The sequence below is a fragment of the Pseudomonas sp. MD330_10 genome (assembly GCF_042610415.1).
Classification (GTDB): domain Bacteria; phylum Pseudomonadota; class Gammaproteobacteria; order Pseudomonadales; family Pseudomonadaceae; genus Aquipseudomonas; species Aquipseudomonas rhodesiae.
Map to the genome: position 1 here is coordinate 1 of NZ_JBHGZU010000016.1, position 57,671 is coordinate 57,671.

Here is a 57,671-nt window from a genome sequence, read left to right on the forward strand (position 1 = left end):
TTTGTTTACCAAGGAGTTTTCCGTTTCGACTGCGCCGGAAGTGGGGCGAATTATAGACTTCTGGAATCTGCCGTCAAGCGTTAATTACACCTTTTCCGCAGAAGATGGTTTTTTCGCCATAAGTCGGGGGATACGGCGCATTAATGGGGGTACCCGCAACGCCAAAAGCAGCGCCCCTATAAAGGCGTAGACTGCCCACTCCTTCAGATCTGCCCTCACGATCCACAACATATGCAATAAACCAAGACCAAGAATCACATACACAAAGCGATGCAGCTTCTTCCAACGAGTACCCAGCCGACGCTGGCTATAGCGATTCGAAGTCACGGCCAAGGCTAACAAGCCCAGGAACCCCAATGCTCCGACGATAATGTAAGGTCGCTTGCGCAACTCCACTCCCAGTTGTGACCAGTCCAATCCTAAGACAAAGACACAATAAGCAGCCAAATGCAGCACCACATAAGCAAAGCACCACAACCCCAACTGCCGACGCACCGCTATCCACCCCGACCACCCAGTGAGCTTCTGCATCGGCGTCATTGCCAGAGTGATCAGCAACAGGACCAACGTGCCCAACCCCAAGCGATCAACCAACACCTTGCCCGGATCAGGCCCCAGCGCAAAACTCCATGCTTGATACAACCACCACAACGGCCATATCGCTACGGCGATAAAAACGCCGACACGCCAGATAGGATGACGCATCAATAGTTCTTCCGCAGGTCAAGGCCCGTATAAAGAGAAGCCACCTCTTCCGAGTATCCATTGAACATCTGCGTTTCACGCACGTTAGGACTGAAAAGGCCACTTGGCAGCCGACGCTCCCGCGCCTGAGTCCAACGAGGGTGATCGACAGTGGGGTTCACATTTGCATAAAACCCATACTCATCCGCAGCGATGCTTTGCCATGTGGTTTTCGGTTGCTCACTGACCAGGCTGATACGCACAATCGACTTCACACTCTTAAAGCCATACTTCCACGGCACAACCAAACGTAACGGCGCGCCATTCTGGTTAGGCAGCTCCCGCCCATACATGCCCACGGCAAGAATCGCCAAAGGGTTCATCGCCTCATCCAAACGCAAGCCTTCCACATAAGGCCAATCGATCAGAGCGAAGCTAGAACGCTGACCCGGCATGCTTTTTGGGTCCTGCAAAGTCTCGAAACGGATGTACTTGGCCTTGGACGTCGGTTCGACCTGCTTAAGCAAAGCGGCAATCGGAAACCCTATCCATGGAATAACCATCGACCACGCCTCGACGCAGCGTAAACGGTAGATTCGTTCTTCCAATTGATAAGGTTTCATGAAGTCTTCAAGGGCATAACGCCCAGGTTTCGCCACCTCACCATCGATCACAACACTCCAGGGCTCAGTCTTGAGCGAACCGGCATTTTTTGCCGGATCGCCCTTGTCGGTACCGAACTCATAGAAGTTGTTGTAGTGGGTTGCGTCCTTGAATGGAGTAACTGCCTCATCTTTGACCGTTACCGCTTGCCACTTTGTAGCAGGCAGCTTTTCGGTAAACCACCCAGGCGCCCTACCCGGTTCGACGTCGGCATAACGCGCAGCATCCTCCGCACTCGCCCAACGTGGAAGACTGGTGGCGGCAATGCCGGCAAGTGCACCACCGAGCAGGCTGCGACGAGAGAGGTAAAAAGATTCAGGCGTGACGTCCGACTCATGGGAATCGGACGCTTTAGGCAATTTGATTAACATGGCAACTCCGCAGCATTGGAGGACTGATGCACCAATAGACTGTGGAGTATGGGGGAAATTACATTAAGGCAACGTTTTGTCCCGACGCAGACGCAGCAAATACTGAATCGGGCCCGACGCGGCATAAACCAGGAATGCCAGCAGCAGAATCCGCGGCGGATCGCTGAACACCACGGCGAACACCAGCACCACGACAAGGATCGCCACGAAAGGCACACGCCCCTTGAGGTCCAGCTCCTTGAAGCTGTTGTATTTGATGTTGCTGACCATCAACATCCCGGCAGCTGCCACCATCAAGGCCACCAGGAACGACATTTTCGACCCCTGGATACCGTAATCACTGAACGCCCAGACAATACCCGCCACCACTCCCGCAGCAGCCGGACTGGCCAAGCCGATAAAGTAACGCTTGTCCGCGGTACCCACTTGGGTATTAAAGCGCGCCAGACGCAACGCGGCACCCGCGACATAGATAAAGGCAACCATCCAGCCAACCTTGCCCATATCACCCAGCGCCCAAGCAAACGCCAGTAATGCAGGGGCGACCCCGAATGCCACCATGTCCGACAGCGAGTCGTATTCGGCACCAAATGCACTTTGCGTATTGGTCATCCGCGCTACACGACCATCCAGACCATCAAGCACCATGGCCACAAAAATCGCGATAGCAGCAAAACCGAAATATTTGCTGGCACTCGCCGCGTCGCCCGCCGCCAGTGCACTTTGGGCGCTCATGGAGTTGATGATCGAGTAGAAGCCGGCGAACAGGTTCGCGGTGGTAAACAAGTTAGGCAGAAGATAGATGCCACGATGCCGGACCTTGCGGCCTTCCGCGTCATGCCCTTCTTCGACATGCTCATCAATCGGCAGCATGCTTTCGGCGTCGGAAGCCTGGTTTGGCTCTTCGGGACGTTCGCTCATGGACTTTACCTTGCAACAGTTTGAAAAATTCGACAAAGACTTGCGGCGAGTGTTCGCCAGCAAACGATGCAGCTTTATACCAGAACCGGCCAGCCAAACGAAAAAACGCGGCCTAGGCCGCGTTTTTCTTTGATGCGTACGACTTAGTTTTTGGCTTTGTCGACGATCTTGTTGGCACCGATCCACGGCATCATGGAGCGCAGTTGCTCGCCGATGACTTCGATACCGTGAGCAGCGTTGTTGCGACGCTTAGCGGTCATCGAAGGGTAGCCGGTAGCGCCTTCGCTGATGAACATTTTGGCGTACTCGCCGTCCTGAATGCGTTTCAGGGCGTTGCGCATGGCCTGACGGGACTCGGCGTTGATTACTTCCGGACCAGTCACATACTCGCCGTACTCGGCGTTGTTGGAGATCGAGTAGTTCATGTTGGCGATCCCGCCCTCGTACATGAGGTCAACGATCAGCTTCAGTTCGTGCAGGCATTCGAAGTAGGCCATTTCCGGCGCATAGCCAGCTTCAACCAGGGTTTCGAAACCAGCTTTTACCAGTTCAACGGTACCGCCGCACAGAACGGCTTGTTCGCCGAACAGGTCGGTTTCAGTTTCGTCTTTAAAGGTGGTTTCGATGATGCCGGTACGACCGCCACCCACGCCAGCAGCGTAGGACAGCGCAACGTTCTTGGCGTTGCCCGATGCGTCTTGGTAGATCGCGATCAGGTCAGGAATACCGCCGCCTTTGACGAACTCGGAGCGTACGGTGTGGCCCGGCGCTTTCGGCGCGATCATGATCACGTCCAGGTCGGCGCGTGGCACAACCTGGTTGTAGTGAATTGCGAAGCCGTGGGAGAAGGCCAGGGTGGCGCCTTTTTTGATGTTCGGCTCGATTTCGTTCTTGTACAGCGAGGACTGGAACTCGTCCGGGGTCAGGATCATGACCAGGTCGGCAGCAGCAACCGCGGAAGCAACGTCAGTCACTTTCAGGCCATGAGCTTCAGCCTTGGCTACGGTGGCCGAGCCTTTGCGCAGACCAACAGTCACGTCAACGCCGGAGTCTTTCAGGTTGCAGGCTTGCGCGTGACCTTGGGAGCCGTAGCCGATGATGGCGACTTTCTTGCCCTGGATGATCGACAGGTCACAATCTTTATCGTAATAAACTTTCATGAGGTTCCTCTATATATCCAGGCCTTAAGGCCATTCGCTAATTTGGGTTAGATGCTGAGTACTTTGTCGCCACGGGCAATCCCGGTGACACCACTGCGTACGGTTTCCAGAATCGAGGCTGTCCCGATCGACTGGATGAAGCTGTCCAGTTTGTCGCTGGTACCGGTCAGTTGAACGGTATAAACGCTGGCGCTCACATCGACGATCTGCCCGCGATAGATGTCGGTAGTCCGCTTGATCTCGGCACGTTGGGCGCCCGTGGCCTTGACTTTAACCAGCATCAGCTCGCGCTCGATGTGAGCGCTTTCCGACAGGTCGACCAGCTTGACCACTTCGATCAGCTTGTTGAGGTTCTTGGTGATCTGCTCGATCACCTCATCGTGGCCTACGGTTGTCAATGTCAGACGCGACAGAGTCGGGTCTTCGGTCGGCGCCACTGTCAGGCTTTCGATGTTGTAGTTGCGTTGCGAAAACAGGCCGACAACACGAGACAGAGCGCCGGGTTCGTTCTCAAGAAGCAGGGAGATGATATGCCGCATGATTACGTACGCTCCGTCTTGTTCAGCCACATGTCGCGCATAGAGCCGTCTTTGATCTGCATCGGGTAGACGTGCTCGCTGGTATCCACCTGAATATCGATGAACACCAGACGATCCTTCATGGCGAACGCCTCTTCCATCTTCGGCTTCAGATCTTTCGGATCAGTGATGCGAATGCCAACGTGGCCATACGCTTCTACCAACTTGATGAAATCTGGCAGCGACTCCATGTAGGAATGGGAGTGACGGCTGTTGTAGCTCATGTCCTGCCATTGACGCACCATGCCCAGCACGCCGTTGTTCAAGCAGACGATCTTGACCGGCAGACCGTACTGCAGGCACGTCGACAGTTCCTGGATGTTCATCTGGATGCTGCCTTCACCGGTGACGCACGCAACATCGGCGTCCGGGAAGCTCAGCTTCACCCCCATGGCCGCGGGAAAACCAAAGCCCATGGTGCCCAGGCCGCCGGAGTTGATCCAGCGGTTCGGCTTGTCGAACTTGTAGTACTGCGCGGCGAACATCTGGTGCTGGCCCACATCGGAGGTCACAAAGGCGTCGCCCTTGGTCACTTCGCACAGGGTTTCGATCACGGTTTGTGGCTTGATGATGCTGCCGTCACCCTTGTCGTAAGGGAACAGGCCGCGATCACCGCGCCACTCGTCGATCTGCTTCCACCAACTGGCCACCGACTCCTTGTTAGGCGTCTCGCCGATATCCTTAAGCGCGGCGACCATTTCGGTCAGCACGCTCTCTACAGGACCCACGATCGGCACGTCGGCCTTGATGGTCTTGGAGATGGACGCCGGATCGATGTCGATATGGATGATCTTGGCATTTGGGCAAAACTTGCTCGCGCCGTTGATAACCCGATCATCGAAACGTGCGCCAACCGCCAGAATGACATCCGCGTGGTGCATGGTGAGGTTAGCGGTGTAGCTGCCGTGCATACCGAGCATGCCGACGAACTGACGGTCCGTACCCGGAAACGCACCGAGCCCCATCAGTGTGTTGGTCACCGGCAAGTTGAGCAGCTTGGCCAGTTCGGTCAGCGGTGCGGAACCGCCGCCCAGGATCACACCACCGCCCGAGTACAGCACTGGGCGCTTGGCCGCCAGCAACATCTCTGCGGCCTTGCGGATTTGCCCTGAGTGCCCACGGACCGCCGGGCTGTAGGAACGCAGCTTGGCTTTTTTGGGGAAGACGTATTCGAATTTTTCCGCCGGGTTGGTCATGTCTTTCGGAACATCGACAACGACAGGGCCCGGACGACCGGACTGTGCGAGGTAGAAGGCCTTTTTCATGACTTCCGGGATTTCCGACGGATGCTTGATCATGAAGCTGTGTTTCACGATCGGCCGGGAAATACCAATCATGTCGGTTTCCTGGAACGCATCGGTTCCCACCATGGTGCTGGGCACCTGGCCGGAAATGATCACCATCGGGATGGAGTCCATATAGGCCGTCGCAATGCCGGTAATAGCATTGGTTGCGCCTGGGCCGGAAGTTACCAGCACTACACCGGCTTTACCGGTGGCGCGGGCATAACCGTCAGCCATATGGGTCGCGGCTTGTTCGTGGCGAACCAGGATGTGGGTAACAGCCGGTTCCTTGAACAGCGCGTCGTAAACATGCAGAAGAGCACCACCTGGGTACCCGTAGATATAGTCGACGCCTTCGTCACGCAAAAAGCGGACGAGCATCTCACCACCAGATAAAAGCTCCACGTTGTTCACCTCTAAAACGCCAGAATACCGTCCGTTAAAAACCGACGGGTCTTAATAGGTTTACTTCTCAACAGAGCATGAGCGACGGTGGTCGCCGACTACGTCAGCACTGACTGAGCAAGTATTGGGATCGTCCCAAGTGTTGCGGGCTTTTCCCACCCAGCGCGAGGTAACGCGTTGCGGGTGTAACAGGTCGGCGCGGATGTGCGCCTCATGATCTGCTGAGCGGGCCTGCTTCTGGCAGTCCCGATACAGCGGACTTTGGATTCTTCTGTTTCAGGCCCTTCAAGTCAAGCAATAATTGCGCTTTTTTCCAACTAAGCGCATGAGAACGTAGAAGAAAGGGCCGTGAGGAGGGATAAAACTCGCCTGAATGTCGTCAAGCGGTAGAAATATGCGCAAGACTGCCGAAAAAGCCGGCAGTCAGGCAATTAACGAGCGTCGACGATCAATTGATCGAACTTTTTCAGCGCGTTGCGCAATCCGAGGCTTTCCTGAGGCCGGTCTACATAGACCATCTCGGCCATTTCTAGAATCCCCGACGCGCGTGGCAAAGGCAGATCTTGCTCAAGGATGTGCTTCATGCGCGCCAGGAAGATCCATTGCAGCCACTGGTGGAAATCCAGCGTATCCACCGAAAACGGCTCAACACTGCTGAGTGCTTCAGAGCTGGGGGGAACCTCTTCCCACCAGCCTTGCACGCGCAGCTCACGCTCGATCAGCAATAGCTGTTCGGCAATCGCAGGAAAACGCCCATCCATCAGAGGTTGACCTTGGCTTTCTGGCGGGCCTGGGCGGCGCCGGCGGCATCGCCCTGCGCGGCGCGCGCGTCGCCGATCAATGCCCAAAGGCTGGCTTGCAGGTCTGGGCGACCATTGGCCAGGCTCAAACCCCGACGCGCGAATTGTTCGGCCTGCGGCGCGTCGCCCTGAGCCATGCGCACCTGCGCCAGGCGATACAGAACCTGAGGTTCTCGGGGTGCGACACGTTGCGCGCGTTCAAGGCTTGAGGAAGCGCCGTTCAAGTCGCCACCCGCCTGTTGCTGCTGAGCAGTGGTCAACAAAGCCAGCACCGGCCCGTCCAGTTGCTCGTCAGCCGACAAGCCGCCTGCATTGGAAGACGACGGAATGCCGCTCGGCGAGGACGGCATGTTATAGGTGCCTTGATTGACCGGCGCCGTCTGAATCGGCGTGGCGTCGATCGGGCCGGAAGTGCTTGGCCCTGGTGTCCACGGCTCGGCACTGATCGGCGCCGAAGTCGCGGCACCGCCGCCGGGCACCATCACCACCACGCCCGAGTCCTGCGGCACCGCTTGAGCTGCGGCCTGGACGGGACGCTTGGTCACGGTTTGGCGGAAGCCGCCATTGGCCGAGATCCGGTCGCTATTGGAAACGGCCGTGCTCGAGTCCACCACTGGAATGGAACCGCGTTGCACGCTGGAGCAACCGCCGAGCAAAGCCAGCGCTGTAATAGCTGGAAACCACCACTTGTTCACTTGAAACCCTCTTTGCTTAGTTCATCCAGCCCTTGACCCAGTCCATCACCGATTCTGCGTCAGCAGGGGCACCGCCACCGCACGCAGCACCGGGTGGTGGTTCGCTGCCGCGAATATACGGCATCTGCACCGCGCCCGGGCAGTTGGCATCAGAGCCCTGACCGGTGTGCGGATCGATCCAGGCCTGCACGATGTTATCCGGCTGCGGCATGTTCAACGGGAGCGGGTCAGCCTTGCGCATAAAACTGGTCCAGACCTGCAACGCGCCTGTCGCACCGGTGAAAGGTGTCTTGCCATTATCGTCGCGCCCCAGCCATACAACGGCCAATACATCCTGACCAAAACCGGCGAACCAACTGTCCCGCGAATCGTTACTGGTGCCGGTCTTGCCCGCCAGCGTCAGATTGGACGGCAGCACCTTATAGACCGAACTGCCAGTACCTTCGCGCATTACGCGCTGCATGGCGTTCTGGATCAGGTAGATGGAACCCGCGTCGAAACGCTGCTGAATCTGGAAAGGATAGCGCTTGAGCGGCTCCCCTTCGGCGGTCAATACACTGCGGATGCCCCGCATCGGCGTATTGAAGCCACCGTTGGCCAGGGTCTGATACATCGTTGCCACTTCCATCGGCGTCATCGCGCCAGCGCCCAGCAGAATGGATGGAAACGCTGGGAATTCACGAGTAATGCCCAGTCGCGCCAATGTCTTGAGCACATTCGGCACCCCCACTTCCAGACCGAGGCGAGAGGTGGAAATGTTGTAGGAATGCGCCAAGCCCTGGTACAGGAATACCGTGCCATGGGAGCGGCGATCAAAGTTCTGCGGGGTCCACACCTGACCATCCCCGCCCTTGACCGACAGCGGATCGTCCGAGAGCCAACTGGTGAGCGTGTATTTGCTCGGCTTTTCCAGTGCGGTCAGGTACACCGCCGGTTTAACCAGCGAGCCGATCGGGCGCACAGCATCCAAGGCGCGGTTGAACCCGGCAAAGCTGGCCTGACGACTGCCGATCATGGCCTGCACTTCACCCGTTTCAGGGTTAGTCACCACCATTGCTGCTTCCACTTCGTCGGAACCTTTGCGCCCGGTCAGACGCTTGAAGGTGTCGTTGACCGACGCTTCAGCCTTCATCTGCAGGATCGGGTCAAAACTGGTGAAGATTCGCAGCCCCTCCTCGGTCAAGTCTTCGTCGCGATAGTCTTCACGCAACTGGCGTTTGACCAGATCGATAAAGCCTGGGAATGAGCTGTCCGCCAACTTGCCGCGGGAGGTCACGCCCAATGGCATTTTCTTGGCCGCGGCAACCTGCTCGGCGGTAGCAACGCCCTGCTGCTCCAGCACGTCCAGCACCAGGTTGCGGCGCTCCAGCGCACGCTCCGGATTACGACGCGGATTGTAATAGGAAGGTCCTTTGACCATGCCGACGAGCAGCGCTACCTGGTGCAGCTTCAATTCGGACAGCGGCTGGCCGAAGAAGAACTGACTGGCCAAGCCGAAACCGTGCACTGCGCGCTGACCATCCTGGCCGACGAACACCTCATTAAGGTATGCCTCAAGGATTTCCTGCTTGCTGTAGTGCAGCTCAAGCAGCATAGCCATCATGGCTTCGGTGAGCTTACGGGTCAGGCTGCGCTCGTTGGTCAGGTAGAAGTTCTTAACCAATTGTTGCGTCAGCGTACTGCCGCCCTGGGTCATTTTGCCGCCGGAGGTGTTCACCCAGATCGCGCGGGCAATCGACTTGGGCGAGACGCCCCAGTGGCTGTAGAAATCGCGATCCTCTACTGCAACCAAGGTTTCCAGCAGGTAAGGCGGCACCTGATCCAGCTTGATCAGGATGCGATCTTCAAGGTTTTTAGGGTAAATACCGCCGATCATCAGCGGTTCCAAACGAACCACAGGCAGTTTGGAACCATTGAGCGACGACAGTTCGGCCACATAATCGCCGGAGAAGCGCACGCGTACCGGCTGAGGCTTTTCCAGGCCTTCATAGAATTGGAAGCCACGAGTGTTCAAGTCAACCGTATTACCGCTGACGGCGGCGGCACCCGGGCCATTGCTGACCGGCTCACGGCGATAACCGAGCGCGTCGAGCTCGGTGAGGAAGTCATCCTTGCTCAGCTTCTGGCCAGTGAACAGCTCCAGCGGGCGGGCGTAGACCTTGGCCGGGATAGTCCAACGTTTACCAGAGAACTTCTCTTGGACCACAGCGTCGAGGTACACCGCAAAGCCGGCGAGCACTACAAGACCGACAAGGCCGAGCTTGAGCGCCCAGCCCAACCAGGGGCGCAGGCTGCGGGAAGGTGTTTTTTTACGGGAGCGGGGAGATCGGGTTCGAGTCATGGCGGCGGATTATACGCATTTTATCGATGATCAACATGAGCCGGACAGCGGTTTGCACGACCGCCTACAGCGGCCATAATGCCCGACATGATTTCCCCAAGACTCTGAAGGATCGCCCGTGAGCCAGTCCCTGATCGCAGCCCTGCAAGACCCGGCGTTGTACCCCCATCCGGTAGAAGCGTTCCAAGTCATCGAAACCCATATCTCCTGGGTCATTTTGACCGGCCCCTTTGCTTATAAATTGAAGAAACCGATGAACTTCGGCTTTCTGGACTTCACCGCCCTGGAAGATCGCGGGCATTTCTGCAATGAGGAACTGCGCCTCAACCAACGCCTGACCCAGGATTTGTACCTGGAAGTACTGCCGATCACCGGCACCGCCGAATCGCCACAACTGGGCGGTGACGGCCCTGTGATCGAATACGCGCTGAAGATGCGTCAGTTTCCCCAAAGCCAACTGCTCAGCACCTTGCAGGCCAATGGCGAACTGACCGCTGCGCACATCGATGAAATGGCCCGGCAGATCGCGCACTTTCACCTCAGCGCCCCTCATGTACCGCAAGCTCACCCCGCCGGGACCCCGGACGAGGTGATGGCGCCGGTGCGACAGAACTTCGAGCAGATCCGCCCGTTCCTCAGCGACAAGGCCGACCTGGCTCAACTCGACGCCTTGCAAGCCTGGGCCGAAAGCAGCTTCGAACGCCTCAAGCCGCTAATCGCGCAGCGCAAGCTCGATGGGTTCACCCGCGAGTGCCACGGTGACATCCACCTGGGCAACGCAACCCTGATCGATGGGCAAGTGGTGATCTTCGACTGCATTGAGTTCAACGAACCGTTTCGCTTCACCGACGTTTACGCCGACACCGGTTTCCTGGCCATGGACCTGGAAGACCGCGGCCTCAAGTCCCTGGCTCGCCGCTTCATCAGTCAGTATCTGGAACTGACCGGCGACTACCAGGGCCTTGAGTTGCTGAATTTCTACAAAGCCTACCGTGCCCTGGTCCGCGCCAAAGTCGCGCTGTTCAGCATGCCGAGCGAAGCCAGCCCGGTGCAACGGGCCACCACCCTGCGCCAATATCGCAACTACGCCAATCTGGCGGAAAGCTACAGCACCATTCCATCGCGCTTTCTGGCGATCACCCACGGCGTCTCGGCCGTCGGCAAAAGCCACGTCGCCATGCGCCTGGTGGAAGCCTTGGGTGCTGTGCGCCTGCGGTCGGATGTAGAACGCAAACGCCTGTTCGGTGAACAGCAGGTAGAAAACACACCTCAGGCGGGCATCTATGCCGCCGACGCCAGCACCAAGACCTACGCACGCCTGAATGAAATCGCCAACATCGTGCTGCGCGCCGGTTTCCCGGTGGTGCTGGACGCGACGTTCCTCAAACGTGAACAACGCGATGCTGCCGCCAAGGTCGCCGAAGCCACTGGTGCGCCGTTTCTGATTCTGGATTGCAATGCGCCACAAGCGGTCATCGCCAGTTGGTTGGCGCAACGCCAGGCGGAACAAAACGACCCGTCCGACGCGACCCTGGCAGTTATCGAGGAACAGCAGGCCCATCGCGATCCCCTCACGCCGGAAGAGTTATTGCAGAGCAAGCGGGTGGAAACCAATCAAAGCGGAACCCTGGATGCACTGGTCGCGCAAATTCGTCAGCGTCTGCCAGGCTTGTAAGAAAAATTTATTGGTCGCGTCGTCTACTTAAACGCGCGACCGCACAATAGTGGCACTATAATGGCGTCATAAGTCCAACAGGAGTCGTTTTCATGAGTAAGCCTAAGCTTCTTGATACACCGCTCTACGCGCTCCTGCACAAAGACGATATTCGCGGCTTCAACCAAGAGCGCCCTACCGAAGGTGTCATCGATATGCGCGGAGGCGATTTCCGCGGATTGGACCTGCGCGACCTGAACGCCACCGGCGTGGACTTCACCGACGGGTATTTCCGCTCTGCCGACCTGCGCGGTCTGGATTTGCGCGGCTGTTCGCTGGAAGGCGCCAGCCTTGCCCATGCGCAGATTTCCGGCACGTACTTCCCGCCTGAACTGACCGCCGATGAGATCCTGATGTCGGTCAACTTCGGCACTCGCCTGCGTTACCGCACCAAGTGAACCTCAAGGTCCAGGCCCCGGTTATGCGCCAGCGTAACCTGGGCCTTGGGACTGCGCGCGTCAAAGTTACAGCGTCAGGCTTATAAGCTTTTGAGCCGTATCAGAGCAAAGAACTGCACTTTTCCTACTGAACGCTACACTCCTTTTCAGGCCTGTCTGGTCACGATACCCACCGCACCGTTCGGCCGTCGCAAGGAGGCTTGATGAACGATGAGCTGCAACACCTGAAAAACCTCGGCAAGACCTCAGCGCAGTGGCTGCATGCAGTGGGCATCCACAGTGCATCCGACCTGCGCCGCCTGGGGGCGGTCGATGCCTATCGAGCAGTAAGGACTCGCGGATTTCGGGCATCGAAAGTGTTGCTGTATGCGATCGAAGGGGCTTTGCTGGATGTGCACTGGAACGATATTCCTGCCGAACGCAAGGAAGCCTTGAATCGCCAGCTGGAGGCCGTGTCGTCTCGCCCTAAGAGTTGAGCCTGGCTAGATCTCGCCACTCGGCGTTTCGAACGAGCGTTTGAGAAAACTTCAGGAAGCCGCACAAACTACGGTTGACTCTCAAATGAGAATCGTTATGATTATCACAGCTGGTCGCGAGATCAGCCGATAACTGAAAGGCCCTTGGTTCGGACTCTCAGATTATCTCCTCATCAGGCTAATCACGGTTATTTGACCCGGCTTTTGCCGGGTCTTTTTTTGCCTGATAGAAATCCTATTCAGCGCGCGATGACCAATGGATGCCCACGCTCCGGATGCGGCTGCACCAACACTTCAAGGCCGAATACTGCCTTGACGATCTCAGGCTGCAGCACCTGGGTCGGCGTGCCCAAGGCGTAGGGACGTCCCTGCTCCAGGAGCAGCATCCTGTCGCAGTAACGCGCCGCCAGGTTCAGGTCATGCAGGATCACCAGCACCGCCGCTCCGCGGTCAGCAAAGGCACGTATTGCCTGCAGGATGGTGTGTTGGTGCAAGGGGTCGAGCATCGATGTGGGCTCATCCAGCAGCAATGTCTGCCCCGCTTCACCCGGCCACAATTGCGCCAATACCCGTGCCAGGTGCACGCGCTGGCGCTCACCGCCCGATAAGGCCAGATAGTTGCGACCGCTCAGGTGCCCGACATCCGCCGCCTGCAACGCCGCAGTGATGATCTGCTCGTCACGGGTTTTGCCGGTCTGATGGGGCAGGCGCCCCATACCCACCACCTCTTCGACACGGAAAGCAAAATCCAGGGTGGAGGTTTGCGGCAACACTGCCAGGCGCTGAGCACGCTGTGCCCCGCTCCATGCGCTCAAAGCCTGCTGATCCAGCCAGACATTGCCCTGATCTTCTTGCAACTCACCGCTCAAGGTACTCAACAGTGTGCTTTTGCCGGCGCCATTGGGCCCCAGCACGCCGAGCACCTCACCTGGCAGCAGATCGAGGGTTATGTCCGCCAATACGATTTTGCTATCACGCCGGACCTGCACCCCTTCCACCCGCAACATCAGGCGCGTCCTCGTAATAACAAGTACAGAAAAAACGGCGCGCCGATAAATGCAGTCACAATGCCGATCGGTAATTCGGCAGGCGCCAGGGCAAGCCGTGCGATCAGGTCGGCGCACAGCAACAAACTCGCGCCCGCCAACACCGACGCAGGCAATAGCACGCGATGATCAGGCCCAGCGAGCAATCGCACCAAGTGCGGCACCACCAAGCCGACAAATCCGATCATCCCCGCCGCAGCCACCGCCGCCCCTACACCCAGGGCGGTGCAAAACACCAGTTCACGTTTAAGCCCTTCGACATCAACGCCCAGGTGGCTCGCTTCAGACTCGCCAAGCAGCAACGCATTCAACGCCTTCGCCCGCCGCGGCAACCACAGCGCCACCCCCGCAGTTACCAGCAACAACGGCCATAGCCTTGAATAGCTGGCACCGTTGAGGCTACCCAGGTTCCAGAACGTGAGTGTGCGCAACGTGGCGTCATCTGCCAGATAGGTAAACAAACCGACTGCCGAACCGGAGAGAGCCGTTAGCGCAATGCCCGCGAGCAGCATCGTGGCCACATGGGTCTGACCATCACGCCTCCCCAGGCGATAAACCAACGCAGTCACCCCCAGCCCACCGGCAAACGCGCACAACGACAGCACATAGGGCCCGAACACATCCGGTAAACCGCCCAGGAACGCAGAGCCGACAATCGCCACCGCCGCCCCCAAGGCCGCACCGCTGGACACCCCAACCAATCCCGGGTCCGCCAACGGGTTACGAAACAGCCCCTGCATCGCCACCCCCGACAACGCCAACACGCCGCCGACCGCCAGGCCCAGCAAGGTGCGCGGCAGCCGGATCTGCCCCAGGATCAGCTCAGCCTGCTCCAGGCCGTGGGCATCGATGGGTAGGCCCATCAAGCGCAAAGCTGCACGAAGCGTATCCCCCAGCGGCAGGCTGACGGGCCCTAAAGCCAATGACAGCCAGGTGGCCAACCCGCATAAGAGCGTCAAGCCGATAAACAACGTTCGTGGTTTTACCAGTGTGGTCATGGTGTAGCTTCAGACGAAGTCGGATAGAACCCGGCCGATAATACTTCCAGACTTTGCGGCAGACGCGGCCCCAATCCGCCAACCAGCAGAGTGGGGTCCACTTCAAGCACCCGGCCCTGTTTGGCCGCTGGCGTCGACGCCAAAATCGGGTTTTCCTTGAACAGCGCCGCACGCGCCGCCGCCCCTGTCAATGCGCGATCCGCAAACACCAGCACCTGCGGACTCAGCCCCGCCAGCGACTCTGCCGAAAAGGGTTTATACCCCGTGTGCGTAGCTACGTTGTGGCCACCCGCCTGGCGCAGCATCCAGTCCGCTGCCGTGTCCTGGCCAGCAACGAGCGGCTTGCCACCGGCATTGCCAACAAGCAGCAACACACCCGGCGCCTGCCGAGTCGCCTGGATCTTCACGAGGCGGTTTTTCTGCCGTTGCAGCGCCTGCTCATAATCGCCGAACAGTGCGCGCGCCTCAGCCGCCTTACCGAGTAATGTCCCCAGGTGCTCAAGGTTGCTTTTCAGCGCCTGTAAATCTGGCTGTGCGGAAAACATCTCCACTTGCACACCCGCGCTGCGGATCTGCGCCAGCACTGGCGGCGGCCCCATTTCTTCGGTGCCCGCCAGTACCTGCGGACGCAAGCTGAGAATGCCCTCGGCCGACAATTGACGCTGATAGCCAATACTCGGCAACGTTTTAAGTGTCGCAGGATGCTGGCTGGTGGTGTCCACACCCACCAGTTTTGGCTCGCCCCCCAAGGCCACGACCCACTCCGACAGCGCGCCACCGGCACTCACCCAGCGTTGTGGTAGTTCAGAGGCCATTGCCCCGTGATTGATGAGCAAACCAACAACAAGCGCAATAGCGCTGGTACTCAGGCGCATAACAGGGTTTCCTTCCAGGGGCTGGGTCTCAGAACGCTTTTCGAGGAGACAGATTGGCCCTGCCAGGCATCGAACGTAGCGCCCCGCCAGCCGACGAGCGAAGCCCGCATTTGATAATTGTTTGCATTTGAACGTCAAGGTACTTAAGGATTGAAATGAAGTTTCTCTGCTCCTCCGTCGCACTGGCACCCAATACCAGCCTCGGCTTTGATATCGACGGGTGCAAATTATTGGCTGTGCGCCGCGATGGCATTGCGTACTTCTATATCAATCGCTGCCCCCATCGCGGTGTTGCACTGGAGTGGCAACCCGGCCAATTCCTCGACGACAGCGCCAGCCTGATCCGGTGCGCGACCCACGGTGCCTTGTTCCTGATTGAAACCGGCGAGTGCATCGCCGGACCCTGTGCCGGTAAAAGTCTGGTCGCCCTGCCCGGCCGCGAAGACGCACAGGGCCTGTGGGTGGACCTCTAGTCGAGCAGCACGTCCAGGCGGCGATCCACGCAAATCTCTTCGGCCGTGACACGCACTCCATAGGCCAGCACCTCCACCCCCGCCGCCTTGGCCTCGCGCAGCGCCGCGCCATAGGCCGCATCGATTTCCACGGCCGGGCGCACCGCATCGATCCCCGAAAGATTGACGCAATACAACTGCACCGCCCGCACGCCATCCCGCGCCAGGTAAGCCAACTCCCGCAGATGCTTGGCTCCGCGCTGGGTTACCGCATCGGGAAAGGCCGCCACTCTGGAATCATCGAAACCTAAGGTGACACTTTTAACTTCAACGTAGGCCGCGCCATGGGGATAGTCCAAACGGAAGTCGATACGGCTTTTCTCCTGGCCATAGGGGACTTCGCGCTTCAACGCGGTAAAGCCATCCAACTCGGCGATCACCCCAGCGCGTAGCGCCTCCTCAACCAATTGATTGGCGCGCGCCGTATTCACGCAGGCCAGCCGGCCCTGGGGCGTTTCGGCGATTTCCCAGGTGCCGGGCAACTTGCGCTTGGGGTCATCGGAGCGGCTGAACCAGACCTGCCCGCCTTCGACCATGCAATTGAGCATGGAACCGGTGTTCGGGCAGTGAATCGTGAGTAACTCGCCGGTAACGGTTTCGATATCGGTGAGAAAACGCTTGTAACGGCGAATCAAGCGGCCTTCTTCAAGGGGAGGATAAAAACGCATCAGCCTTGCCAACTCCGTAGACCACGGGCGATGCGCTCCACCGCCTCCTGCAGGCGCTCGATGTTCTGCGTATAGGCAAAGCGCACATGATGGCCGGCCTGATAGCGGCCAAAATCCAGACCGGGCGTGAATGCAACGTGCTCGGTTTCCAGGAAATGACGACAAAATGCGAACGCATCGCCGCCAAACGCGCGAATATCGGCGTATAGATAGAAGGCCCCTTCCGGCTCGACCTCAATGCCAAAGCCCAGCTCCCGTAGCGCCGGCAGCAGGAAGTCGCGACGGCGACCGAACTCGGCGCGGCGCTCCTCCAGAATGCTCAATGTTTGCGGAGTGAAACACGCCAGCGCCGCATGCTGAGCCATGCTCGGCGCGCTGATATAGAGGTTTTGTGCCAGCTTCTCCAGCTCTCCCACCGCTGCGGGCGGCGCCACCAGCCAGCCCAGGCGCCAGCCGGTCATTCCGAAATACTTCGAAAAACTATTCAAGACGAAGGCGTCATCATCGACTTCCAGCACACTGGCGGCGTCGGTGCCGTAGGTGAGGCCGTGATAAATCTCATCCACCACCAGATGGCCATCGCGCGCCTTGATTGCACTCGACAGCCCGGCCAGTTCGTCACGGGTGAGAATCGTGCCGGTCGGGTTCGCTGGCGATGCCACCAGGGCGCCCACACTGTCCTGGTTCCAATGCTTGTCCACCAAGTCGGCCGTCAGTTGATAGCGCACGTCCGGGCCTACCGGTACCAGTTGCGCGGCGCCCTCGACCAAGCGCAGAAAATGCCGGTTACATGGGTAACCTGGGTCTGCCAGCAGCCAGTGCTTGCCCGGGTCAACCAGCAAACTGCTGGCCAGCAGCAACGCACCGGAACCGCCGGGCGTGATCAGGATGCGTTCCGGATCGACATTCAAGCCGTAGCGTTGCTGATAAAACCCACTGATGGCTTCGCGCAGCTCCGGCAGGCCACGGGCGGCGGTGTAGCGGGTTTTGCCATTGGCCAGCGCGGCCTGGCCGGCCTGGATGATCGGCTCGGCCGTGGTGAAATCCGGCTCGCCGATTTCCAGGTGGATCACATCATGGCCGGCCGCTTGCAGCTCATTGGCGCGCGCCAGTAACGCCATGACATGAAAAGGTTCGATGGCGCGACTGCGCGCACTGTAGGGCTGGGCCATTAGCCTTCCTTAACGGTGAGGACAAAATCAGGATTCTACCGAACCCTCGCGGTAAAACATGCTCTATTGCCTGCTCGGTCGTTCGTGATGAACCCGGCACGCGCCAGCAAAACGACTAAAATCAACATTCGAGGCGATCCATACCCAGCCACAGCGGGCTGCTGCAGTTTGCAACCCCTGAGCGAAGGGCTTCGACAACCGGGAGTGGCGCACCCTGAATCTATCTGGTAAGTTCGCCCGCTTGCAGCCGCAGGGCCGGCAGGTGTCGGTGACGTTGCAATCCTGCGCAATGGATTAGAAGAGTGAGAGGCGGTCTATTCATGTCCACCCAAGCAAAGCAACAGCAGCAGAGCCTCAGCGGCTTCACACCTTACGTCGAAACGAAGGGTGAGGAGTACATGGGCAAGCCCATGCGCCAGCACTTCACCAAGATCCTGCAAAAGTGGAAGCAGGACTTGATGCAGGAAGTCGACCGCACGGTTGACCATATGAAGGACGAAGCCGCCAACTTCCCGGACCCGGCCGACCGTGCCAGCCAGGAAGAAGAGTTCGCCCTCGAACTGCGCGCTCGTGATCGCGAACGCAAGCTGATCAAGAAAATCGACAAGACGCTGCAACTGATCGAAGACGAAGAATACGGCTGGTGCGAATCCTGCGGCGTCGAGATCGGCATCCGTCGCCTGGAAGCCCGCCCAACCGCGGACCTGTGCGTAGACTGCAAGACCTTGGCCGAAATCAAGGAAAAACAGGTCGGCAAATAATCCTGCCGGGCTGATCGAATGGGGCGTGCGAACGCTCCATTTTTGTTTCTGGCGTTTGCCGATTTTCCAGTAGTATCCGGCCCATGACAGCCTCTACCTATATCGGGCGTTTCGCCCCCACGCCCAGCGGCCATTTGCATTTCGGCTCCCTGGTCGCCGCCCTCGCCTCCTACCTCGACGCCCGCGCCAATCAAGGCCTCTGGCTGATGCGCATGGAAGATCTGGATCCCCCCCGCGAAGAGCCCGGCGCCCAGGCGGCGATTCTTCATGCCTTGGAGAGCTATGGATTTGAGTGGGACGGTGAACTCGTCCGACAAAGCGAACGGCATGATGCCTACGCCAAAGTACTGAACGACCTGTTCAACCACGGCCTGGCCTACGCCTGCACCTGCTCACGCAAACAGCTGGAGCCTTACAACGGCATCTACCCGGGCCTTTGTCGTAACGCCGGTCATGACCCGCACGACGCAGCCATCCGTTTGCGTGTTCCTGAGCTGGAATACCACTTTACCGACCGAGCACAGGGCCATTTCCGACAGCACTTGGGCCGTGAGGTCGGCGATTTTGTTATCCGTCGGCGCGACGGCCTCTACGCCTACCAGTTGGCCGTGGTGTTGGACGATGCCTGGCAAGGCGTAACCGACATCGTGCGCGGCGCCGACCTTTTGGACTCCACGCCACGCCAGCTGTACCTGCAAGAACTGCTGGGCTTGCGCCAACCGCGCTATTTGCATGTACCGTTGATCGTTCAGCCGGACGGCCACAAATTGGGCAAGTCCTATCGCTCACCGCCGTTGACACCCGACCAAGCCACGCCTTTGCTGTTAAGAGCCTTGCGTGCCCTTGGCCAACAAACGGGCAGCGAACTGCTCTACGCCAGCGCGCGCGAGCTGCTCGATTGGGGCGTCCGGCATTGGGATGCCAACCGCATCCCGCGCGCGCTCACGTTGGCAGAAGCGCAATTGAGCTGAAGGCGCTTGCAGCTTGCCAGCCATCCGTTACCATCGCGGCAGTTTTTAACTCAGAGGCCAACATGTACATCTATCGATTGGTCCTGCTGTTGGTCGTCGGGATCTACCTGTTTTCCCCCGCCATCATGGATTGGTGGATCGACGCCACCGGCGCCTGGTATCGCCCGTATCTGCTGTGGCTGATCCTGATCGTCGTGACCTTCATCCTGCAGAGCCAAAAAGATGCCGATGAGCTTTAGCCTCACTCAGATGCTGCTGATCAGCGCCGCCTACCTGGCCGCGCTGTTCGGCGTCGCCTGGATCAGTGAGCGCGGGATGATCCCGCGGGCGATCATTCGCCATCCGTTGACCTACACCTTGTCCCTTGGGGTCTACGCAAGCGCCTGGGCGTTCTATGGCACGGTGGGCCTGGCGTATCAGTATGGCTACGGGTTTCTGTCCAGCTACCTCGGCGTATCCGGAGCATTCCTACTGGCGCCGGTGCTGCTGTACCCCATATTAAAAATCACCCGGACTTACCAGCTGTCGTCCCTGGCCGACCTGTTTGCGTTTCGCTTCCGCAGCACCTGGGCCGGTGCGCTAACCACTGTGTTCATGTTGATCGGCGTGTTGCCCTTGCTGGCCTTGCAGATCCAAGCGGTGGCCGACTCCATCAGCATCCTTACCCATGAGCCGGTGCAGCATCGCGTGGCCCTGGCCTTTTGCGCGCTGATCACGCTGTTCACGATTTTCTTCGGTTCACGCCACATCGCCACCCGCGAAAAGCACCAGGGGCTGGTATTCGCGATAGCCTTCGAATCGGTGATCAAGCTGATCGCCATCGGCGGCGTCGGCCTCTATGCGCTCTACGGCGTGTTCGATGGCCCACAACAGTTGGAGCTTTGGCTGCTGCAGAACCAGACTGCCCTCGCTGCCCTGCACACACCTTTGCAGGAAGGCCCGTGGCGCACATTGCTGCTGGTGTTCTTCGCGTCGGCAATCGTGATGCCGCACATGTATCACATGACGTTCACCGAGAACCTCAACCCCCGCGCGCTGGTGAGTGCAAGCTGGGGCCTGCCGCTGTTCCTGCTGTTGATGAGCCTCGCCGTACCGCTGATCCTCTGGGCAGGTCTAAAACTGGGCGCTACGACCAACCCGGAATACTTCACCCTCGGCATTGGCATGGCCGCCAATAGCCCGGCCCTTGCATTGCTGGCCTATGTCGGCGGTCTGTCGGCGGCCAGTGGCCTGATTATCGTCACCACCCTGGCGCTGTCGGGCATGGCGCTCAACCACTTGGTGTTGCCGCTGTACCAGCCACCGGCGGAAGGCAATATCTACCGTTGGCTGAAATGGACACGCCGTGCGCTGATCGTCGCCATCATCATGGCCGGCTACGGCTTCTACCTGATGCTCGGCGCTGGGCAAGACCTGGCCAACCTCGGCATCGTGGCGTTTGTGGCCACCTTGCAGTTCTTGCCGGGGGTGCTGTCGGTGCTGTACTGGCCGACCGCCAACCGTCGTGGTTTTATCGCGGGGCTGCTCGCGGGGATTCTGGTGTGGGTCGTGACCATGCTGCTGCCACTGGTCGGCAACCTCCAAGGCTTCTACATCCCGTTGCTGAATATGATTTACGTATTGGACGACACCAGTTGGCACATGGCCGCGATTGCCTCCCTGGCCGCCAACGTTTTGATGTTTACCCTGATCTCGCTGTTCACCAACGCCAGCCCCGAGGAAACCAGCGCCGCCGAAGCCTGCGCAGTGGACAACGTGCGCCGCCCGCAACGCCGCGAACTGCACGCAGCCTCGCCCCAGGAGTTCGCCACGCAACTGGCCAAACCCCTGGGCGCCAAGGCCGCACAAAAGGAAGTCGAGCAAGCGCTGCGCGATCTTTATTTGCCCTTTGACGAGCGCCGCCCGTATGCGTTGCGCCGCCTGCGCGACCGTATCGAAGCCAACCTGTCCGGCCTGATGGGCCCCAGCGTTTCCCAAGACATGGTCGAAACCTTTCTGCCCTACAAGGCCGGCGGCGAGAACTACGTGACCGAAGATATTCACTTTATCGAGAGCCGCCTGGAGGACTACCACTCGCGCCTCACCGGCCTGGCCGCCGAACTCGATGCGTTACGCCGTTACCACCGCCAGACCCTGCAGGAGTTGCCCATGGGCGTGTGCTCCCTGGCCAAGGATCAAGAGATTCTGATGTGGAACAAGGCCATGGAAGAGCTGACCGGTATCGCCGCGCAGCGCGTAGTGGGCTCGCGCCTCACGACCTTGGGCGAACCGTGGAAAGAGTTGCTGCAGGGTTTTATCAACCTGCCTGATGAGCACTTGCACAAACAGCACCTGGCCCTCGATGGCCAGACCCGCTGGCTCAACCTGCACAAAGCCGCCATCGACGAGCCCCTGGCCCCCGGCAACAGCGGTTTGGTGTTACTCGTGGAAGATTTGACCGAAACCCAGATGCTCGAAGACAAACTGGTGCATTCCGAGCGCCTGGCCAGCATTGGTCGCCTGGCTGCGGGTGTGGCCCACGAGATCGGCAACCCGATCACCGGCATTGCCTGCCTGGCGCAGAACCTGCGCGAAGAACGGGAAGAAGACGGTGAAATCACTGAAATCAGCGGGCAGATCCTTGAACAGACCAAGCGCGTATCGCGCATCGTGCAGTCCTTGATGAGTTTTGCCCATTCCGGCGCTCATCAGAATCAGGACGAGGCGGTGTGCTTGGCTGAGGTCGCGCAGGATGCCATCGGGCTGCTGGCCTTGAACCGACGCAATTTCGAAGTACAGTTCTTCAACCTGTGCGATCCCGATCATTGGGTCGACGGCGACTCGCAACGCCTGGCCCAAGTCCTGATCAACCTGTTGTCCAACGCTCGCGACGCCTCGCCACCCCACAGTGCGGTACGCGTCAAGAGCGAGGCTTTCGAGCATACGATCGACCTGATCGTGGAAGACGAAGGCAGCGGCATTCCACAGAACATCATGGACCGTTTGTTCGAACCCTTCTTCACTACCAAGGACCCAGGTGAAGGCACCGGTCTGGGCCTTGCACTGGTCTATTCCATCGTTGAAGAGCATTATGGACAAATCACCATCGACAGCCCGGCTGACATCGAAAGCCAACGCGGCACCCGTATTCGGGTGACTTTACCGCGTCATGTCGAAGCGACGTCCGCTGTGAACTGAGACCGTCGAGAGAATTGAATCAATGCCGCACATTTTGATCGTCGAAGACGAAACCATTATCCGCTCTGCCTTGCGTCGCCTGCTTGAACGCAATCAGTATCAAGTCAGCGAAGCCGGCTCGGTGCAGGAAGCCCAGGAGCGCTTCAGCATTCCCACGTTCGACTTGATCGTCAGCGACCTGCGCCTGCCCGGGGCGCCCGGCACTGAGTTGATCAAACTCGGCCAAGGCACCCCGGTGCTGATCATGACCAGCTACGCCAGCCTGCGCTCAGCAGTGGACTCCATGAAGATGGGCGCGGTGGACTACATCGCCAAGCCTTTCGACCATGACGAAATGCTCCAGGCAGTGGCCCGCATCCTGCGCGACCGCCAGTCGGCCAGCAGCGCTCCCGCCGAGCAGCGCCCCGCCAGCAAGGCTGCCAACGGCTCAGAAAAGCCTGGCGTCGACAACAGCAACGGCGAGATCGGCATCATCGGCTCCTGCCCCCCGATGCAGGACCTTTACGGCAAGATCCGCAAAGTCGCCCCCACCGACTCCAATGTACTGATCCAGGGTGAATCCGGGACCGGTAAGGAACTGGTGGCCCGCGCCCTGCACAACCTCTCCAAGCGCGCCAAGGCTCCGATGATTTCGGTGAACTGCGCGGCGATCCCAGAATCGCTGATTGAATCCGAACTGTTCGGCCACGAGAAAGGCGCCTTTACCGGCGCCAGCGCTGGACGTGCGGGGCTGGTGGAAGCGGCGGACGGCGGCACGCTGTTCCTCGACGAAATCGGCGAGCTGCCGCTGGAAGCACAGGCGCGGCTGCTGCGAGTACTGCAGGAAGGCGAGATTCGCCGTGTAGGCTCGGTGCAATCGCAAAAGGTGGATGTGCGCCTGATCGCGGCGACCCACCGCGATCTCAAGAGCCTGGCCAAGATCGGCCAGTTCCGTGAAGACTTGTACTATCGCTTGCATGTGATCGCTCTCAAGCTGCCTGCCTTGCGCGAGCGTGGTGCAGACGTCAACGAGATCGCCAATGCCTTCCTGCAGCGCCAGAGCGCGCGCATCAACCGTACCGACCTGAAGTTTGCCCCGGATGCCGAACAGGCCATTCGGCATTACTCATGGCCAGGTAACGTGCGCGAGCTGGAGAACGCCGTGGAACGCGCGGTGATTCTGTCGGAAAGCCCGGAAATTTCCGCTGAGCTGCTGGGCATTGACATCGAACTCAGCGACCTGGAAGACGACGAGTTCATCGGCTTGGCGCCGCAACAGGGCGCGGCCAGTAACACCAGCCATGAGCCGACGGAAGATCTGTCGCTGGAAGATTACTTCCAGCATTTCGTCCTGGAGCATCAGGACCACATGACCGAGACCGAGCTGGCGCGCAAATTAGGCGTGAGCCGCAAGTGCCTGTGGGAACGCCGTCAGCGCTTGGGCATTCCTCGGCGTAAGACCGGCGTGGCCAGCGAGAGCTGAGGGCGCGCCCACCGGTAACACCGGCAAATGTGAAAAAACTGTTACCGCGGACAACCCGCGTAACAAAAGCCGGGGCTTACGGTAACGAAGCCCCGGCTTTTTTTGGCCTGTCAAAAAACCGAAACCTCCTCAACCCCCCGGTTTTGCTGGACGACACAAAAGTTGGCACGCACCCTGCTATATGCTTAGTACAAAAACAATAACAAGCTTTGTACAAGACAATAAAAATAAGACGAATCGACTCACGCATAACAAAAACAACACGGCGGAGGCGCAGCTAACTGATTCTTTTGGAGAGGCGTTGCATTTGGGGCTTGCCCCGCAACCAGGCCGAGAACAACAAAAACTGCCCTAAGGCAGAGCCTGAACTGGTTGGATCGTAGATCAGCAACACAGCGACCAAAGCAATCCGTTTGCTCTTGACTCCCGATTGGGAGTGTCATGAAGGTGAAGCTTCATGGCGAGGGCGATCAACAAAAACAAGAAGCCCGAAATCAATAATAAAAATAGAGCACGCAACTACTTCTGGGGGAGCTTCGGCTCCCCTTGTAGTTTCCGCGATTTGACCTTCCAAAGCTTATGGCGCAATGCCTGCAGCTTGTTCCTACACCATCCCCTGACTAAATGCTAGAATCCCGGCCCATCATGCGGTCATTCTTCGTTTTGGCCGAACATTCCTTCAAACAGTGCATCCCATGCTGAAGAAGCTGTTCCAGTCATTCCGTTCTCCCTTGCGTCGTACGCAACACAAACGCAGCACGCCTGAAGTGCTCAATAGCAGCCAGCATTCGCTGCAACGTGCTCAGTTCAGCCGTTATGCGGTGAATATCGTCGAACGGTTGCAGAACGCCGGCTACCAGGCCTACCTGGTGGGTGGTTGCGTACGCGACATGCTGCTCAACATCACGCCCAAGGACTTCGACGTCGCCACCAGCGCCACGCCCGAACAAGTGCGCGCCGAGTTTCGCAATGCGCGGATCATCGGTCGCCGGTTCAAACTGGTGCATATCCACTTTGGCCGAGAAATCATCGAAGTCGCCACATTCCGCGCCGGGCATCCGCAAAACGATGAAGAGGAAGACACCAACCAGTCTTCCCGAAACGAGAGCGGGCGTATCCTGCGTGACAACGTGTACGGCACCCTGGAAGAAGACGCGCAACGCCGCGATTTCACCATCAACGCCTTGTATTACGACCCGGTCAGCGAGCGCATCCTCGATTACGCCAATGGCGTGCACGATATTCGCAACAACCTGATCCGCCTGATCGGCGACCCGACCCAGCGCTACCAAGAAGACCCGGTACGCATGCTGCGGGCCGTGCGGTTCGCCGCCAAGCTGAACTTCGGGATCGAGAAACACACCGCCGCCCCCATTCGCGACCTGGCGCCGATGCTGCGGGAAATCCCCTCGGCGCGCCTGTTCGAAGAAGTGCTCAAGCTGTTCCTCTCGGGTTACGCGGCCGATACCTTCGAAATGCTCGTCGACCTGCAGTTGTTCGATCCGCTGTTCCCGGCCAGTGCCGAGGCGCTGGAATACAACCCCACCTACACCCACACGCTGATCAGCGAAGCGCTGATCAATACCGACCTGCGCATCAAGCAGAACAAGCCGGTGACACCAGCCTTCCTGTTTGCTGCGCTGTTGTGGCCAGCCCTGCCAAAACGTGTGCTGCGCTTGCAGGAACGGGGCATGCCGCCGATTCCGGCCATGCAGGAAGCCGCTCACGAGTTGATCGCTGAGCAGTGCCAGCGCATTGCGATTCCGAAACGTTTCACCCTGCCGATCCGCGAGATCTGGGACATGCAGGAACGCCTGCCACGCCGCAGCGGCAAACGCGCCGATCTGTTGCTGGACAACCCGCGCTTCCGCGCCGGCTACGATTTCTTGCTATTGCGCGAAAGCGCCGGCGAACAGACCGACGGCCTAGGCGAATGGTGGACCGACTACCAGGATGCCAATGACAGCGAACGCCGCGAGATGATCCGTGAGCTGGGCAGCAAAGGCGATGGTGCTGGCGAAGGGCCGAAAAAGCGTCGTCGCAGCGGTGCCAAGCGCAAACGTAGCGCCACCGATGCATCGGGCACCGCAGGCGAGTAACCGTGGAACGTATCTACATCGGCATGGGCAGCAACCTGGCGGCCCCGGAGCAACAACTGCGCAATGCTGTCCAAGCGCTGGCGCGGTTGCCCGGCACTACCCTCGCCGGGGTGTCCGCCTTCTATCAAAGTGACTCCCTATTGCCCGGCCAACCACGTTACACCAACGCAGTGGCAGCCTTGGACAGCGACCTGGCGCCCCTGGACCTGCTCGACGCGCTGCAAGCTATCGAAAATGACCAAGGCCGCGAACGCCTCGAACGCTGGGGCCCTCGTACCCTTGATCTGGATATCCTGCTGTTTGGCGATCACCTGATCGACCAGCCGCGCCTGAAAGTGCCCCACTACCAGATGCACCTGCGTGCGTTTGTGTTATACCCGTTGGCCGAACTGGCGCCCGCCGCATTGCAATTGCCGGATGGCAGACGCCTCAGCGCCCTGCTCGAAGCCTGCCCGTTTGTCGGCCTGGAACGGCTCCCAGTTGCTGAATCGCGTCAGTAACAGCGGTAACACCGCCGTCGTAACAATGCGGTAACACATCCAATTGACTTCCCGTGTCCTCCTCACGACTATAGGCGTCCCGCTGCCGCCAACCCGGCGCTAAAGGGCGCAATCCAGGCCTTATAAGCACTGCTCTCAAGACGGTGCGCCTGTATAAACGAAGACTCACGCGCGTTACTCGCTGTTTCCAAGCGCCTGAACGAGGACCCTTTTCATGCCAGACATTACCCTGACCACCTTGCAGAGCCTCAAGCTCAAAGGTGAAAAAATCGCCATGCTGACCTGCTATGACGCCACTTTCGCCCACGCCAGTTGCCAGGCCGGGGTCGAGGTGTTGCTGGTGGGCGACTCCCTGGGCATGGTTCTTCAAGGGAATGACAGCACACTGCCTGTGACCACGGATGAACTGGCGTACCACACCGCCAGCGTCAAGCGCGGCAATGATGGTGCGTTAATCATCGCCGACCTGCCGTTCATGGGGTACGCCACCCTCGAACAAACCTTCCTGAACGCCGGAAAACTGATGCAGGCCGGCGCCCACATGGTCAAGGTCGAAGGCGCCGTATGGCTTGCCGAGTCGATCCGCCTGCTGGCTGAGCGCGGCGTGCCGGTATGCGCACACATGGGCCTCACCCCGCAGTCGGTCAATCTGCTCGGCGGCTATAAAGTGCAAGGCCGCCAGGAAGCCCAAGCGCGACAGATGCGTGCCGACGCCATCGCCCTGGAGCAAGCCGGCGCCGCAATGATTCTGCTGGAATGCGTGCCGAGCGAACTGGCCGCTGAAATCACCCAGGCCGTCAAAGTACCAGTGATTGGAATTGGCGCCGGTTCGGCCACCGATGGCCAGGTACTGGTGCTGCACGACATGCTCGGGCTGTCGATCAGCGGCCGGGTTCCGAAGTTCGTCAAAAACTTCATGCTCGGCCAGGACAGCATCCACGCCGCCTTGAGCGCCTATGTCGCCGAAGTCAAAGGCGTGACCTTCCCCGGCGCCGAACACGGATTTTCTGCATGAACACCGTAAAAACCGTACGAGAACTGCGATCGGCCGTGGCCCATGCGCGCAAGGCCGGCAAACGCATCGGCTTTGTGCCCACCATGGGCAACCTGCACAGCGGCCACGCCACGCTGGTGACCAAGGCCGCGCAACAGGCCGAATTCGTGGTGGCGAGTATCTTCGTCAATCCACTGCAATTCGGCGCAGGCGAAGACCTGGATAAATACCCCCGCACCCTGGCCGCCGACCAGGAAAAACTCCTGCAGGCCGGCTGCAACCTGCTGTTCGCGCCGACGGTCGAAGAGATGTACCCCGACGGCATGGCCGGCCAGACCCGCGTCAGTGTCCCGCAATTGTCCGAAGGTCTGTGTGGCGCCAGCCGCCCTGGTCACTTCGAGGGCGTGGCCACGGTAGTCAGCAAGCTGTTCAATATGGTTCAGCCGGACATCGCGGTGTTTGGTCAAAAGGACTACCAGCAACTGGCCGTGATTCGCGCCATGGTGCGCGACCTGAACATGCCGATCCAGATCATCGGCGAACCCACCGTACGCGCCGACGACGGCCTGGCGCTGTCCTCGCGCAACGGTTACCTCAGCGATGAACAACGTGCCATCGCTCCGGTGCTGTACCGCAGCCTCAGCCAGATGGCCGCTGCGATCAAATCCGGCGATCGCGATTTCGCCAGGCTGCGCGCCGAACAGGTGGAGCAGATCGAAGCCGCCGGGTTGCGCCTGGATTACCTGGAAGTGCGTCAGGGCGTAAATCTGCGCTCGGCCACGGCCGAAGACCGTGACCTGGTGATTCTGGTCGCCGCCTATCTGGGCGCAACCCGCCTGATCGACAACCTGCACCTGACCCTCGACTGACCCTGCCGACACCCCGCCATTGCTCCGCCCGCTGTGCCGGTATAAAAAAGTACCGGCTACAGCACAGACAAAGCCAAGACATATGCCCACGCTAGGTTTAATGTAATCGCCCTGCGCTATGGTTAGCGCTATCTGGAACCCAGCCCCTGATAAAAGACTGGATGTTCCGGGCTTTGAAGTGTCCTAAAGGCAGTCCCCGTAATAAAAGGAAACCCGCAGCGATGGCGTACTACCGCACTCCTCATGACGTTACCGCTCTGCCCGCCTGGCAAGCGCTCACTCAACACCGCCAAGCCATGCAGGATTTCAGCATGCGCGAAGCGTTCAATGCCGATCCCCAGCGTTTTTCCCAATTCACCTTGAGCAGCTGCGGACTTTTCCTCGATTACTCGAAAAACCTGATCACCAGCGAAACCCGTGACCTGCTGGTGGCCCTGGCCAAGGAAGTCAATCTCAAGGGCGCCATCGATTCGCTGTATGCCGGCGACCCAGTCAACTCGTCCGAAGGCCGCCCGGCCCTGCACACGGCCCTGCGCCGTCCGGTGGGCGACAAGTTGTCGGTCAACGGCGTGAACATCATGCCGGACGTGCACAAAGTGCTGAATCAGATCACTGATCTGGTCGGCCGCATCCATGACGGCTTGTGGCGTGGCTACACCGAAAAACCGATCACCGACGTGGTGAACATCGGTATCGGTGGCTCGTTCCTCGGCCCGGAGCTGGTCTCCGAAGCCCTGCTGTCCTACGCTCATAAGGGCGTACGCTGCCATTACCTGGCGAACATCGACGGCAGTGAGTTCCACGAACTGACCATGAAGCTGCGCGCCGAGACCACGCTGTTTATCGTCTCGTCGAAATCCTTCAACACCCTGGAAACCTTGAAGAACGCCCAGGCCGCACGCGCATGGTACCTGGCCCAGGGTGGCTCGGAAGCCGAGCTGTATCGCCACTTTATTGCAGTGTCGAGCAACAACGCGGCAGCTGTGGCCTTCGGTATCCGCGAAGAAAACATCTTCCCGATGTGGGACTGGGTCGGCGGCCGTTACTCGCTGTGGTCGGCCATCGGCTTGCCCATCGCCCTGGCCATCGGTATGTCCAACTTCAAGGAATTGCTGTCCGGCGCCTACACCATGGACCAGCATTTCCAGAACGCACCGTTCGAAGCCAACATGCCCGTGCTGCTGGGCCTTTTGGGCGTGTGGTACGGCAATTTCTGGGGTGCGCAGAGCCATGCGATCCTGCCGTACGACCACTATCTGCGTAACATCACCAAGCACTTGCAACAGTTGGACATGGAATCCAACGGCAAGAGCGTGCGCCAGGACGGCACGCCGGTGTCCACCGACACAGGCCCGGTGATCTGGGGCGGCGTGGGGTGCAACGGTCAACACGCGTACCACCAGTTGCTGCACCAAGGGACTCAGTTGATTCCGGCCGACTTCATCGTGCCGATTGTCAGCTTCAACCCTGTGTCCGATCACCATCAGTGGCTGTACGCCAACTGCCTGTCTCAAAGCCAGGCGCTGATGCTCGGCAAAACCCGCAGCGAAGCCGAAGCCGAGTTGCGTGACAAGGGCATCGCCGAGGAAGAGGTGCAGAAGCTGGCGCCGCATAAGGTGATCCCAGGCAACCGTCCGAGCAACACGTTGGTGGTCGAGCGCATCAGCCCGCGTCGCCTGGGTGCTCTAGTCGCCATGTATGAGCACAAAGTGTTTGTACAAAGTGTGATCTGGGGTATCAACGCTTTCGACCAATGGGGTGTGGAGCTGGGTAAAGAACTGGGCAAGGGCGTGTACAACCGCCTGACCGGTGCCGAAGAAACCTCGGCCGAGGATGCTTCGACCCAGGGCCTGATCAACTACTTCCGCGGGCGTCACCGCGGCTGATCGCACTGCCCGCAAGGCCAACGTCCGTTTGGACGTTGGCCTTGCCCCCCTCCCCACGCTGGGTGCATCTTTATGCCTTGTCCCGACAACAAGAATAAGGACCGCTCATGTTCGATATCAGCACGTTTCCCGCCGCCGATGCCGTCCGCCGGGCAGCACAACTCAGTCAAGAGGACTATCAGCGCCTCTACCGCCAATCCATCGAGCAACCCGATACTTTTTGGGCCGAGCAGGCCAGCGCTTTTCTCGACTGGATAACCCCATGGCATACCGTCCAACTGTCAGATATCAACACCGGTGCCGCCCATTGGTTCGCCGGCGGCCAGTTGAACGTCAGCTATAACTGCATCGATCGCCACCTCCAGCACCGCGCTGATCAGCCGGCCTTCATCTGGGAGGGCGACGATCCGACAAACTCCAGCAAGATCACCTACCGCCAACTGCACCAGAACGTTTGCCGCCTGGCCAACGTGCTGAAAAGCCGTGGCGTGAAGAAAGGTGACCGGGTGTGCATCTACATGCCCATGATCCCCGAAGCCGCCTACGCCATGCTGGCCTGCACGCGCATCGGCGCAGTGCACTCGGTCGTGTTCGGTGGATTCTCGCCGGATGCCCTGCGCGACCGCATCCTGGACGCCGATTGCCGCACCGTGATCACCGCCGACGAGGGTGTGCGCGGCGGCAAGCCGGTGGCGCTGAAAAACAATGTCGACAAAGCCCTGGCCAGTTGCCCGCGTGTGAGCACCGTGCTGGTTGTGCAACGTACCGGCGCGTCCGTGAATTGGAGCGACGGCCGTGACCTGAAATATCAAGAAACCCTGGCCGCCGCCAGCGATGATTGCCCGCCCGAGCCCATGGACGCCGAAGACCCGCTGTTCATCCTGTACACCTCCGGCAGCACCGGCAAACCCAAGGGCGTGCTGCACACCACCGGGGGCTACCTGCTGCAAGCGGCGATGACCTTCAAGTACGTGCTCGACTACCGCGACGGCGAAGTCTTCTGGTGCACCGCCGATGTCGGCTGGGTCACCGGCCACAGCTACATAGTGTATGGACCGCTGGCCAACGGCGCCACCTCGCTGATGTTCGAAGGCGTCCCCAGCTACCCGGACAGCTCGCGCTTCTGGCAAGTGATCGACAAGCACCAGGTGAATATCTTCTACACCGCCCCCACCGCGTTACGCGCCTTGATGCGTGAGGGACACGGCCCGCTGGAAAGCACTTCCCGCGCCAGCCTGCGCCTGCTGGGCAGCGTAGGCGAGCCCATCAACCCGGAAGCCTGGGACTGGTACTTCAACGCCGTGGGCGAACAACGTTGCCCGATTGTCGATACCTGGTGGCAGACCGAAACCGGCGGCATCATGCTCAGCCCGCTGGTCAGTGCCCAGCGCATCAAACCCGGCTGCGCTACTCAGCCGATGTTTGGCGTACAGCCGGTACTGCTGGACGAACACGGCCGCCCTTTCACTGGCCCAGGCAGCGGCGTGCTGGCAATCCAGGCCAGCTGGCCGGGGCAGATCCGCAGCGTCTACGGCGATCCGCAACGCATGATCGACACTTATTTCAAACCCTACCCCGGCTATTACTTCACCGGCGACGGCGCGCGGCGCGATGAGGATGGCGATTACTGGATCACCGGGCGTATCGATGATGTGATCAACGTCTCCGGTCATCGGATCGGTACTGCCGAAGTGGAGAGCGCTCTGGTTCTACACGACCAAGTGGCCGAAGCCGCAGTGGTGGGCTATCCCCATGATGTGAAGGGTCAGGGCATCTATGCGTTTGTCACGCCCATGAACGGCGTGGAGCCCAGCGATTCGCTGAAAAAACACCTGTTGGAACTGGTCAGCCAGGAAATCGGCAGCTTTGCCAAGCCGGAACTGCTCCAATGGGCACCGGCCCTGCCGAAAACCCGCTCCGGCAAGATCATGCGCAGAATTCTGCGCAAGATTGCCTGCAACGAGCTGGACAGCCTCGGCGACACCTCAACCCTGGCCGACCCCAGCGTAGTGGACGGCCTGATCGACAAACGCTTGAACCGGTAGGAAGCCTCACGTCGCCATGGAATTTATCCGCAGCCGTATCGAAAGCCAGTTGATGAGTCTGACGGGGCTGTCACTGGGCCAGTTGGACTTGGAGAACCCCAAGGGCGATCCAGGCCTGTTCGGGCCGGATTCGATCAGTTGGCAAGTGCATGGCGACTTCAGCAGCATGCTGATCGGCGGGATCAGCGCATTGATGCTGCAAGCCCTGCACCCCCTGGCGCTGGCCGGAGTGTGGGACCACTCGAACTTTCGCCAGGACATGCTTGGACGTCTGCGACGTACCTCGCAGTTCATTTCCGGCACCACCTTCGGCGCACGCAAGGACGCTGATTGGCTGATCGAGAAAGTGCGCACCATCCACCTGCAAGTGGTCGGCCACGCCCCGGACGGGCGCCCCTACGCGGCGAGCGATCCGGCGCTGCTGACGTGGGTGCATGTGGCGGAAGTGAGCAACTTTCTCGCCGCCCATCTGCGCTATCGCAACCCACGCCTCTCAGGCGCCGATCAGGACCGTTACTACAGCGAGATTGCGCTGGTCGCCGAACGCTTGGGCGCGCAGAACGTACCGCGTTCCAGGCAGGAAATTTCTGAGTATCTAGAGCGCATCCGCCCCGAACTGCTATGCGACGAGCGCAGCCGGGAAGTGCTACGCCTGCTGCTCAATGCGCCCGCGCCCAGCCCCTTGGCCAAGCCGTTTGGCGCTTTGATGATGCAGGCCGGCATCGACCTGCTGCCGGATTGGGCCAGTGAAATGCTCGATCAGCATCAGAGCCCGCTGCAGCGCCGGATGATCCGAGCCGGGGTCAAGCGCAGCGCACCGTTGCTACGCTGGGCGATGCGCGATGGTTCGGTGCAGCGCGCCCATCGACGGATGGGGTTGCTGTAGGCCGCATCCCTTAGCTGGTAGACTTCGCGCCCTCATTGCCCACATTTACCTAAAGCAAGGCGCGCTCCATGTCTCCCCTGAACCAGGCGCTGCGCGCCGCCCTCGACCATCGCCAAGACTTGATCCACGAGCTGCATGCTCAAGGCACCGATTGCTACCGACTGTTTCACGGCAGCCAGGAAGGCGCCGGCGGCTTGACCATCGACCGCTATGGCCCGCAGTTGCTGGTGCAGAGTTTCCATCAGTCGCTGCAAGCATCCGACTTGCTGGACCTGCATCGACAGATCAACCAGCACATGGGCATGGAGTTGCTGCTGGTGTACAACGACCGTTCCCGAGGCAACTCGCGGATCGATCGCGAAGACTCCGTGTACCGCGCCGACCCCGTCGCTCTGCAAGACCTGGTCGGCCACGAGTGGGGCCTCAATTACCGTGTGCGCGGACGGCATGCCGGACAAGACCCGCTGTTGTTTCTCGATCTGCGCAACACACGTGGCTGGGTCAAAGAACACGCCGCCGGCAAGAGCGTGCTGAACCTGTTCGCTTACACCTGCGGTGTGGGCCTGAGCGCCGCCGCTGGGGGTGCTCGGGAGGTGTGCAACTTGGACTTCGCCGAAGGCAACCTGGCGGTCGGGCGCGAAAATGGCCAGCTCAACCCCCACCTGCAAACGATGAACTTCGTGCAATCGGACTACTTCCCCGCCATTCGCCAATTGGCCGGCCTGCCGATCACTCAGCGTCGCGGGCAGAAACTGCCCAGCTACCCGCGCCTGGAGCAGCGCCAATACGACCTGGTATTGCTCGACCCACCCGCCTGGGCCAAGAGCGCCTTTGGCACCGTCGACCTGCTCCGCGACTATCAAAGCCTGCTCAAACCCGCCCTGCTCACCACCGCCGATAACGGCGTGCTGATCTGCTGCAATAACTTGGCAAAGGTCAGCATGGACGACTGGCGTGAACAGGTGCTGCGCTGCGCGGAAAAAGCCGGGCGCCCTGTACGTGATTGGAAAGTGATGACTCCGGGCGCGGATTTCCCATCGCAAGATCAACAGCCGCCCCTGAAAACGCTGATCCTGCAGCTGTAAGATTCGTCCCAAACGCCCGGCTCTTCGGAACCGAAAACCCGTGCCATACTCCAAGGCACTCCTTGTTCGACATAGATGGCGTCACCCATGCCCAAAGGATTGATCCGCGCCGCCGGCGCCTTGTTGACTGCCCTGGCCTTGTACAGCTTGCTGGGCTTTTTGATCCTCCCCGGCATTGGCCTTCGCATTGCCAACCAACAATTGGCCGAGTACGCCACAGTGCCGGCACGCATCGAGCGGATCGAACTGAACCCGTTCAGCCTTGAGCTGACGGTCTGGGGCCTGAAAATAGGTGACCCGGGCAAGGAGCAGCTGGGCTTCGAGCGTCTGTATGCCAACCTTCAGGTCGACAGCCTTTGGACCCGCGCCCTGCATCTGGCCGAAGTGCAACTGGACAAGCCCAAGACCGAATTGCTGTTCAACAAATCCGGCCAATTGAACCTGGCGCAGTTGTTCAAACTACCACCCAGTGAGCCAACACCGACTGATCCTGACGCCAAGCCCTTCCCGCTGCGTGTGGACAACATCAAACTGGCCGGTGGCTATTTGCACTTTGAGGACTTGCGCCCCAGCGAGCCCATCGAATTCCTCTACGACAAACTCGACTTCGAACTGAAGAACCTCAGCACCCTGCCTGAGGACAATGCCGACATGACCCTGGTCGCGGCCGGCCCCGAGGGCGGGCATATCGACTGGAAAGGCAATTTCAGCCTGGTGCCGATCACGTCCCAGGGCACCCTGAAGGTCACCGACGGCAAAATGAAAGCCTGGTGGCCGTATGTGCGCGACGCACTGCCCTTGGTGCTTGAAGATGGCGTACTCAATTTCAGCACCGAATACACCCTCAGCCTGGCCAAAGATACCCAACTGAACCTCACCAACACCGCCGCCAGTATCGCGCCGTTTGCCATCAAGGCGCCGGACGGCCGGCCACTGGTGCGATTGGAGCGTCTGGACGTCAGCGACACCACCGTGGACCTGGCGAAACAGCAAGTAGTCGTCGGCAAAATCCGCAGCAATAAGCTCGAAACCTGGGCCGCGCGTGAGGCTGACGGGCAACTGGACTGGCAAAAACTGTTCGCCAGCCAACCGAGCAAACCGGCCAAGGCACGGGAGCCGGCCAGCGCCCCTGCCACCGCCGACTCGCCCAAGGCAGAACCCGCCGCGCCCAGCAAGCCATGGCAAGTGCTGCTCAAGGATGTGCAATTGCGCAACTACCAAGTGCACCTGGCTGATCGTCAGGCCAAGCCTGCGGTCGCACTGGAACTGGGCCCGCTGAACGTCGACATGCAGAACTTCGACAGCCTCAACGGCAGCCCCTTCAACCTGAAAATCGATAGCGGCTTGGGCAAACAGGGCAAGCTGCAGGCCATTGGTGAGGTCAACCTCAACCCGGTCAGCGCCAGATTGAAAGTCACGACCCAGGACATCGACCTGCGTGTCGCCCAGTCCTATATCAGCCCCTTCATACGCCTGGAACTGCGTAGCGGCATGCTCGGCAGCAATCTGGACGTCAACCTCAAGAGCACCGAACCGCTGGCACTCCAAGTCACTGGCCGGGCTCAGGTCGACCAACTGCACACCCTCGATACGCTGAAGACCCGCGACTTTCTCAAGTGGCAGCGTCTGGTACTCGAAGGCGTGAATTACCAACATGGCCAAAGCCTGTCGATCGATAAGGTCAACCTGCTGCAGCCCTACGCCCGTTTCATGATCAACGATGATCGCACCACCAACGTTGATGACCTGCTGATTCCGCAGCCGGCGGACACTGGCGCCAAGTCGACAGCCAAACCGGCTGCGAGCAAAGACAAGCCGCTGGGCATTCGCATTGGGCAGATTGCGATCAACGACGGCTCGGCCAACTTTGCCGACTTCAGCCTCACGCCTAACTTCGCCACGGCGATTCAACAGCTCAACGGCCAGATCGGTACCATCGACAGCCGCCAGGCCAAGCCTGCCAGCGTCGACATCAAGGGTAAGGTCGACCGCTATGCGCCCGTGACGATCAAAGGCAGTGTCAACCCGTTCGATCCGATGGCGGCGCTGGACATCGCCACCAGCTTCAAGCGGGTCGAACTGACCACCCTCACACCTTACTCAGGCAAGTTCGCCGGTTTCCGTATCCGCAAGGGCCGCCTGAACCTCGACTTGCATTACGTGATCACCAAAGGCCAACTGAAAGCCGAAAACAAAGTAGTGGTCGAACAGCTGCAATTGGGGGAAAAAGTCGACAGTGCCGATGCGGTGGATTTACCGATTCGTCTGGCCATCGCACTGCTCAAAGACAGTGACGGCAAGATATCCATCGAGCTGCCCGTCAGTGGCGACCTCAACAATCCCCAATTCAGCGTTATGCCGATCGTTTGGCAGACCCTGCGAAACCTGGTGGTTCGCGCCGCCACGGCGCCTTTTAAATTCATTGGCGGGCTGGTCACCGGCGGTGGTGCCGAAGACTTGGGCAACGTCTCGTTCGCACCGGGCTCCAGCGAATTGAGCAAGGACGCCGAAGGCGCGCTGAATAAACTGGCCACAGCGCTTAAAGAACGCCCTACCCTGCGCCTGGAAATCGAAGGCACTGCCGCCGCCAGCAGCGACGGGCCATTCCTGGCTGAACAACGTCTGGAGCGCGAATACCAATACAACTACTACAAGATGCTGCAGCGTCGGGGAGACAAAGTCCCGGCCCAGGCCTCATTGCTGCAAGTACCGGAAAGCGAGAAAGCGCCCCTGCTGGAAGGCATCTACCGAACCCGCTTGAAACAGCAGCCGCCCGCGGAGTGGAAAGACCTGAGCCGAGACGAGCGTTCGGCGAAGCTTAAGGACGGCGTGATCAAGTTCTGGAGTACCAGTGATGTGCTGTTGCGCCAATTGGGTCAAGACCGTGCCAGCACTATCAAGGACTACTTGGTGGATAAAGGGCAATTGGAAGACGATCGGGTTTACTTCATTGATGCGCAGTTAGGCCAGGCTGAAAAAGACGGTAGCGTGGTGACGCCAATGCATCTGGATGCCGAGTAGTGAGGGGGCGTATCTAGGCGCATTGTGGCTGGGGCCGTGCTCGTAGTGTCCGTCTGGCCCCAAAGACGATGATGCCTACCTCACGCCAAGTCACAGTCTTGGCGTACTTTGAAGGAAGCCCTCAAACGGCTGCAGGCGCAGCCGGTAATTGAGATCAGTCAGCTACCGCAGCCTACGTGGAATGGCGACTAACTAAGGCACGTTAGCTGGACCGACGCCATCAACGCACTGGCGACTCTTGACCCATAGCCCAAACTGCTTCATTACCTCAATAACCGGCTCTAACCGCCGTCCGTCGAGTGTGAGTTCATATTCAACCGTGACGGGCACGGTGGGAAATACTGTACGTTTTACGAGACCTGCTTCCTCAAGGGCGCGTAAATCGAGGGTTAACATTCGTTGGGAAATAGCGGGGATGTCCCGCCTAAGCGCATTAAAGCGCTTTGGCCCATCGAGCAGGTATGAGGCAAGGAGCAGACGCCAGCGACCACCGAGCAAGCGCATCGCTTCTTCGACCGAGCAGCCAGATATATTGTCTTTCATGGTCAAAATCCTAAACGCATGTAGGTATATTTTTTGTACCTATACTACAAAATAGTGCGTTCTTCCTATTTTATACCTGACATCTAGAATGAGCTGAAGCCACCTCTGTGTTGGAATTGAAAGCGCTCACTCATGCTCTGGAGTCTGTAAATGAAGCTGTACTACATCCCCGCATCCTGCTCCTTATCGCCCCATATCGTCATGAATGAGCTTGGTCTCGACGCCACGCTGGTTAAAGTCGATCACAAGGAACACCTCACCGAATCAGGTGCCGATTACCTCGAGGTAAACAGCTTTGGTTATGTGCCCGCAATCGAGCTGGACGACGGCACTATCCTGCGTGAAGGCCCAGCGATCCTGCAGTATTTGGGTGACCTGAGGCCGGAGATTGGGCTTGTTCCCCCCCATGGCACCCTTGATCGATACCGACTTCAAGAATGGCTGAGTTTCCTGACGTCTGAGATTCACAAAGGATTCATTCCGCTGTTGTACTCCACACTCGCAGGTAAATACGTAGACACTGCCAAGCCGAAGTTGGAGAAGCGCTTCGCCTGGATTGACGAACAGTTGAGTACTCGCCCATACCTCATGGGTGATTCCTTCACTGTGGCGGATGCCTATTTGTTCGCATTGACAGGCTGGGGGCAGGCCGCGTGGCTGACCAGTTATTACAAAGCCGACATTCACTTCGACAATTTGCCTAATCTACATGCCTGGTATGACCGGGTTAAAGTGCGTCCTGCCGTTCAAAAAGCGTTGCAAGAAGAAGGACTTGCGTGAACGTGGGTGCAGGCCGAATCGAGATAGCTATGGACAATCAATGCCAGCTCCCCCGGTGCAATAGGCTCGCTTATTGCAGTCGGCCTTAAAATAGAACAGGCCCCGACACAAAGTGCCGGGGCCTGTAATGACCACATCCGTGTAGTCGGTCGCATGAATCTCAGAGGTGCATTGAGTGGATATCTAACTCACGCGCCGCCGCCGCTAAGCTCAGACGAACCATTGAGCGTTACTCAGCTTTCAGGCCATCAGCCGATACAGCTTTCACGCCTTTGATTTTCTTGGTGATCGCAACAGCAGTGGCTTTCTGCGATTCGGTCACTGGGGTAGCGGACGACAGGGAAACCACACCTTTGTTGGTCTCGACCTTGATGTCAGTGCCAGGAATGCCTTTTTCGGTTACCAGGTCAGCTTTCACCTTGGTGGTGATCCAAGTATCCGAAGTGGCTTCTTTGGACTTGTCGATGTTGTCAGCCTTTGCAGCGCCGCCAGCCATCAGGCCATCAGCGGAAACAGCGGTAACACCTTTGATTTTCTTGGTGATAGCTACGGCAGTCGCCTTCTGCGAGTCCGAAATTGCTACATCGGAAGACAGGGAAACCACGCCTTTGTTGGTTTCAACCTTGATGTCCGAACCTGGAATGCCTTTTTCGGTCAGCAGGTCAGCTTTGACTTTGGTGGTGATCCAGGTATCCGAAGTGGACTCTTTAGCCTTGGTCATCTCGCCAGCAGCCAGGGTCATCGGCGCCTGAGTAGGTTGGGCGAAGGCAGCGTTGGCCATAGCCAGGGTCAGAGCGGTAGCTGTTGCGGTAGCGAGAGCGAACTTCTTCATACGAGTAACTCCTGTTTTATTAAAAGTCTGCAGCGTGTAAACCTCAATGCTGCAGCGTTAACAGGGATATTGCAGACACTGTGCCAATTCTATTCTTGCTATTAAAACCTTTAAAAACAATGACTTACAAATCAACACCATTTCCGGAATCGTGCATATTGCATGAAGCCCTCAACACCTGCATGCAAGTTGCGGCATTTGGGTTTTCATTAACCGTCTGATTTTTAGGCATTTTCCAGCAGCCATAAAAAAAGGACTCCGAAGAGTCCTTTTTTTAGCTTGAGAACTAGGGGTAATTAAACGCCCGAGGCTTTGGCCGCTGCTACGTCTTTGATGGACAGTTTGATACGGCCGCGGTTGTCCACGTCCAGTACCAGTACTTCCACTTCCTGGCCTTCTTTGAGGATATCGGTCACCTTCTCAACGCGAGCGTCGCTCAACATGGAGATGTGAACCAGACCGTCCTTGCCTGGCAGGATGTTGACGAATGCGCCGAAGTCGACAATGCGCTCAACCTTACCTACGTAGATTTTGCCGATCTCAGCTTCTGCAGTGATGCCCAGCACGCGCTGACGTGCAGCTTCCGCAGCTTCCTTGGTTTCGCCGAAGATCTTGATCGAACCATCGTCTTCGATATCGATCGAGGCCTTGGTTTCTTCGCAGATCGCACGGATGGTCGCGCCGCCTTTACCGATAACGTCACGGATTTTGTCGGTGTCGATCTTCATCGCGATCATGGTCGGAGCGTTTTCCGACAGTTCGGTACGCGACTGACCAATGATCTGGTTCATCTGGCCGAGGATGTTCAGGCGCGCTTCAAGGGCTTGGCCCAGAGCGATTTCCATGATTTCTTCGGTGATGCCTTTGATCTTGATGTCCATCTGCAGCGCAGTAACACCTTTAGCGGTACCGGCTACTTTGAAGTCCATGTCGCCCAAATGGTCTTCGTCACCCAGGATGTCGGTCAGGACGGCAAACTTCTCGCCTTCCTTCACCAGGCCCATGGCGATACCGGCAACCGGCGCCTTCATCGGCACACCGGCGTCCATCAATGCCAGGGAAGCACCGCACACGGAAGCCATGGAGCTGGAACCGTTGGACTCAGTGATTTCCGATACGACACGGATGGTGTACGGGAACACGTCAGCAGCCGGCAGCATGGCCTGAACCGAACGACGGGCCAGACGGCCGTGACCGATTTCGCGACGACCCGCACCGCCCATGCGACCGCACTCGCCCACCGAGAACGGAGGGAAGTTGTAGTGCAGCATGAAGGGGTCTTTTTTCTCGCCTTCCAGGGTGTCCAGCAGTTGTGCGTCACGGGCAGTGCCCAGGGTCGCAACTACCAGTGCCTGAGTTTCACCACGGGTGAACAGGGCCGAACCGTGAGTCTTCGGCAGAACGCCGACTTCGATGTTCAGCGGGCGCACGGTACGGGTATCGCGGCCGTCGATACGTGGCTTGCCGTTAACGATGTTTTCGCGAACGGTGCGGTATTCGATTTCACCAAATGCAGCTTTGACGTCGCTGGCGGAAGGCTGGCCTTCTTCACCGGACAGCTTAGCCACCACCTGATCCTTCAACTCGCCCAGGCGAGCGTAACGGTCGGCCTTGACGGTGATGGTGTAGGCGTCGGAGATGGCAGCGCCGAACTCAGAACGGATGGTGCCCAGCAGTTCGGTAGCTTCGGCTTGCGGAGCCCAGGTCCAGGTTGGCTTGGCGGCTTCAGCAGCCAGCTCGGTGACCGCTTTGATAACGGCCTGGAATTCGTCATGGGCGAACAGTACAGCGCCCAGCATCTGGTCTTCAGTCAGCTCTTTGGCTTCCGATTCAACCATCAGTACGGCTTCCGAGGTACCGGCAACGACCATGTCCAGGCTCGACGCTTTCAGTTGCTCGTAAGTCGGGTTCAGCAGGTAACCGGTGCTTTCGTGGAACGCAACGCGGGCAGCGCCGATCGGGCCATCGAAAGGAATGCCGGAGATGGCCAGGGCAGCCGAAGTACCGATCATCGCAGCGATGTCCGGATCGGTCTTCTTGCTGGTGGACACGACGGTGCAGACAACCTGCACTTCGTTCATGAAGCCTTCAGGGAACAGCGGACGGATCGGACGGTCGATCAGTCGGGAAGTCAGGGTTTCTTTCTCGGAAGGACGACCTTCGCGCTTGAAGAAACCGCCAGGGATCTTACCGGCAGCGTAAGTCTTTTCCTGGTAGTGAACGGAAAGAGGGAAGAAGCCTTTGCTAGGGTCAGCGGTCTTGGCGCCAACAACGGTCACCAATACGGTAACGTCATCATCAACGGTAACCAGCACTGCGCCGGAGGCTTGACGGGCGATACGGCCTGTCTCGAGGGTAACGGTCGACTGACCGAACTGAAATTTTTTGATAACCGGGTTCACGGTGTCCTACCTTCTTTGTGGCTCTTGGGGAACTTGTCTTCTTGCGAAATTCTTGGGCAATGCCGGGAATCGGCCCGACGCTCGTCCAGGGTAAAACGTGTATCCAGATAAAACTTGAGGCTGGGAGCCTGCCATGGGCCAGCGGGATTCCACTGACACACGGCAGACAACCAACCTCTAGCGCAATCGCTTATTAGCGACGCAGACCCAGGCGACCGATCAGAGTCTGATAACGACCCAGATCTTTGCCTTTCAGGTAGTCCAGCAGCTTACGGCGCTGGTTTACCATGCGGATCAGACCACGACGGGAGTGGTGGTCTTTACCGTTGGCCTTGAAGTGACCTTGCAGCTTGTTGATGTTGTGGGTCAGCAGTGCAACTTGCACTTCTGGCGAACCAGTGTCACCAACAGCTTGCTGATAGTCAGCTACGATTTGTGCTTTTTCTTGAACGTCGAGAGCCATGAGGCAATCCTTTTTTCAGGAAACCACCCAAAGGGAAGTTTCAACAGGCCAGGGACAAATCCCTGTATCTAAAAATGAGTGTTGACCATGCCTGTTAACAGCCACACTCGTTCGGTCATTCTGACCGAATCAGTCGACGCGGCGCGATGCGCCCGTCTTCGCTCACTTCACCGATACCGATAAAGCGACCGTTGTGATCCTGTACTCGCACCATACCGAACTTCGGGGCATCCGGAGCGCGTACCGGTTGGCCGTTGAGCCAGTAGAACGCGCTGTGTTCCGAGAAGTGCAGCAATGGCCAATCCAGCAGCCCACTGTCCGATGGCATCAGGAAGCGATCAACCGCTTCATTACCGCCTTCGGCATGCACCGCTTCCAACTCTTCCAACGTCACCGTCTGGGCCAGACTGAAAGGCCCGGCCTGGGTGCGTCGCAGTTCTGCAACGTAGGCACCGCAACCGAGCTTTTCACCGATATCTTCCACCAGGGTACGGATATAGGTGCCTTTGCTGCAGTCCACGGCCAAACGCGCGGTATCGCCTTCACAGGCGAGCAATTCCAAGCGCGCAATAGTAACAGAACGCGGTTCACGCTCCACTACTTCACCCGCACGCGCCAACTTGTAAAGGGGCTGGCCATCACGCTTGAGCGCCGAGTACATAGGCGGTATCTGGCTGATTTCTCCACGAAAAGCGGGTAAAACAGCCTCGATATCAGCACGACCAACGGTCACGTCACGAACCTGCAGAACATCGCCTTCGGCGTCGGCCGTGGTAGTGGTCTTGCCCAGTTGCATCAGGGTTTCGTAACCCTTGTCGGAATCGAGCAGGTATTGCGAGAACTTGGTGGCCTCGCCGAAGCACAGCGGCAATACGCCCGTAGCCAGCGGATCGAGACTACCTGTGTGCCCGGCCTTCTCAGCGTTGAGCAACCAGCGGACCTTCTGCAGCGCTGCATTGGAGGTAAAGCCAATGGGTTTGTCGAGCAGAATGATGCCGCTGACGTTACGACGGATACGTTTGACCTGAGCCACCGCTTACTCCTTGGCGTCTTCAGGTGCGGACGGGTGCTGGCTGTCTTCAGCCACGGCGCGCTCAATCAGTGCCGACAGATGCGCACCACGCACCACACTTTCATCGTAGTGGAAGTGCAGTTGGGGAACGCTGCGCAGCTTCATTTCACGGGCCAACTGCATGCGCAGGAAACCTGCTGCAGCGTTGAGCACCTTGATGCTTTGCGCTATTTCTTCGCTGTTATCCTGCCCCATCACGGTGATGAAGATCTTCGCGTGGCCCACGTCACGGCTCACCTCAACAGCGGTGATGGTGACCAGGCCAACGCGCGGGTCTTTGACTTCGCGACGGATCAGTTGAGCCAACTCACGCTGCATCTGATCGCCGATACGCTGGGTACGGCTGTATTCTTTTGCCATGTCTTGTTACCTGTTACTGCCACACGGTGAAACCCGTGGGGTCTGAAAGCGGCAAACGCCCGGCCTGACAAAAGCCAGACCGGGCGTTGCGTTTAGAGTCCGTACACGGTGCGGGGCATTTGCATACCCACTCGCCGCGTGGCTCCGGAAGTGCGCGAGTTAGAGGCTGCGAGCAACCTGAACCTTCTCGAAGACTTCGATCTTGTCGCCAACCTTGACGTCGTTGTAGCTCTTGACGCCGATACCGCATTCCATGCCGGCACGCACTTCGGAAGCGTCATCCTTGAAGCGGCGCAGGGATTCCAGCTCGCCTTCGAAGATAACGATGTCTTCACGCAGTACACGGATTGGGCGGTTACGGTACACAGTGCCTTCGACAACCATGCAACCGGCGATCGCACCGAATTTCGGCGAGCGGAACACGTCACGCACCTCGGCGATACCCAGGATGTTCTCCCGGACGTCGCTGCCAAGCATGCCGGTAAGGGCTTTCTTGACGTCTTCAATGATGTCGTAGATGACGTTGTAGTAACGCATGTCCAGGCCTTCCTGCTCGACGATCTTGCGAGCGCCGGCATCGGCACGCACGTTGAAGCCGAACAGTACAGCGTTGGAAGCCAGTGCCAGGTTGGCGTCGGATTCGGTGATACCACCGACACCGCCACCGACAACGCGCACTTGCACTTCGTCGTTACCCAGGCCGTTCAAGGCGCCGTTCAACGCTTCGAGGGAACCACGTACGTCGGATTTGAGGACGATGTTAAGCGTCTTCTTCTCTTCCTGGCCCATGTTCTCGAAGATGTTTTCAAGCTTGCCGGCGTGAGCACGGGCCAGTTTGACTTCGCGGAACTTGCCTTGACGGAACAGAGCCACTTCACGGGCTTTCTTCTCGTCGGCAACCACGCTCATCTCGTCGCCAGCGTCCGGGGTACCGTCCAGGCCGAGAATCTCGACTGGAATGGCCGGACCGGCTTCCTTGATTGGCTTACCGTTCTCGTCGAGCATGGCACGTACACGGCCGTAGTTCGAACCGACCAGAACCATGTCGCCTTGGCGCAGGGTACCGTCTTGAACCAGCACCGTCGCAACCGGGCCACGGCCCTTGTCGAGGCGGGATTCGACCACGACACCGCGGCCAGGAGCCGATGGTGTTGCGGTCAGTTCCAGAACTTCGGCTTGCAACAGAACGGCTTCAAGCAGTTCGTCAACGCCGGTACCCATTTTCGCGGAGACCGGTACGAATGGAGTGTCACCACCCCACTCTTCGGAAGTCACGCCATGAACCGACAGTTCGCTACGGATGCGATCAAGATCGGCGCCCGGCTTGTCGATTTTGTTCACAGCTACAACCAAAGGAACGCCAGCAGCCTTGGCGTGCTGAACGGCCTCGATGGTTTGTGGCATCACGCCGTCGTCCGCCGCAACCACCAGGATCACGATGTCGGTCGCCTTGGCACCACGGGCACGCATTGCGGTAAACGCGGCGTGACCAGGGGTGTCAAGGAACGTCACCATGCCACGGTCGGTTTCAACGTGGTAAGCACCAATGTGCTGGGTGATACCACCGGCCTCGCCCGCAGCCACCTTGGCACGACGGATGTAGTCGAGCAGGGAGGTTTTACCGTGGTCAACGTGGCCCATTACGGTCACAACCGGTGCACGGGAAACCGCTTCACCTTCAAACTTCAGGGACTCGGCCAGGGAATCTTCCAGGGCGGTGTCGCTGACCAGGGTCACTTTGTGGCCCAGCTCTTCAGCAACCAGTTGAGCAGTTTCCTGATCCAGTACCTGGTTGATGGTGGCCGGAGTGCCCAGCTTGAACATGAACTTGATAATTTCAGCAGCCTTGACCGACATCTGCTGGGCCAGATCGCCCACAGTGATGGTCTCGCCGATCTTCACTTCGCGCACAACAGGGCCGGTTGGGCTCTGGAAACCGTGGGCGTTGCGTTTCTTCAGCTTGGCCTTGCCGCGACCACCGCGACGGAAGCCATCGCTCTCTTCGTCGGTAGTACGTGGGGCAACGCGTGGAGCAGGCGCTTTCTCTTTGACCGAAGCACGATGCGGAGCGTTTTTACGCTCGCCATCGCCGCCGCCGCGACGATTGTTATCGTCGGCACGTGGTTTGTCCGGACGACGGGGCTCTTCACGCTTACGGTCAGCTGCAGGGGCTGGTGCAGCGGCAACCGGAGCGGCCTCACGCACAGCTTCAACAGGTGCACTTGGCGCGGCAACCGCTTCAGTGGCAGCAGGTTGCGCAGCAGCAGGCTGGCGACGCGCTTCTTCTTCGGCGCGGCGCTTGGCTTCTTCTTCAGCCTTCTGACGTGCAGCATTTTCTACTGCGCGACGTTCTTCCAGTTCACGTTTGCGCTCGGCTTCGATTTCTTCCGGGCTGCGCTGTACGAAGACTTTCTTCTTGCGTACTTCAACGCTGATGCTCTTGCTACCCGCAACACGCAGGGTGCTGGTGGTTTTGCGCTGCAATGTAATCTTGCGCGGTTCTTCCACTTTCGCCTTGTGGCTGCTCTTCAAGTGAGTCAGCAAAGACTGCTTCTCACTATCGCTCACACCTTCATCGGCGGCGGTGTGCGGCAGACCTGCCTCACGCATCTGCTGCAACAGGCGCTCTACCGGTGTTTTGACCTCATCGGCCAGTTGTTTCACCGTGACTTGCGTCATGCACTTCTCTCCTCAGGCCGCGCCTAGTTACTCGAACCAATGGGCTCGGGCGGCCATGATCAACTTGCCGGCACGATCTTCGTCAATGCCGTCGATGTCGAGCAGATCGTCAATAGACTGCTCGGCCAGGTCTTCGCGGGTAATTACGCCGCGCACCGCCAGTTCCATCGCCAAATCCTTGTCCATACCCTCAAGCGAGAGCAGGTCTTCGGCCGGATGGGCGTCTGCCAGCTTTTCCTCAGTAGCGATGGCTTTAGTCAACAAGCGATCCTTGGCCCGAGCGCGAAGCTCGTTGACGATATCTTCGTCAAAGCCGTCGATGTTGAGCATTTCTTCCAACGGTACGTAGGCAATCTCTTCCAGGCTGGTGAAACCTTCATCTACCAGAACCTGTGCCAATTCTTCATCGACTTCCAACTCTTCGATGAAGTTGCGCAGGATGTCGCCGGTTTCAGCTTGCTGCTTAGCCTGGATGTCCGATTCGGTCATCACGTTCAGGGTCCAACCGGTCAGTTGGCTGGCCAGACGCACGTTCTGACCACCACGACCAATGGCCTGAGCCAGATTGTCTGCGCCAACGGCGATGTCCATGGCATGGGCATCTTCGTCAACGATAATTGCCGCCACTTCAGCCGGCGACATGGCGTTGATCACGAACTGCGCCGGGTTATCGTCCCACAGGACGATATCCACACGCTCACCGCCCAACTCACCGGACACCGCCTGAACGCGCGAACCGCGCATACCAATACAAGCGCCCTGCGGGTCGATACGTTTGTCCTTGGAGCGGACCGCGATTTTGGCGCGCGAACCCGGGTCACGGGACGCAGCCATCACTTCGATCAGACCTTCGGCAATTTCCGGCACCTCGATACGGAACAGCTCGATCAGCATTTCCGGTGCGGTACGCGACAGGATCAACTGAGGGCCGCGGTTCTCGGTGCGGATTTCCTTGAGCAGCGCACGCAAGCGCACGCCGACACGGAAGGTTTCGCGAGAGATGATGTCTTCACGGGCCAGCAACGCTTCGGCGTTGTTACCCAGGTCGACGATCACATTGTCGCGAGTTACTTTTTTAACGGTACCGGAGATGATCTCACCCAGGCGTTCGCGATAGGCGTCAACGACTTGAGCGCGCTCGGCTTCGCGAACCTTCTGCACGATGACCTGTTTAGCGGTCTGTGCAGCAATACGGCCGAATTCAATCGATTCGATCTTTTCTTCGACGACATCACCGACCTTTGCGCCAGGGTGCGTTTCAGCAACCTTGCTCGGCCAGGTTTCGATGGCCGGATCATCAAGATCGGCTTCTTCGACGACCGTCCAGCGACGGAAAGTCTCATAGGCACCGGTGTGGCGGTTAATTTCCACACGCAGATCAACTTCGTCTTCAAAACGCTTTTTGGTAGCAGTGGCCAAAGCCAGCTCCAACGCTTCAAAAATCACGTTTGCCGGTACGCCCTTTTCATTGGATACCGACTCAACAACCAGCAGTACTTCTTTGCTCATCGTACGCCTCGCCTTTCGCAAGCCATTGGATCCGCGGGATCCGCGTCTCAGTCAAAACTGGGAATAATGTTGGCCTTGTCGACCATATCGATCGGCAACAGGAACTCATGGTCTTCTACCTGCACCACGACGTCCTGCTCTTCTACACCGCGTAGAAGGCCCTGAAAGTTGCGTCGCCCTTCAAAGGGAGATCGCAGCTTGATCTTCACTTGTTCACCGACATATTTAGCAAACTGCTCGAGAGTGAACAGTGGGCGTTCCATGCCTGGCGAGGAAACTTCGAGGGTGTACTCAACGGAAATTGGATCTTCAACATCCAACACACCACTGATCTGACGGCTGACAATGGCACAATCGTCCACCAGCACGCCGCCCTCTTTATCGATATAAACGCGCAACATTGAGTGGCGACCTTGAGCCGAAAACTCAATACCCCAGCATTCATAGCCTAGGGCCACGACCACCGGGGCCAGCAAGGCCTGCAACTCTTCTAGCTTGCTCGACACCTGAACCCCCTCGTGCATGTATGTGCATGCTGTGCAAAATAAAAAAATGGGCGAAACGCCCATCCTTGAAACGCCGTCGAACAGCGGCGTTGAAAGTGTCCAGCTAACAAAAAGCCCCTTAAAAGGGGCTCCGCTAAAACTGGTTGCGGGGGCCGGATTTGAACCGACGACCTTCGGGTTATGAGCCCGACGAGCTACCAGACTGCTCCACCCCGCGACAAAGCTGGGGCGGAAGTATACGACCGATCCTTTACAGGGTCAATGTAACCTTCCACCTACAAGAAAGCCCGCAACAGCGGGCTCTCCTGATAATTGGTACCGAGAAGGGGACTCGAACCCCTACACCCTATGGGCACAACCACCTCAAGGTTGCGTGTCTACCAATTCCACCACCTCGGCAATACAGCGTTTAAAACCCTTCTTACTTCTGCTCTTGAGCTGGAGGTACGTCAGTCGCTGGAGTAGCCGACTTTTGCTCTTGAAGCACCGGGACATCATCAGAAGCCGGTTTTGCTTTAGGTACTTCTAACACTGCTGGATCTGGCAAACCTACTTGAGTCAGCATATGAGCTTTCTCTTTAGCAAAGTAACCTAACCCCAAGCTGGTTATGAAGAAACCGGCGGCAAGTATAGCAGTAAACTTACTAAGAAAGGTAGAGGAACCTTGGCTTCCGAACACAGTATTTGAAGCACCTGCACCGAAAGACGCACCAGCATCCGCACCTTTACCCTGTTGCAACAAAACCAGGGCAACTACGCCCAGGGCAGCCAACAGATGAAAAACGACTACGACTGTTTCCAGCATTTTTTCAGTTTCCCGCGGCGCGACAAATCGCACCGAACTCATCTGCATTCAGGGAAGCTCCACCAATGAGCCCCCCATCGATATCCGGCATGCCGAACAGTTCGACCGCATTGGCCGCCTTCACGCTGCCGCCGTATAGAAGACGCACACCTTGTGCGACTTCAGAATTCTCTGCCGCCAACTGAGCGCGGATGGCTGCGTGCACATCCTGCGCCTGTTGCGGTGTAGCAGTCAGCCCGGTACCAATGGCCCAGACCGGCTCATAAGCAATGACCGCCTTTGCAAACGCGCCAACGCCCAACTCTTCAATGATGCTGCCAAGCTGACGCGAGACAACCTCAAGAGTCTTGCCGGATTCGCGCTGCTCCAGGGTCTCCCCTATACACAACACAGGAACCAGGCCACATGCTTGTGCTGCTGCGAACTTGCGATTGAGGGTGCCATCCCGCTCACCCATCATCTGGCGACGCTCGGAATGCCCAACAAGCACAAATGAACATCCCGCGTCGACCAACTGACTTGGCGCAATCTCGCCAGTCAAAGCACCTTGCATGGCCTCCACTGCAGAATTCTGCGCGCCGACCTGAATCGACTTACCTTTCAAGCCATCAACCACCTGGGTGATATGCAAGCAAGGCGGGAAAACCGCAACATCAACACCGCTAGGCAAAGCCAAGTGACGAAGGCCATTGATCAGCTCAGCGACACTGGCGCGGGTACCGTGCATCTTCCAGTTACCAGCTACCATAGTGCGACGCATGCTGTACCTCGTCGGTCAAAGTGGGCGCAGATGTTACCCAACCACATCATCACTGGCAAGCCGAATTCAGGCGCAAACTTCAGTTACCAGTTTCGCCAAGTCTTCTGCATGGCCACGGACCTGTATTTCATCTTCCCCTTCGACCATGACACGCACCAGAGGCTCGGTCCCGGACTTACGCAACAACACGCGCCCACGGCCAGCCATTGCTTGGGTCACGCGCTCGCACGCTTCCTTAACAGCGGGGTGCTCGATTGGGTTTTCGCCACCGGCAAAGCGCACATTGAGCAGCACCTGCGGGCATTTACGCATAGCCTGACGCGCTTGAGCGAGGCTCTCTTCACGACGCCGCAGCGCAAGCAACACCTGCAATGCAGCGATAATGGCATCACCTGTCGTGGTGTGCTGGAAGCAGACAACATGCCCGGAGTTCTCGCCCCCCACCTGCCAATTTCGCTCCAGGAGCTCAGCAATCACATAACGGTCCCCAACATTCGCGCGAATGAAAGGAATGCCTAATTCCGCCAGAGCCAACTCAAGGCCCAGATTGCTCATCAGTGTCCCAACGACACCGCCCTGTAACTTGTTACGCTCATGCAGATCGCGAGCAATGATGAATAACAGATCATCACCGTCTACTACAGTACCGGTGTGATCCACCATCAACACACGGTCACCGTCGCCATCAAAGGCAATCCCCAGATCGGCATGCTGAGCCAAAACTGCGGCCTGCAATTGCTCCATATGAGTAGAACCGCAATTCTCGTTGATGTTCAAACCGTTAGGCTGGGCCGACAGCACTGTCACATCAGCGCCCAACTCCTTGAATACGCTTGGCGCCACTTTGTAAGTCGCACCGTGAGCGCAATCGACAACGATTTTAAGGCCAGCGAAATTAGTACTGCTTGGCACACTGCTTTTGCAAAATTCGATGTAGCGGCCCGATGCATCATTGATACGTGACACTTTGCCCAACTTACTGGACTCGACCACTGTCATGGGGGCATCCAGCAACTCCTCGATCATTAACTCGATTTCGTCCGGCAGTTTAGTGCCCTGCCCAGAGAAGAATTTGATGCCGTTGTCGTCGTGAGGGTTGTGAGAAGCGCTGATCACAATACCGGCCTCAGCATGAAACGTGCGCGTCAGGTAAGCGATCGCCGGCGTAGGCATTGGCCCCAACAACATCACATCCGCACCTGCAGCTGACAAACCAGCCTCAAGCGCTGATTCAAACATGTAACCGGAAATTCGAGTGTCCTTCCCCACCAGGATGCGGCACGCCCCCATACTGCGGAACGCCATGCCTGCCGCCCACCCCAACTTGAGCATAAAATCAGGAGTAATGGGAAACTCGCCGACCCGACCACGAATACCGTCGGTGCCAAAATATTTTTTAGTCATAAGTGCTCCATCATTCTTATTCGGCTGATTCTACCGCGGCAATCATACGCACCACGTCAACGGTCTCGGCGACATCATGCACGCGCAAAATCCGTGCACCTTTGGTCATGGCAAGCGCCGCCAGTGCAAGGCCGCCATACAGACGTTCGCCAACAGGACGATTCAACGCCAGCCCAATCATGCTCTTGCGCGACACCCCGACCAACAGGGGACGACCAAGGGCATGCAAGGACTCCATGTGTTTGAACAAACTTAAATTGTGCTGCAAAGTCTTGGCGAATCCAAAACCCGGATCCAGGATGAGCTGCTCCGGCGCTATTCCGACTGCCGCGCACTGAGCGATTCGCTCAGCCAGGAAACCCGTTACCTCACCTACCAGATCATCGTAATGGGGGTCGTCCTGCATATTCCCGGGCTCACCGAGCATATGCATCAGGCACACCGGCAATCCTGTAGCCGCAGCCGCATCCAAGGCTCCATCACGCCGTAGAGACCGCACATCATTGATCAATCCAGCCCCAAGTCGCGCGGTTTCGCGCATGACAGCCGGAGTCGATGTATCAACGGAGATGATCACATCCAGCTCACGTGCGATGCGCTCGACAATGGGAGCAACCCGCTCCAACTCCTCAAGTGGAGAAACTATACGAGCACCAGGCCGAGTCGATTCGCCGCCGACATCGATCAAGGTCGCACCAGCCGCCACCATCGCCTCGGCATGACGCAACGCTGCATCCTGCTGACTGAATCGGCCGCCGTCGGAAAAGGAATCGGGGGTTACATTGAGAATGCCCATGACATGCGTATGGGCCAAATCAAGAACCCGGTTGCCGCAAGGCAACCGGGTGGAGGACAACACAGAAGTCATTTCAAACCTTAGTGGTCAGCCGCAGGGCCGCCGATTGGGGTCTCAGGGCGTTCATTCTGAACAACGGGCGGAGTACCCGAGGTACCTGAACCACCCTCCCAGTCACGAGGCTCGCGCGGTGGACGACCCGCCATGATGTCGTCGATCTGATCAGCATCAATGGTTTCGTACTTCATCAGAGCATCGGCCATCGCGTCGAGCTTGTCGCGATTATCCGTGAGGATCTGCTTAGCAGTGCCGTAGCACTGATCAATGATGCTGCGCACCTCGGAATCGATCAGCTTGGCAGTCTCACCGGAGAAACTGGCATTTTGACCGCCACCACCACGCCCCAAGAACACTTCGCCATCTTCCTCGGCATACATAAGAGGGCCGAGTTTTTCGGACAAGCCCCACTTGGTCACCATATTTCGTGCAATCTGGCTGGCGCGCATGATGTCGTTGGAGGCGCCGGTGGTCACACCGTCAAAACCCAAAGTCATCTCTTCGGCAATCCGCCCGCCATACAGCGAACAGATCTGACTGATCAGCGCGCGCTTGGAGAGGCTATAACGGTCTTCCTCAGGCAGGAACATAGTCACGCCAAGTGCCCGGCCTCGTGGAATGATCGACACCTTGTAGACCGGGTCGTGCTCAGGCACAACGCGCCCCACAATAGCGTGACCAGCCTCGTGGTAAGCAGTGTTCTGCTTCTCTTTTTCGGACATAACCATGGATTTGCGCTCGGCGCCCATCATGATCTTGTCTTTTGCCAGCTCGAATTCTTTCATTTCAACAATGCGCTTGCCGGTACGCGCTGCAAACAACGACGCCTCGTTCACCAAGTTGGCAAGGTCGGCACCGGAAAAACCTGGGGTGCCACGAGCAATCACCGCAGGAGCAACGTCGTCGCCCATCGGCACTTTGCGCATATGAACTTTCAGAATCTGCTCGCGTCCACGAATGTCCGGCAGGCCAACCACGACCTGACGGTCGAAACGGCCTGGACGCAGTAACGCGGGGTCAAGCACATCAGGACGGTTGGTTGCGGCGATGACGATAATGCCGTCATTCATCTCGAAACCATCCATCTCCACGAGCAATTGGTTGAGCGTTTGCTCGCGCTCATCGTGACCACCGCCCATGCCCGCACCACGATGACGACCAACGGCGTCAATTTCGTCGATAAAGATAATGCACGGCGCATGCTTCTTAGCTTGCTCGAACATATCGCGAACACGGCTTGCGCCGACACCGACGAACATTTCGACAAAGTCAGAACCGGAAATCGTGAAGAACGGCACCTTGGCTTCACCAGCAATCGCCTTGGCCAGCAAGGTTTTACCAGTACCCGGAGGACCGACCATCAGCACACCGCGCGGAATACGCCCACCAAGGCGCTGAAATTTGCCCGGATCGCGCAGGAACTCGACGAGCTCGCCCACTTCCTCTTTAGCTTCATCACAACCGGCAACGTCGGCCAGAGTGGTTTTCACCTGATCTTCGGAGAGCAGGCGTGCCTTGCTCTTCCCGAAGCTCATCGGCCCACCCTTGCCTCCCGCGCCGCCTTGCATCTGGCGCATGAAGAACATGAACACAGCAATGATCACCAGGATTGGGAAGCTGGCTACCAATAGCTGGGTCCAGATGCTCTGTTGCTCCGGCTGCTTACCTTCAACGACGACATGGTTGTCCACCAGATCGCCGATCAGACCGTTGTCCTGGATTGCCGGACGAATCGTCTTGAAGCTGTCGCCATCGGTGCGTTTGCCGGTGATCACGTAGCCATCAACCGCTACGCGCTCGACCTTTCCATCCTTAACTTGCTGGATGAAGTCGGAATAGTTGAGGGTCTGCGGCTCGTTAGGGCTGGAGAAGTTGTTCATCACCGTCACCAGGACAGCCGCGATGATCAACCACAGGATCAGATTCTTTGCCATATCGTTCAATTAACTACCCTCTGAAGCAAGCTCCGCTGCTGGCGCGCGCTTCGCATGATATTCACCGACCTAACTTACTACATTACCTACAACTCTGGCAGGCACCGTCTGTAACCCTTTGTGAAACTTTGACTACACAATATTCGTAAAGCTTCATGACGAAAGCGATATAAAAAAACCTATCGACTCCGTTGAAACCTTCAAAGACGCTCATCACTCGCGGCGCCTTCGATGCCACGGAACCCTCGAGCCAACAGATATTGCTCGCGGGATCGATCCCTTGAGGAGTCCGGCTTGCGCATCTGCACCTTATCGAACAGCTTACGGATATTCTTGTGGTACTCGTCAAAACCTTCACCCTGGAAGACTTTGACCAGGAAATCACCGCCTGGGCGCAATACACGCCCTGCCAGATCCAATGCCAATTCACACAGGAACATGGCGCGTGGCATATCAACTGCCGGTAATCCACTCATATTGGGTGCCATGTCGGAAATCACAAGGTCCACCTGTGAATTTCCTACAGCCTCAAGGATCTCGGCCAGCACGGCATCCTGAGTGAAATCACCATGAACAAAGGTCACATCCGGGATGCTATCCATCTCCAGGATGTCGGACGCGATCAACCGCCCCTGACCACCAATCAGACGACTGGCCACCTGCGACCAACCACCTGGGGCTGCCCCCAAGTCGATAACGCTCATGCCTGGCCGGAATAATTTATCCTTGTCCTGCAGCTCCAGCAGCTTATAGCTAGCCCGGGAGCGGTAGCCGTCCTTCTGCGCCTTTTTGACGTAAGGATCGTTGAAATGTTCTTTTAGCCAGTTAAGGCTGGTTTTGGAACGGGCCACGGGCCACCTCGAAAATAAAACGGGTCGTGATTAACTGGGCGGTCCCGGACTCGCTCGGGTAAACTGGCCGCCGCTTTTTACAAGATCAGACGCAGGGGTCAGATTATGCCGCTCACTCAAGAGCAGAAGAAACAGTACAAATCCATTGGCCACCATCTGAAACCAGTTCTGATTGTGGCAGACAACGGTTTGACTGAGGGTGTGCTAGCCGAATTCGAGCGCGCACTCAACGATCACGAACTGATCAAAATCAAGGTCAACATCCTTGATCGCGAAGCACGTCTGGCCGCCATTGCAGAACTGTGCAAAGTGGGCAAAGCAGATCTGGTTCAGGTTATCGGCAAGATGGCGCTGCTGTATCGCAAGAATTTCAGCGTCAACAAGCAACTGTCGAACGTTCATCGCTTCAAATGAGAAAAGAGTCAAGGGCGTGCTTTGCGCGCCCCGCCACTCCATCCCGGCGCAGGCTGCACAACTAGCACGAGCCCCGAGAAACCTAGCACAAGATAGCTGAATAGCCGCCAGCGCAACGCCTCAGGCAGCCAGAGATGCACGACGCAGTACATCGCGCAAGCATACAGCGCCATCAACAGCAGTTGCCCTCGAATATCCCGCCACAAACTCTCCAAACCTTCAGCCTTGATCAACACCAATGCTTGAAGCAATACGCACGCTGCCGCAAAGCCCACCAGCAACGCACTGAGCATTCCGTCGAGCTCATCGATCAGCAACGGCGCCAAGCCAATCAAACCGAGTGCCGGCAGCACCCCAATATGGAGCAGCCACAAACCACCGACCCACAACATCTGAGTGAGTTGCCAGAGCATGGCGCCCGCACGAAGCGGGCGCCGCCTTTCAGATGTGACGAACTTCGACAATCTCGTACTCGATCACGCCACTTGGCGTTTTGACGGCGACCACGTCACCCTCTTCCTTGGCGATCAAGGCACGTGCAATAGGCGAACCGACAGAGATTTTGCCCTGCTTGATGTCAGCCTCGTCCTCACCCACGATGTGGTAAGTCACGCTTTCGTCCGTCTCAACGTTGGCGATTTCGACAGTGGTACCGAAAATCACCTTGCCGGTGTGCGGAATAGTGGTCACATCGATGATCACAGCATTTTGCATGCGACCTTCGATATCACGAATCCGCGCCTCGACCATACCCTGCTGCTCGCGAGCAGCGTGATATTCAGCGTTCTCCTTCAAGTCACCCAGCTCACGGGCCGTACCGATGTCCTGGCTCAGCTTCGGACGTACGACCTTGGTCAGGTGGGCGTGCTCCTCTTCCAGGGCGCGAGCGCCCTGAACAGTCATTGGATATTTGGTAATGCTCATGCCTTCAATCCTGCGTGTAGATCCTGCAAGCGACGAACGGTCTTTTCTGGACCGAACTTAAGTGCTTCACAGATAGCTTCGCCAGCAGCAATGGTGGTGGTGCAGTAAATCTTGTGCTGCAAGGCGTTACGACGAATGGAGTAGGAATCCGCGATCGACTGACGACCTTCGGTCGTGTTGATGATCAGAGTGACTTCGTCATTCTTGATCATGTCGACCACATGCGGACGACCTTCCGTTACCTTGTTCACGCGGCGCACCTTAAGGCCGGCAGCCTCGATCAACTTGGCAGTCCCTGCGGTGGCAACGACTTCGAAGCCCAAGTTGATCAGATCACGCGCCACGCCTGCAACCAGCGGCTTGTCGTCATCGCGAACACTGATGAACGCAGTACCGCCGGTCGGCAGAATTTCGCTGGCCCCCATCTGTGCTTTAGCAAAAGCCTCACCGAACGTGTCGCCCACGCCCATCACCTCACCGGTAGACTTCATCTCTGGGCCCAGGATCGGGTCCACGCCAGGGAATTTGGCGAACGGGAACACCGCCTCTTTCACGCTGTAGAAGTTCGGGATGATTTCTTTGGTGAAACCGATTTCTTTCAGAGTCTTACCAGCCATCACGCGCGCAGCGATCATGGCCAGGGACACGCCGATGCACTTGGACACAAATGGCACGGTACGCGAAGCTCGTGGGTTGACCTCGATGACGTAGATGTCTTCGCCTTGCAACGCCAACTGCACGTTCATCAGACCGACCACGCCCAATTCCAAAGCCATTTTCTTGACCTGGTCGCGCATCACATCCTGAATGTGCGCCGGCAGCGAGTAAGGCGGCAGCGAGCAAGCAGAGTCACCGGAGTGAACACCAGCCTGCTCGATGTGCTGCATGATCGCGCCGATCACTACGTCGGTGCCGTCGCAGACCGCATCCACGTCCATTTCGATGGCGCAGTTGAGGAAGTGGTCCAGCAGCACCGGGCTGTCGTTGGACACTTTCACGGCATCGCGCAGGTAGCGCTTGAGCTCTTCTTCTTCGTAAACGATTTCCATCGCGCGGCCGCCCAG

General features: G+C 58.2%; 52 protein-coding genes and 2 tRNA genes (1 of these 54 running past the window's edge). 20 read left to right on the forward strand and 34 right to left on the reverse strand.

Translation table 11 applies throughout. The features are described from left to right. Nucleotides 1-84 precede the first annotated feature (84 nt). The 9 genes from msrQ to mrcB form a co-directional block, all read right to left on the reverse strand. On the reverse strand, nt 85-705 hold the full coding sequence (gene msrQ / locus ACFZPT_RS20850; RefSeq protein ID WP_034100651.1) for a protein-methionine-sulfoxide reductase heme-binding subunit MsrQ: 621 nt from the start codon (nt 703-705) through the stop codon (nt 85-87). Next, nucleotides 705-1,718: a protein-methionine-sulfoxide reductase catalytic subunit MsrP gene (gene msrP, locus ACFZPT_RS20855; RefSeq protein WP_034100652.1), complete on the reverse strand. Its 1,014-nt coding sequence runs from the start codon at nt 1,716-1,718 to the stop codon at nt 705-707. Before msrP ends, msrQ begins: the two co-directional genes overlap by 1 nt. 63 nt (nt 1,719-1,781) lie before the next feature. Next, the gene (gene pssA / locus ACFZPT_RS20860; RefSeq protein ID WP_034100654.1) at nt 1,782-2,639 is read right to left on the reverse strand and encodes a CDP-diacylglycerol--serine O-phosphatidyltransferase; all 858 of its coding nucleotides are present in this window, start codon (nt 2,637-2,639) and stop codon (nt 1,782-1,784) included. A 143-nt stretch (nt 2,640-2,782) separates the two neighbouring features. Beyond that, nucleotides 2,783-3,799 carry a ketol-acid reductoisomerase gene (gene ilvC, locus ACFZPT_RS20865; protein WP_003194132.1) on the reverse strand — a complete coding sequence of 339 codons (1,017 nt, stop codon included), beginning with the start codon at nt 3,797-3,799 and terminating at the stop codon, nt 2,783-2,785. Between the two features lie 47 nt (nt 3,800-3,846). Further along, on the reverse strand, nt 3,847-4,338 hold the full coding sequence (gene ilvN / locus ACFZPT_RS20870) for an acetolactate synthase small subunit (RefSeq protein ID WP_003176102.1): 492 nt from the start codon (nt 4,336-4,338) through the stop codon (nt 3,847-3,849). A gap of 2 nt (nt 4,339-4,340) precedes the next feature. Then, nucleotides 4,341-6,065 carry an acetolactate synthase 3 large subunit gene (locus tag ACFZPT_RS20875; RefSeq protein ID WP_034100944.1) on the reverse strand — a complete coding sequence of 575 codons (1,725 nt, stop codon included), beginning with the start codon at nt 6,063-6,065 and terminating at the stop codon, nt 4,341-4,343. A 431-nt stretch (nt 6,066-6,496) separates the two neighbouring features. Next, nucleotides 6,497-6,826 carry a YqcC family protein gene (locus tag ACFZPT_RS20880; RefSeq protein ID WP_034100655.1) on the reverse strand — a complete coding sequence of 110 codons (330 nt, stop codon included), beginning with the start codon at nt 6,824-6,826 and terminating at the stop codon, nt 6,497-6,499. Continuing rightward, a complete protein-coding gene (locus ACFZPT_RS20885) occupies nt 6,826-7,560 on the reverse strand; it encodes a M48 family metallopeptidase (RefSeq protein ID WP_034100657.1) in 735 nt (244 codons plus the stop codon). The genes ACFZPT_RS20880 and ACFZPT_RS20885 overlap by 1 nt, the downstream gene beginning before the upstream one ends. 16 nt (nt 7,561-7,576) lie before the next feature. Beyond that, entirely contained in the window at nt 7,577-9,901 is a 2,325-nt protein-coding gene (mrcB, locus tag ACFZPT_RS20890) for a penicillin-binding protein 1B (RefSeq protein WP_034100658.1), read from the reverse strand. A gap of 118 nt (nt 9,902-10,019) precedes the next feature. Between mrcB and ACFZPT_RS20895 the strand changes: the two genes are divergently transcribed. The 3 genes from ACFZPT_RS20895 (at nt 10,020) to ACFZPT_RS20905 (ending at nt 12,489) form a co-directional block, all read left to right on the forward strand. Continuing rightward, nucleotides 10,020-11,576 carry a bifunctional aminoglycoside phosphotransferase/ATP-binding protein gene (locus tag ACFZPT_RS20895; protein ID WP_034115091.1) on the forward strand — a complete coding sequence of 519 codons (1,557 nt, stop codon included), beginning with the start codon at nt 10,020-10,022 and terminating at the stop codon, nt 11,574-11,576. Nucleotides 11,577-11,668: 92 nt separating this feature from the next. After that, complete coding sequence (locus tag ACFZPT_RS20900) at nt 11,669-12,013, forward strand: pentapeptide repeat-containing protein (protein WP_034100662.1); 345 nt, start codon at nt 11,669-11,671, stop codon at nt 12,011-12,013. 203 nt (nt 12,014-12,216) lie between these two features. After that, the gene (locus ACFZPT_RS20905; RefSeq protein ID WP_034100663.1) at nt 12,217-12,489 is read left to right on the forward strand and encodes a TfoX/Sxy family protein; all 273 of its coding nucleotides are present in this window, start codon (nt 12,217-12,219) and stop codon (nt 12,487-12,489) included. Nucleotides 12,490-12,728: 239 nt separating this feature from the next. Here the strand turns inward: ACFZPT_RS20905 and ACFZPT_RS20910 are convergent, their stop codons facing one another. Genes ACFZPT_RS20910 through ACFZPT_RS20920 form a run of 3 tightly spaced genes read right to left on the reverse strand, consistent with a single transcriptional unit; the run spans nt 12,729 to nt 15,408 of the window. Further along, nucleotides 12,729-13,496, reverse strand: coding sequence for a heme ABC transporter ATP-binding protein (locus ACFZPT_RS20910; protein WP_034115092.1), 768 nt, complete (start codon nt 13,494-13,496; stop codon nt 12,729-12,731). Then, nucleotides 13,496-14,533, reverse strand: a complete 1,038-nt coding sequence (locus tag ACFZPT_RS20915; RefSeq protein WP_034100667.1) for an iron ABC transporter permease — start codon at nt 14,531-14,533, stop codon at nt 13,496-13,498. Before ACFZPT_RS20915 ends, ACFZPT_RS20910 begins: the two co-directional genes overlap by 1 nt. Beyond that, entirely contained in the window at nt 14,530-15,408 is an 879-nt protein-coding gene (locus ACFZPT_RS20920; RefSeq protein ID WP_099312311.1) for a hemin ABC transporter substrate-binding protein, read from the reverse strand. Before ACFZPT_RS20920 ends, ACFZPT_RS20915 begins: the two co-directional genes overlap by 4 nt. Before the next feature lie 155 nt (nt 15,409-15,563). Between ACFZPT_RS20920 and ACFZPT_RS20925 the strand changes: the two genes are divergently transcribed. Then, nucleotides 15,564-15,881 (forward strand): Rieske 2Fe-2S domain-containing protein, encoded by a 318-nt coding sequence (locus tag ACFZPT_RS20925; RefSeq protein ID WP_034100670.1) that lies wholly within the window; start codon nt 15,564-15,566, stop codon nt 15,879-15,881. Here ACFZPT_RS20925 and sfsA read toward each other — a convergent pair. Both sfsA and ACFZPT_RS20935 read right to left on the reverse strand, forming a co-directional pair. Continuing rightward, nucleotides 15,878-16,588 (reverse strand): DNA/RNA nuclease SfsA, encoded by a 711-nt coding sequence (gene sfsA, locus ACFZPT_RS20930; RefSeq protein WP_034100672.1) that lies wholly within the window; start codon nt 16,586-16,588, stop codon nt 15,878-15,880. The two genes, ACFZPT_RS20925 and sfsA, sit on opposite strands and share 4 nt — an antisense overlap. Beyond that, the gene (locus ACFZPT_RS20935; RefSeq protein WP_034100673.1) at nt 16,588-17,760 is read right to left on the reverse strand and encodes a pyridoxal phosphate-dependent aminotransferase; all 1,173 of its coding nucleotides are present in this window, start codon (nt 17,758-17,760) and stop codon (nt 16,588-16,590) included. The genes sfsA and ACFZPT_RS20935 overlap by 1 nt, the downstream gene beginning before the upstream one ends. A gap of 320 nt (nt 17,761-18,080) precedes the next feature. On the opposite strand from ACFZPT_RS20935, the gene dksA reads away from it, so the two are divergent. From dksA to ACFZPT_RS21005, 14 genes are all read left to right on the forward strand, one after another. Beyond that, nucleotides 18,081-18,521 (forward strand): RNA polymerase-binding protein DksA, encoded by a 441-nt coding sequence (gene dksA / locus ACFZPT_RS20940; RefSeq protein WP_034100675.1) that lies wholly within the window; start codon nt 18,081-18,083, stop codon nt 18,519-18,521. An 83-nt stretch (nt 18,522-18,604) separates the two neighbouring features. Then, nucleotides 18,605-19,492, forward strand: coding sequence for a tRNA glutamyl-Q(34) synthetase GluQRS (gene gluQRS / locus ACFZPT_RS20945; protein WP_034100676.1), 888 nt, complete (start codon nt 18,605-18,607; stop codon nt 19,490-19,492). 62 nt (nt 19,493-19,554) lie between these two features. Next, nucleotides 19,555-19,731: a hypothetical protein gene (locus ACFZPT_RS20950; protein ID WP_003176118.1), complete on the forward strand. Its 177-nt coding sequence runs from the start codon at nt 19,555-19,557 to the stop codon at nt 19,729-19,731. Next, entirely contained in the window at nt 19,715-22,669 is a 2,955-nt protein-coding gene (locus tag ACFZPT_RS20955) for a sensor histidine kinase (protein WP_177449823.1), read from the forward strand. The genes ACFZPT_RS20950 and ACFZPT_RS20955 overlap by 17 nt, the downstream gene beginning before the upstream one ends. Nucleotides 22,670-22,691: 22 nt before the next feature. Next, complete coding sequence (locus ACFZPT_RS20960) at nt 22,692-24,131, forward strand: sigma-54 dependent transcriptional regulator (RefSeq protein WP_034100681.1); 1,440 nt, start codon at nt 22,692-22,694, stop codon at nt 24,129-24,131. Nucleotides 24,132-24,826: 695 nt separating this feature from the next. Continuing rightward, the gene (locus ACFZPT_RS20965; protein WP_034115095.1) at nt 24,827-26,230 is read left to right on the forward strand and encodes a polynucleotide adenylyltransferase PcnB; all 1,404 of its coding nucleotides are present in this window, start codon (nt 24,827-24,829) and stop codon (nt 26,228-26,230) included. Nucleotides 26,231-26,232: 2 nt separating this feature from the next. Further along, the gene (gene folK / locus ACFZPT_RS20970) at nt 26,233-26,730 is read left to right on the forward strand and encodes a 2-amino-4-hydroxy-6-hydroxymethyldihydropteridine diphosphokinase (RefSeq protein ID WP_034100686.1); all 498 of its coding nucleotides are present in this window, start codon (nt 26,233-26,235) and stop codon (nt 26,728-26,730) included. Nucleotides 26,731-26,944: 214 nt separating this feature from the next. Beyond that, the gene (gene panB, locus ACFZPT_RS20975; protein WP_034115096.1) at nt 26,945-27,745 is read left to right on the forward strand and encodes a 3-methyl-2-oxobutanoate hydroxymethyltransferase; all 801 of its coding nucleotides are present in this window, start codon (nt 26,945-26,947) and stop codon (nt 27,743-27,745) included. Beyond that, a complete protein-coding gene (gene panC / locus ACFZPT_RS20980; RefSeq protein ID WP_034100690.1) occupies nt 27,742-28,593 on the forward strand; it encodes a pantoate--beta-alanine ligase in 852 nt (283 codons plus the stop codon). Before panB ends, panC begins: the two co-directional genes overlap by 4 nt. Before the next feature lie 221 nt (nt 28,594-28,814). After that, on the forward strand, nt 28,815-30,479 hold the full coding sequence (pgi, locus tag ACFZPT_RS20985) for a glucose-6-phosphate isomerase (RefSeq protein ID WP_034100692.1): 1,665 nt from the start codon (nt 28,815-28,817) through the stop codon (nt 30,477-30,479). A gap of 107 nt (nt 30,480-30,586) precedes the next feature. Next, nucleotides 30,587-32,524, forward strand: coding sequence for an acetate--CoA ligase (gene acs, locus ACFZPT_RS20990; RefSeq protein ID WP_034115097.1), 1,938 nt, complete (start codon nt 30,587-30,589; stop codon nt 32,522-32,524). Between the two features lie 16 nt (nt 32,525-32,540). Then, nucleotides 32,541-33,410 carry an oxygenase MpaB family protein gene (locus ACFZPT_RS20995; protein WP_034115098.1) on the forward strand — a complete coding sequence of 290 codons (870 nt, stop codon included), beginning with the start codon at nt 32,541-32,543 and terminating at the stop codon, nt 33,408-33,410. A gap of 68 nt (nt 33,411-33,478) precedes the next feature. Further along, nucleotides 33,479-34,495, forward strand: a complete 1,017-nt coding sequence (locus tag ACFZPT_RS21000; protein ID WP_034115099.1) for a class I SAM-dependent rRNA methyltransferase — start codon at nt 33,479-33,481, stop codon at nt 34,493-34,495. A gap of 87 nt (nt 34,496-34,582) precedes the next feature. After that, on the forward strand, nt 34,583-37,516 hold the full coding sequence (locus ACFZPT_RS21005) for a DUF748 domain-containing protein (protein WP_034115100.1): 2,934 nt from the start codon (nt 34,583-34,585) through the stop codon (nt 37,514-37,516). A 192-nt stretch (nt 37,517-37,708) separates the two neighbouring features. On the opposite strand, the gene ACFZPT_RS21010 is transcribed toward ACFZPT_RS21005, so the two are convergent. Further along, entirely contained in the window at nt 37,709-38,059 is a 351-nt protein-coding gene (locus tag ACFZPT_RS21010) for a helix-turn-helix domain-containing protein (RefSeq protein ID WP_034115101.1), read from the reverse strand. Between the two features lie 150 nt (nt 38,060-38,209). On the opposite strand from ACFZPT_RS21010, the gene gstA reads away from it, so the two are divergent. Beyond that, nucleotides 38,210-38,839, forward strand: a complete 630-nt coding sequence (gstA, locus tag ACFZPT_RS21015; protein WP_034115102.1) for a glutathione transferase GstA — start codon at nt 38,210-38,212, stop codon at nt 38,837-38,839. A gap of 229 nt (nt 38,840-39,068) precedes the next feature. On the opposite strand, the gene ACFZPT_RS21020 is transcribed toward gstA, so the two are convergent. The 16 genes from ACFZPT_RS21020 to rlmE form a co-directional block, all read right to left on the reverse strand. After that, nucleotides 39,069-39,671, reverse strand: coding sequence for a BON domain-containing protein (locus ACFZPT_RS21020; protein ID WP_034100705.1), 603 nt, complete (start codon nt 39,669-39,671; stop codon nt 39,069-39,071). Between the two features lie 296 nt (nt 39,672-39,967). Then, nucleotides 39,968-42,073 (reverse strand): polyribonucleotide nucleotidyltransferase, encoded by a 2,106-nt coding sequence (gene pnp / locus ACFZPT_RS21025; RefSeq protein WP_034100707.1) that lies wholly within the window; start codon nt 42,071-42,073, stop codon nt 39,968-39,970. A gap of 193 nt (nt 42,074-42,266) precedes the next feature. Beyond that, nucleotides 42,267-42,536, reverse strand: coding sequence for a 30S ribosomal protein S15 (rpsO, locus tag ACFZPT_RS21030; RefSeq protein WP_003177875.1), 270 nt, complete (start codon nt 42,534-42,536; stop codon nt 42,267-42,269). A 115-nt stretch (nt 42,537-42,651) separates the two neighbouring features. After that, nucleotides 42,652-43,569 (reverse strand): tRNA pseudouridine(55) synthase TruB, encoded by a 918-nt coding sequence (gene truB, locus ACFZPT_RS21035; protein ID WP_034100709.1) that lies wholly within the window; start codon nt 43,567-43,569, stop codon nt 42,652-42,654. Nucleotides 43,570-43,572: 3 nt separating this feature from the next. Beyond that, on the reverse strand, nt 43,573-43,968 hold the full coding sequence (gene rbfA, locus ACFZPT_RS21040; protein ID WP_034100712.1) for a 30S ribosome-binding factor RbfA: 396 nt from the start codon (nt 43,966-43,968) through the stop codon (nt 43,573-43,575). Nucleotides 43,969-44,127: 159 nt separating this feature from the next. Next, nucleotides 44,128-46,647 (reverse strand): translation initiation factor IF-2, encoded by a 2,520-nt coding sequence (gene infB / locus ACFZPT_RS21045; RefSeq protein ID WP_034100714.1) that lies wholly within the window; start codon nt 46,645-46,647, stop codon nt 44,128-44,130. A gap of 27 nt (nt 46,648-46,674) precedes the next feature. Continuing rightward, nucleotides 46,675-48,156 carry a transcription termination factor NusA gene (gene nusA / locus ACFZPT_RS21050; RefSeq protein WP_034100716.1) on the reverse strand — a complete coding sequence of 494 codons (1,482 nt, stop codon included), beginning with the start codon at nt 48,154-48,156 and terminating at the stop codon, nt 46,675-46,677. Nucleotides 48,157-48,203: 47 nt separating this feature from the next. Beyond that, nucleotides 48,204-48,662, reverse strand: a complete 459-nt coding sequence (gene rimP / locus ACFZPT_RS21055; protein WP_034100945.1) for a ribosome maturation factor RimP — start codon at nt 48,660-48,662, stop codon at nt 48,204-48,206. A gap of 140 nt (nt 48,663-48,802) precedes the next feature. Continuing rightward, nucleotides 48,803-48,879, reverse strand: a tRNA-Met gene (locus tag ACFZPT_RS21060). 96 nt (nt 48,880-48,975) lie between these two features. Continuing rightward, a tRNA-Leu gene (locus tag ACFZPT_RS21065) sits at nt 48,976-49,061 on the reverse strand. A gap of 22 nt (nt 49,062-49,083) precedes the next feature. Beyond that, entirely contained in the window at nt 49,084-49,467 is a 384-nt protein-coding gene (secG, locus tag ACFZPT_RS21070) for a preprotein translocase subunit SecG (protein WP_034100718.1), read from the reverse strand. A gap of 4 nt (nt 49,468-49,471) precedes the next feature. Further along, nucleotides 49,472-50,227 carry a triose-phosphate isomerase gene (gene tpiA / locus ACFZPT_RS21075; RefSeq protein ID WP_034100720.1) on the reverse strand — a complete coding sequence of 252 codons (756 nt, stop codon included), beginning with the start codon at nt 50,225-50,227 and terminating at the stop codon, nt 49,472-49,474. 66 nt (nt 50,228-50,293) lie between these two features. Further along, nucleotides 50,294-51,631, reverse strand: a complete 1,338-nt coding sequence (glmM, locus tag ACFZPT_RS21080) for a phosphoglucosamine mutase (protein ID WP_034100722.1) — start codon at nt 51,629-51,631, stop codon at nt 50,294-50,296. Nucleotides 51,632-51,647: 16 nt separating this feature from the next. Next, nucleotides 51,648-52,499 carry a dihydropteroate synthase gene (folP, locus tag ACFZPT_RS21085; protein WP_047882053.1) on the reverse strand — a complete coding sequence of 284 codons (852 nt, stop codon included), beginning with the start codon at nt 52,497-52,499 and terminating at the stop codon, nt 51,648-51,650. Between the two features lie 8 nt (nt 52,500-52,507). Then, entirely contained in the window at nt 52,508-54,418 is a 1,911-nt protein-coding gene (ftsH, locus tag ACFZPT_RS21090; protein ID WP_034100726.1) for an ATP-dependent zinc metalloprotease FtsH, read from the reverse strand. A 200-nt stretch (nt 54,419-54,618) separates the two neighbouring features. Next, the gene (rlmE, locus tag ACFZPT_RS21095; RefSeq protein ID WP_034100727.1) at nt 54,619-55,269 is read right to left on the reverse strand and encodes a 23S rRNA (uridine(2552)-2'-O)-methyltransferase RlmE; all 651 of its coding nucleotides are present in this window, start codon (nt 55,267-55,269) and stop codon (nt 54,619-54,621) included. A gap of 105 nt (nt 55,270-55,374) precedes the next feature. Here rlmE and ACFZPT_RS21100 point away from each other — a divergent pair, with 105 nt between their 5' ends. Further along, a complete protein-coding gene (locus ACFZPT_RS21100; protein ID WP_010206607.1) occupies nt 55,375-55,683 on the forward strand; it encodes a YhbY family RNA-binding protein in 309 nt (102 codons plus the stop codon). Between the two features lie 8 nt (nt 55,684-55,691). On the opposite strand, the gene ACFZPT_RS21105 is transcribed toward ACFZPT_RS21100, so the two are convergent. The 3 genes in view from ACFZPT_RS21105 to carB are tightly spaced (at most 28 nt apart) and all read right to left on the reverse strand, a layout consistent with a single transcriptional unit that may run on beyond the window. After that, complete coding sequence (locus ACFZPT_RS21105) at nt 55,692-56,096, reverse strand: hypothetical protein (protein ID WP_034115105.1); 405 nt, start codon at nt 56,094-56,096, stop codon at nt 55,692-55,694. A 28-nt stretch (nt 56,097-56,124) separates the two neighbouring features. Continuing rightward, entirely contained in the window at nt 56,125-56,601 is a 477-nt protein-coding gene (greA, locus tag ACFZPT_RS21110) for a transcription elongation factor GreA (RefSeq protein ID WP_034100946.1), read from the reverse strand. A 2-nt stretch (nt 56,602-56,603) separates the two neighbouring features. Beyond that, nucleotides 56,604-57,671: the final stretch of a carbamoyl-phosphate synthase large subunit gene (carB, locus tag ACFZPT_RS21115; protein ID WP_034100733.1), read on the reverse strand. 2,154 nt of this gene lie beyond the right edge of the window; 1,068 of the gene's 3,222 nt are visible here — the last part of the coding sequence; its start codon lies beyond the right edge, outside the window; it ends in the stop codon at nt 56,604-56,606.

Bases quoted from the DNA above. Each gene is read 5' to 3' on its own strand.
- nusA (WP_034100716.1), bottom strand. From the start codon at position 48,156: ATGAGCAAAGAAGTACTGCTGGTTGTTGAGTCGGTATCCAATGAAAAG.
- ACFZPT_RS21020 (WP_034100705.1), bottom strand. From the start codon at position 39,671: ATGAAGAAGTTCGCTCTCGCTACCGCAACAGCTACCGCTCTGACCCTG.
- msrQ (WP_034100651.1), bottom strand. From the start codon at position 705: ATGCGTCATCCTATCTGGCGTGTCGGCGTTTTTATCGCCGTAGCGATA.
- ACFZPT_RS21005 (WP_034115100.1), top strand. From the start codon at position 34,583: ATGCCCAAAGGATTGATCCGCGCCGCCGGCGCCTTGTTGACTGCCCTG.
- ACFZPT_RS20915 (WP_034100667.1), bottom strand. From the start codon at position 14,533: ATGACCACACTGGTAAAACCACGAACGTTGTTTATCGGCTTGACGCTC.
- ACFZPT_RS20950 (WP_003176118.1), top strand. From the start codon at position 19,555: ATGTACATCTATCGATTGGTCCTGCTGTTGGTCGTCGGGATCTACCTG.
- panB (WP_034115096.1), top strand. From the start codon at position 26,945: ATGCCAGACATTACCCTGACCACCTTGCAGAGCCTCAAGCTCAAAGGT.
- tpiA (WP_034100720.1), bottom strand. From the start codon at position 50,227: ATGCGTCGCACTATGGTAGCTGGTAACTGGAAGATGCACGGTACCCGC.
- pssA (WP_034100654.1), bottom strand. From the start codon at position 2,639: ATGAGCGAACGTCCCGAAGAGCCAAACCAGGCTTCCGACGCCGAAAGC.
- ilvC (WP_003194132.1), bottom strand. From the start codon at position 3,799: ATGAAAGTTTATTACGATAAAGATTGTGACCTGTCGATCATCCAGGGC.
- ACFZPT_RS20910 (WP_034115092.1), bottom strand. From the start codon at position 13,496: ATGTTGCGGGTGGAAGGGGTGCAGGTCCGGCGTGATAGCAAAATCGTA.
- rbfA (WP_034100712.1), bottom strand. From the start codon at position 43,968: ATGGCAAAAGAATACAGCCGTACCCAGCGTATCGGCGATCAGATGCAG.
- panC (WP_034100690.1), top strand. From the start codon at position 27,742: ATGAACACCGTAAAAACCGTACGAGAACTGCGATCGGCCGTGGCCCAT.
- ACFZPT_RS21100 (WP_010206607.1), top strand. From the start codon at position 55,375: ATGCCGCTCACTCAAGAGCAGAAGAAACAGTACAAATCCATTGGCCAC.
- ACFZPT_RS20960 (WP_034100681.1), top strand. From the start codon at position 22,692: ATGCCGCACATTTTGATCGTCGAAGACGAAACCATTATCCGCTCTGCC.
- folP (WP_047882053.1), bottom strand. From the start codon at position 52,499: ATGACTTCTGTGTTGTCCTCCACCCGGTTGCCTTGCGGCAACCGGGTT.
- acs (WP_034115097.1), top strand. From the start codon at position 30,587: ATGTTCGATATCAGCACGTTTCCCGCCGCCGATGCCGTCCGCCGGGCA.
- ACFZPT_RS21010 (WP_034115101.1), bottom strand. From the start codon at position 38,059: ATGAAAGACAATATATCTGGCTGCTCGGTCGAAGAAGCGATGCGCTTG.
- rpsO (WP_003177875.1), bottom strand. From the start codon at position 42,536: ATGGCTCTCGACGTTCAAGAAAAAGCACAAATCGTAGCTGACTATCAG.
- ACFZPT_RS20900 (WP_034100662.1), top strand. From the start codon at position 11,669: ATGAGTAAGCCTAAGCTTCTTGATACACCGCTCTACGCGCTCCTGCAC.
- ACFZPT_RS20925 (WP_034100670.1), top strand. From the start codon at position 15,564: ATGAAGTTTCTCTGCTCCTCCGTCGCACTGGCACCCAATACCAGCCTC.
- ACFZPT_RS20995 (WP_034115098.1), top strand. From the start codon at position 32,541: ATGGAATTTATCCGCAGCCGTATCGAAAGCCAGTTGATGAGTCTGACG.
- pgi (WP_034100692.1), top strand. From the start codon at position 28,815: ATGGCGTACTACCGCACTCCTCATGACGTTACCGCTCTGCCCGCCTGG.
- gluQRS (WP_034100676.1), top strand. From the start codon at position 18,605: ATGACAGCCTCTACCTATATCGGGCGTTTCGCCCCCACGCCCAGCGGC.
- secG (WP_034100718.1), bottom strand. From the start codon at position 49,467: ATGCTGGAAACAGTCGTAGTCGTTTTTCATCTGTTGGCTGCCCTGGGC.
- ACFZPT_RS20905 (WP_034100663.1), top strand. From the start codon at position 12,217: ATGAACGATGAGCTGCAACACCTGAAAAACCTCGGCAAGACCTCAGCG.
- ftsH (WP_034100726.1), bottom strand. From the start codon at position 54,418: ATGGCAAAGAATCTGATCCTGTGGTTGATCATCGCGGCTGTCCTGGTG.
- sfsA (WP_034100672.1), bottom strand. From the start codon at position 16,588: ATGCGTTTTTATCCTCCCCTTGAAGAAGGCCGCTTGATTCGCCGTTAC.
- ACFZPT_RS20965 (WP_034115095.1), top strand. From the start codon at position 24,827: ATGCTGAAGAAGCTGTTCCAGTCATTCCGTTCTCCCTTGCGTCGTACG.
- ilvN (WP_003176102.1), bottom strand. From the start codon at position 4,338: ATGCGGCATATCATCTCCCTGCTTCTTGAGAACGAACCCGGCGCTCTG.
- ACFZPT_RS20955 (WP_177449823.1), top strand. From the start codon at position 19,715: ATGCCGATGAGCTTTAGCCTCACTCAGATGCTGCTGATCAGCGCCGCC.
- msrP (WP_034100652.1), bottom strand. From the start codon at position 1,718: ATGTTAATCAAATTGCCTAAAGCGTCCGATTCCCATGAGTCGGACGTC.
- gstA (WP_034115102.1), top strand. From the start codon at position 38,210: ATGAAGCTGTACTACATCCCCGCATCCTGCTCCTTATCGCCCCATATC.
- glmM (WP_034100722.1), bottom strand. From the start codon at position 51,631: ATGACTAAAAAATATTTTGGCACCGACGGTATTCGTGGTCGGGTCGGC.
- ACFZPT_RS20920 (WP_099312311.1), bottom strand. From the start codon at position 15,408: ATGCGCCTGAGTACCAGCGCTATTGCGCTTGTTGTTGGTTTGCTCATC.
- infB (WP_034100714.1), bottom strand. From the start codon at position 46,647: ATGACGCAAGTCACGGTGAAACAACTGGCCGATGAGGTCAAAACACCG.
- dksA (WP_034100675.1), top strand. From the start codon at position 18,081: ATGTCCACCCAAGCAAAGCAACAGCAGCAGAGCCTCAGCGGCTTCACA.
- ACFZPT_RS20880 (WP_034100655.1), bottom strand. From the start codon at position 6,826: ATGGATGGGCGTTTTCCTGCGATTGCCGAACAGCTATTGCTGATCGAG.
- mrcB (WP_034100658.1), bottom strand. From the start codon at position 9,901: ATGACTCGAACCCGATCTCCCCGCTCCCGTAAAAAAACACCTTCCCGC.
- ACFZPT_RS20935 (WP_034100673.1), bottom strand. From the start codon at position 17,760: ATGGCCCAGCCCTACAGTGCGCGCAGTCGCGCCATCGAACCTTTTCAT.
- ACFZPT_RS21105 (WP_034115105.1), bottom strand. From the start codon at position 56,096: ATGCTCTGGCAACTCACTCAGATGTTGTGGGTCGGTGGTTTGTGGCTG.
- ACFZPT_RS21000 (WP_034115099.1), top strand. From the start codon at position 33,479: ATGTCTCCCCTGAACCAGGCGCTGCGCGCCGCCCTCGACCATCGCCAA.